The 55,773-nt window shown below is 60.0% G+C and carries 56 protein-coding genes, 1 tRNA gene and 1 pseudogene (1 of these 58 only partly in view); 41 read left to right on the top strand and 17 right to left on the bottom strand.

The window, feature by feature from the left end:
- Positions 1-138 precede the first annotated feature (138 nt).
- Together E8E91_RS07065 and E8E91_RS07070 are read right to left on the bottom strand one after the other, a co-directional pair.
- Positions 139-936, bottom strand: a complete 798-nt coding sequence (locus E8E91_RS07065; protein WP_280375163.1) for a cytochrome c — start codon at positions 934-936, stop codon at positions 139-141.
- 3 nt (positions 937-939) lie between these two features.
- Complete coding sequence (locus tag E8E91_RS07070; protein WP_280375164.1) at positions 940-1,296, bottom strand: rhodanese-like domain-containing protein; 357 nt, start codon at positions 1,294-1,296, stop codon at positions 940-942.
- 146 nt (positions 1,297-1,442) lie between these two features.
- Here E8E91_RS07070 and E8E91_RS07075 point away from each other — a divergent pair, with 146 nt between their 5' ends.
- The 3 genes from E8E91_RS07075 to E8E91_RS07085 all read left to right on the top strand — a co-directional run bounded on the left by E8E91_RS07075 (position 1,443) and on the right by E8E91_RS07085 (position 6,364).
- Complete coding sequence (locus E8E91_RS07075; RefSeq protein ID WP_280375165.1) at positions 1,443-2,330, top strand: AEC family transporter; 888 nt, start codon at positions 1,443-1,445, stop codon at positions 2,328-2,330.
- 592 nt (positions 2,331-2,922) lie between these two features.
- Positions 2,923-4,128 (top strand): acetyl-CoA C-acetyltransferase, encoded by a 1,206-nt coding sequence (locus E8E91_RS07080; RefSeq protein ID WP_280365959.1) that lies wholly within the window; start codon positions 2,923-2,925, stop codon positions 4,126-4,128.
- A 91-nt stretch (positions 4,129-4,219) separates the two neighbouring features.
- Positions 4,220-6,364, top strand: a complete 2,145-nt coding sequence (locus tag E8E91_RS07085) for a 3-hydroxyacyl-CoA dehydrogenase NAD-binding domain-containing protein (RefSeq protein WP_280375166.1) — start codon at positions 4,220-4,222, stop codon at positions 6,362-6,364.
- 65 nt (positions 6,365-6,429) lie between these two features.
- On the opposite strand, the gene E8E91_RS07090 is transcribed toward E8E91_RS07085, so the two are convergent.
- The 3 genes from E8E91_RS07090 to E8E91_RS07100 all read right to left on the bottom strand — a co-directional run bounded on the left by E8E91_RS07090 (position 6,430) and on the right by E8E91_RS07100 (position 7,446).
- Positions 6,430-6,801 (bottom strand): glutathione S-transferase N-terminal domain-containing protein, encoded by a 372-nt coding sequence (locus E8E91_RS07090; protein WP_280365955.1) that lies wholly within the window; start codon positions 6,799-6,801, stop codon positions 6,430-6,432.
- Positions 6,802-6,933: 132 nt separating this feature from the next.
- A complete protein-coding gene (locus tag E8E91_RS07095; protein WP_280365952.1) occupies positions 6,934-7,197 on the bottom strand; it encodes a hypothetical protein in 264 nt (87 codons plus the stop codon).
- A gap of 24 nt (positions 7,198-7,221) precedes the next feature.
- Positions 7,222-7,446, bottom strand: coding sequence for a hypothetical protein (locus E8E91_RS07100; RefSeq protein ID WP_280365949.1), 225 nt, complete (start codon positions 7,444-7,446; stop codon positions 7,222-7,224).
- Between the two features lie 340 nt (positions 7,447-7,786).
- Between E8E91_RS07100 and E8E91_RS07105 the strand changes: the two genes are divergently transcribed.
- On the top strand, positions 7,787-8,506 hold the full coding sequence (locus E8E91_RS07105; protein ID WP_280365947.1) for an amidotransferase: 720 nt from the start codon (positions 7,787-7,789) through the stop codon (positions 8,504-8,506).
- A gap of 79 nt (positions 8,507-8,585) precedes the next feature.
- Here the strand turns inward: E8E91_RS07105 and E8E91_RS07110 are convergent, their stop codons facing one another.
- Entirely contained in the window at positions 8,586-9,557 is a 972-nt protein-coding gene (locus tag E8E91_RS07110) for a magnesium and cobalt transport protein CorA (protein WP_280365945.1), read from the bottom strand.
- A 157-nt stretch (positions 9,558-9,714) separates the two neighbouring features.
- Here E8E91_RS07110 and E8E91_RS07115 point away from each other — a divergent pair, with 157 nt between their 5' ends.
- A complete protein-coding gene (locus tag E8E91_RS07115) occupies positions 9,715-10,572 on the top strand; it encodes an alpha/beta fold hydrolase (RefSeq protein ID WP_280375167.1) in 858 nt (285 codons plus the stop codon).
- Between the two features lie 67 nt (positions 10,573-10,639).
- Here E8E91_RS07115 and E8E91_RS29065 read toward each other — a convergent pair whose 3' ends face one another.
- Positions 10,640-11,113, bottom strand: coding sequence for a hypothetical protein (locus E8E91_RS29065; RefSeq protein WP_348532209.1), 474 nt, complete (start codon positions 11,111-11,113; stop codon positions 10,640-10,642).
- A 94-nt stretch (positions 11,114-11,207) separates the two neighbouring features.
- On the bottom strand, positions 11,208-11,897 hold the full coding sequence (locus tag E8E91_RS07125) for a crotonase/enoyl-CoA hydratase family protein (RefSeq protein WP_190828254.1): 690 nt from the start codon (positions 11,895-11,897) through the stop codon (positions 11,208-11,210).
- 281 nt (positions 11,898-12,178) lie between these two features.
- On the opposite strand from E8E91_RS07125, the gene E8E91_RS07130 reads away from it, so the two are divergent.
- Together E8E91_RS07130 and E8E91_RS07135 are read left to right on the top strand one after the other, a co-directional pair.
- Positions 12,179-12,268: transfer RNA gene (locus tag E8E91_RS07130), tRNA-Ser, on the top strand.
- Between the two features lie 304 nt (positions 12,269-12,572).
- Positions 12,573-13,685: an HNH endonuclease gene (locus tag E8E91_RS07135; protein WP_280375169.1), complete on the top strand. Its 1,113-nt coding sequence runs from the start codon at positions 12,573-12,575 to the stop codon at positions 13,683-13,685.
- 44 nt (positions 13,686-13,729) lie between these two features.
- On the opposite strand, the gene E8E91_RS07140 is transcribed toward E8E91_RS07135, so the two are convergent.
- Complete coding sequence (locus E8E91_RS07140) at positions 13,730-14,719, bottom strand: tyrosine-type recombinase/integrase (protein ID WP_280375170.1); 990 nt, start codon at positions 14,717-14,719, stop codon at positions 13,730-13,732.
- Positions 14,720-15,247: 528 nt separating this feature from the next.
- Between E8E91_RS07140 and E8E91_RS07145 the strand changes: the two genes are divergently transcribed.
- Both E8E91_RS07145 and E8E91_RS07150 read left to right on the top strand, forming a co-directional pair.
- Positions 15,248-18,223, top strand: coding sequence for an ATP-binding protein (locus E8E91_RS07145; RefSeq protein ID WP_280375171.1), 2,976 nt, complete (start codon positions 15,248-15,250; stop codon positions 18,221-18,223).
- Complete coding sequence (locus tag E8E91_RS07150) at positions 18,216-19,922, top strand: response regulator receiver domain (RefSeq protein WP_280375172.1); 1,707 nt, start codon at positions 18,216-18,218, stop codon at positions 19,920-19,922. Before E8E91_RS07145 ends, E8E91_RS07150 begins: the two co-directional genes overlap by 8 nt.
- Here E8E91_RS07150 and E8E91_RS07155 read toward each other — a convergent pair.
- From E8E91_RS07155 to E8E91_RS07165, 3 genes are all read right to left on the bottom strand, one after another.
- On the bottom strand, positions 19,885-20,373 hold the full coding sequence (locus tag E8E91_RS07155) for a very short patch repair endonuclease (protein WP_280375173.1): 489 nt from the start codon (positions 20,371-20,373) through the stop codon (positions 19,885-19,887). The genes E8E91_RS07150 and E8E91_RS07155 overlap by 38 nt on opposite strands.
- The gene (locus E8E91_RS07160; RefSeq protein ID WP_280375174.1) at positions 20,351-21,550 is read right to left on the bottom strand and encodes a DNA cytosine methyltransferase; all 1,200 of its coding nucleotides are present in this window, start codon (positions 21,548-21,550) and stop codon (positions 20,351-20,353) included. Before E8E91_RS07160 ends, E8E91_RS07155 begins: the two co-directional genes overlap by 23 nt.
- Before the next feature lie 87 nt (positions 21,551-21,637).
- Positions 21,638-21,895, bottom strand: a complete 258-nt coding sequence (locus tag E8E91_RS07165) for a DNA-binding protein (protein ID WP_280375175.1) — start codon at positions 21,893-21,895, stop codon at positions 21,638-21,640.
- A 115-nt stretch (positions 21,896-22,010) separates the two neighbouring features.
- Between E8E91_RS07165 and E8E91_RS07170 the strand changes: the two genes are divergently transcribed.
- The 17 genes from E8E91_RS07170 (at position 22,011) to E8E91_RS07255 (ending at position 33,385) form a co-directional block, all read left to right on the top strand.
- On the top strand, positions 22,011-22,232 hold the full coding sequence (locus E8E91_RS07170; protein WP_348532210.1) for a DNA-binding protein: 222 nt from the start codon (positions 22,011-22,013) through the stop codon (positions 22,230-22,232).
- Positions 22,232-22,438, top strand: a complete 207-nt coding sequence (locus tag E8E91_RS07175) for a hypothetical protein (RefSeq protein WP_280375176.1) — start codon at positions 22,232-22,234, stop codon at positions 22,436-22,438. Before E8E91_RS07170 ends, E8E91_RS07175 begins: the two co-directional genes overlap by 1 nt.
- Positions 22,439-22,440: 2 nt before the next feature.
- On the top strand, positions 22,441-22,668 hold the full coding sequence (locus E8E91_RS07180; protein WP_280375177.1) for a hypothetical protein: 228 nt from the start codon (positions 22,441-22,443) through the stop codon (positions 22,666-22,668).
- On the top strand, positions 22,665-22,973 hold the full coding sequence (locus E8E91_RS07185; protein ID WP_280375178.1) for a DUF5447 family protein: 309 nt from the start codon (positions 22,665-22,667) through the stop codon (positions 22,971-22,973). Before E8E91_RS07180 ends, E8E91_RS07185 begins: the two co-directional genes overlap by 4 nt.
- Positions 22,951-23,229 carry a hypothetical protein gene (locus tag E8E91_RS07190; protein ID WP_280375179.1) on the top strand — a complete coding sequence of 93 codons (279 nt, stop codon included), beginning with the start codon at positions 22,951-22,953 and terminating at the stop codon, positions 23,227-23,229. The genes E8E91_RS07185 and E8E91_RS07190 overlap by 23 nt, the downstream gene beginning before the upstream one ends.
- A 506-nt stretch (positions 23,230-23,735) precedes the next feature.
- A complete protein-coding gene (locus E8E91_RS07195; RefSeq protein WP_271471301.1) occupies positions 23,736-24,032 on the top strand; it encodes a hypothetical protein in 297 nt (98 codons plus the stop codon).
- 298 nt (positions 24,033-24,330) lie between these two features.
- The gene (locus E8E91_RS07200; RefSeq protein ID WP_280375180.1) at positions 24,331-24,627 is read left to right on the top strand and encodes a hypothetical protein; all 297 of its coding nucleotides are present in this window, start codon (positions 24,331-24,333) and stop codon (positions 24,625-24,627) included.
- Positions 24,628-24,810: 183 nt separating this feature from the next.
- Complete coding sequence (locus E8E91_RS07205) at positions 24,811-26,112, top strand: hypothetical protein (protein WP_280375181.1); 1,302 nt, start codon at positions 24,811-24,813, stop codon at positions 26,110-26,112.
- Positions 26,113-26,114: 2 nt separating this feature from the next.
- Positions 26,115-26,486: a hypothetical protein gene (locus E8E91_RS07210; RefSeq protein WP_280375182.1), complete on the top strand. Its 372-nt coding sequence runs from the start codon at positions 26,115-26,117 to the stop codon at positions 26,484-26,486.
- Positions 26,487-26,493: 7 nt separating this feature from the next.
- Positions 26,494-27,600 carry a zonular occludens toxin domain-containing protein gene (locus E8E91_RS07215; protein WP_280375183.1) on the top strand — a complete coding sequence of 369 codons (1,107 nt, stop codon included), beginning with the start codon at positions 26,494-26,496 and terminating at the stop codon, positions 27,598-27,600.
- Between the two features lie 11 nt (positions 27,601-27,611).
- Entirely contained in the window at positions 27,612-28,958 is a 1,347-nt protein-coding gene (locus E8E91_RS07220) for a secretin N-terminal domain-containing protein (protein ID WP_280375184.1), read from the top strand.
- Positions 28,959-29,011: 53 nt separating this feature from the next.
- Positions 29,012-30,286, top strand: coding sequence for a hypothetical protein (locus E8E91_RS07225; RefSeq protein ID WP_280375185.1), 1,275 nt, complete (start codon positions 29,012-29,014; stop codon positions 30,284-30,286).
- A 58-nt stretch (positions 30,287-30,344) separates the two neighbouring features.
- Positions 30,345-30,695 carry a type II toxin-antitoxin system RelE/ParE family toxin gene (locus tag E8E91_RS07230; RefSeq protein ID WP_280375186.1) on the top strand — a complete coding sequence of 117 codons (351 nt, stop codon included), beginning with the start codon at positions 30,345-30,347 and terminating at the stop codon, positions 30,693-30,695.
- Between the two features lie 6 nt (positions 30,696-30,701).
- Positions 30,702-31,025: a transcriptional regulator gene (locus E8E91_RS07235; RefSeq protein ID WP_280375187.1), complete on the top strand. Its 324-nt coding sequence runs from the start codon at positions 30,702-30,704 to the stop codon at positions 31,023-31,025.
- Positions 31,026-31,258: 233 nt separating this feature from the next.
- Entirely contained in the window at positions 31,259-31,558 is a 300-nt protein-coding gene (locus E8E91_RS07240) for a HigA family addiction module antitoxin (RefSeq protein WP_280375188.1), read from the top strand.
- 139 nt (positions 31,559-31,697) lie between these two features.
- Complete coding sequence (locus E8E91_RS07245; protein WP_280375189.1) at positions 31,698-32,306, top strand: hypothetical protein; 609 nt, start codon at positions 31,698-31,700, stop codon at positions 32,304-32,306.
- Between the two features lie 581 nt (positions 32,307-32,887).
- Positions 32,888-33,385 carry a ProQ/FinO family protein gene (locus E8E91_RS07255; RefSeq protein ID WP_280365937.1) on the top strand — a complete coding sequence of 166 codons (498 nt, stop codon included), beginning with the start codon at positions 32,888-32,890 and terminating at the stop codon, positions 33,383-33,385.
- A 146-nt stretch (positions 33,386-33,531) separates the two neighbouring features.
- On the opposite strand, the gene E8E91_RS07260 is transcribed toward E8E91_RS07255, so the two are convergent.
- Entirely contained in the window at positions 33,532-33,774 is a 243-nt protein-coding gene (locus E8E91_RS07260; RefSeq protein WP_280375221.1) for a 2-oxo acid dehydrogenase subunit E2, read from the bottom strand.
- A 6-nt stretch (positions 33,775-33,780) separates the two neighbouring features.
- On the opposite strand from E8E91_RS07260, the pseudogene E8E91_RS07265 reads away from it, so the two are divergent.
- The 5 genes and pseudogenes from E8E91_RS07265 to E8E91_RS07285 form a co-directional block, all read left to right on the top strand.
- Positions 33,781-33,915 (top strand): annotated as a pseudogene (locus E8E91_RS07265) (tautomerase family protein); the annotation flags it as partial.
- 80 nt (positions 33,916-33,995) lie between these two features.
- A complete protein-coding gene (locus tag E8E91_RS07270) occupies positions 33,996-34,133 on the top strand; it encodes a LysR family transcriptional regulator (RefSeq protein ID WP_280375190.1) in 138 nt (45 codons plus the stop codon).
- A 13-nt stretch (positions 34,134-34,146) separates the two neighbouring features.
- A complete protein-coding gene (locus E8E91_RS07275; RefSeq protein WP_348532212.1) occupies positions 34,147-34,488 on the top strand; it encodes a LysR substrate-binding domain-containing protein in 342 nt (113 codons plus the stop codon).
- Between the two features lie 435 nt (positions 34,489-34,923).
- The gene (locus E8E91_RS07280) at positions 34,924-36,879 is read left to right on the top strand and encodes a methyl-accepting chemotaxis protein (RefSeq protein ID WP_280375192.1); all 1,956 of its coding nucleotides are present in this window, start codon (positions 34,924-34,926) and stop codon (positions 36,877-36,879) included.
- A gap of 55 nt (positions 36,880-36,934) precedes the next feature.
- A complete protein-coding gene (locus E8E91_RS07285; protein ID WP_280375193.1) occupies positions 36,935-37,363 on the top strand; it encodes a hypothetical protein in 429 nt (142 codons plus the stop codon).
- Positions 37,364-37,501: 138 nt separating this feature from the next.
- On the opposite strand, the gene E8E91_RS07290 is transcribed toward E8E91_RS07285, so the two are convergent.
- From E8E91_RS07290 to E8E91_RS07300, 3 genes are all read right to left on the bottom strand, one after another.
- Entirely contained in the window at positions 37,502-37,924 is a 423-nt protein-coding gene (locus E8E91_RS07290) for a hypothetical protein (RefSeq protein WP_280375194.1), read from the bottom strand.
- A gap of 1,281 nt (positions 37,925-39,205) precedes the next feature.
- Positions 39,206-40,261 carry an AraC family transcriptional regulator gene (locus E8E91_RS07295; protein WP_280375195.1) on the bottom strand — a complete coding sequence of 352 codons (1,056 nt, stop codon included), beginning with the start codon at positions 40,259-40,261 and terminating at the stop codon, positions 39,206-39,208.
- 6 nt (positions 40,262-40,267) lie between these two features.
- Positions 40,268-41,326 (bottom strand): AraC family transcriptional regulator, encoded by a 1,059-nt coding sequence (locus E8E91_RS07300; RefSeq protein ID WP_280375196.1) that lies wholly within the window; start codon positions 41,324-41,326, stop codon positions 40,268-40,270.
- A 238-nt stretch (positions 41,327-41,564) separates the two neighbouring features.
- On the opposite strand from E8E91_RS07300, the gene E8E91_RS07305 reads away from it, so the two are divergent.
- The 3 genes from E8E91_RS07305 to E8E91_RS07315 all read left to right on the top strand — a co-directional run bounded on the left by E8E91_RS07305 (position 41,565) and on the right by E8E91_RS07315 (position 44,905).
- Entirely contained in the window at positions 41,565-41,711 is a 147-nt protein-coding gene (locus E8E91_RS07305; RefSeq protein WP_280366328.1) for a hypothetical protein, read from the top strand.
- Positions 41,712-41,773: 62 nt separating this feature from the next.
- Positions 41,774-43,885 carry a 3-hydroxyacyl-CoA dehydrogenase NAD-binding domain-containing protein gene (locus E8E91_RS07310; protein ID WP_280375197.1) on the top strand — a complete coding sequence of 704 codons (2,112 nt, stop codon included), beginning with the start codon at positions 41,774-41,776 and terminating at the stop codon, positions 43,883-43,885.
- Between the two features lie 237 nt (positions 43,886-44,122).
- On the top strand, positions 44,123-44,905 hold the full coding sequence (locus E8E91_RS07315; protein WP_280375198.1) for an SDR family oxidoreductase: 783 nt from the start codon (positions 44,123-44,125) through the stop codon (positions 44,903-44,905).
- Positions 44,906-44,950: 45 nt separating this feature from the next.
- Here the strand turns inward: E8E91_RS07315 and E8E91_RS07320 are convergent, their stop codons facing one another.
- A complete protein-coding gene (locus E8E91_RS07320; protein ID WP_280375199.1) occupies positions 44,951-45,532 on the bottom strand; it encodes a TetR/AcrR family transcriptional regulator in 582 nt (193 codons plus the stop codon).
- A gap of 462 nt (positions 45,533-45,994) precedes the next feature.
- Here E8E91_RS07320 and E8E91_RS07325 point away from each other — a divergent pair, with 462 nt between their 5' ends.
- The 7 genes from E8E91_RS07325 to E8E91_RS07355 form a co-directional block, all read left to right on the top strand.
- On the top strand, positions 45,995-47,419 hold the full coding sequence (locus tag E8E91_RS07325; protein WP_280375200.1) for a DUF1329 domain-containing protein: 1,425 nt from the start codon (positions 45,995-45,997) through the stop codon (positions 47,417-47,419).
- 23 nt (positions 47,420-47,442) lie between these two features.
- Positions 47,443-49,089 carry a DUF1302 domain-containing protein gene (locus E8E91_RS07330; RefSeq protein ID WP_348532213.1) on the top strand — a complete coding sequence of 549 codons (1,647 nt, stop codon included), beginning with the start codon at positions 47,443-47,445 and terminating at the stop codon, positions 49,087-49,089.
- 8 nt (positions 49,090-49,097) lie between these two features.
- Positions 49,098-51,512 carry an efflux RND transporter permease subunit gene (locus E8E91_RS07335; protein ID WP_280375202.1) on the top strand — a complete coding sequence of 805 codons (2,415 nt, stop codon included), beginning with the start codon at positions 49,098-49,100 and terminating at the stop codon, positions 51,510-51,512.
- A 10-nt stretch (positions 51,513-51,522) separates the two neighbouring features.
- Complete coding sequence (locus E8E91_RS07340; protein WP_280375203.1) at positions 51,523-52,488, top strand: YCF48-related protein; 966 nt, start codon at positions 51,523-51,525, stop codon at positions 52,486-52,488.
- A gap of 160 nt (positions 52,489-52,648) precedes the next feature.
- Complete coding sequence (locus tag E8E91_RS07345; protein ID WP_280375204.1) at positions 52,649-53,620, top strand: nitronate monooxygenase family protein; 972 nt, start codon at positions 52,649-52,651, stop codon at positions 53,618-53,620.
- Positions 53,621-53,917: 297 nt separating this feature from the next.
- The gene (locus E8E91_RS07350; RefSeq protein WP_280375205.1) at positions 53,918-55,285 is read left to right on the top strand and encodes an FAD-dependent oxidoreductase; all 1,368 of its coding nucleotides are present in this window, start codon (positions 53,918-53,920) and stop codon (positions 55,283-55,285) included.
- Positions 55,286-55,346: 61 nt separating this feature from the next.
- Positions 55,347-55,773, top strand: the 5' portion of a protein-coding gene (locus E8E91_RS07355; RefSeq protein WP_280375206.1) for a hypothetical protein. The gene runs 290 nt beyond the window's last position; 427 of the gene's 717 nt are visible here — the first part of the coding sequence; its start codon is at positions 55,347-55,349; its stop codon lies beyond the right edge, outside the window.

Below are 55,773 nucleotides of genomic sequence, written 5' to 3' on the forward strand. Positions count from 1 at the left end.
CGTGGCACGGCCAGCCCCCTCTCCCACTTGTGGGAGAGGGTTGGGGTGAGGGCAGGTGGGCAATGCAGGGAGTTTGAGGGGAGACCTTCGGCCTCCTTGGCGATTGAAATCGCCCCACAGGGCTGGGATTTCAGCTGGCTAGGGCGCCACCTTCCTCCCGGCCATGTGCTTCAGGTAACCAAGCAGCTGCCCAAGCTCTTCATCCGTAATGGCTTCCTTCGAGAACCCCGGCATCTTGCCCTCGGGCCAGCGGCGCAGGCTTTGCGGGTCGCGGATGTAGCGGGGGAGGAAGTCGCCGGCGAGGTATTCGGTGGGGTTGTGGGGGATGTTCAGGTCCGGCCCGAACTGGGCGTCGCCCGCGCCATTGAGTCGGTGACAAGCCAGGCAGTTCTTCTGGAACTGGGCGAAGCCGGCCTTGACCTCGGCATTGGCGTCGTTGGCCGGGAGCAGGGCCGGAAAGCGTTCAGTCACCGAGGGCAGGTAGCGGATGCGCGCCACCTGGTAGGGCCATTGTTCCGGGCCGATGCGGGCGGCCTTGGGGTCGGTCCAGACCAGGTAGAAGGGGCCCGCGCTCGGCTTCCCCGCAGCGAGCGGAGGCCAGGGGCTGGCCGGGTCTTCGATGGCCAGCCAGGCCTGTGAACCCTTCTTGGCCAGTAGCGGGGCGGCGGTGAGTTCGGCGGCAAAGCCGTCCAGGGCCACGGCCTGCAGGTGCTGCTCCGGCGTCACGCCTTCCAGCAGCACGGCGAGCGGAACGGCGCGATAGCGCATGGTCTTCTTGTAGGAGACGTCGTCCGGGATGGTCAGCTCTCGCGCCTGGGGATGGGTGAGCAGGGCGCCGGTTTCCCAGGTGCGGGAGCCGCCGGGCAGGTCCAGGGTCAGCTCGGCGGCGTGGAGTGGGGGAATGCAGAACAGCAGTGCGAGCAGCGCATTGCGCATCGATCAGTCCTTGTGAAGTGCGGTTTTCAGGTCCAGGTAGCCGCCGCCATTGATCACTCGACTGTAGCCCAGGCCCTGAAGGGTGTCCTGGGCGATGCTGGAGCGACGGCCGCTGCGGCAGTAGACGACTATAGGCGTGTTCTTGTCCGGGGCGATTTCGGCAATTCGCTGGCCGATCTCTTCAAAGCCGATACTGCGCGCGCCGGGGATTGCGCCCTGGGCAATTTCTTCCGGGGTACGTACATCGATGAGGACGGCATTGGGCTGTTGCATGGCTTGGACGGCGGCAGCCTGGTCGGTATCGCCGGCAGCGGCGGGCAGGCTCAGGGAGAGGGCAAGAACAGCGAGGAGGTTTCGCATTATGGCGGCTCCTTCTAAAGCGTGTCCGGGCAAGCTATCACAATTGCCCGAGGGGGGCGCAGGCCGTTAGGATCGCGGCTTTCCGTCATTGTCAGAGCTCTGTTTCGGCGCCCGTTCAGGGCACCTGCAGCTCTTAAGGAGTGGCCGTGCTGGCCGAGTTGTTCGCAGTCATGGCGCCGGTGCTCATCGCCGCCGGCCTAGGTTACGGTTGGGCCCGTTTGGGGCAGCCCTATCCCACGGAGTTCATCGCGCGCCTGGTGCTGAACATCGGCACGCCGAGCCTCGTGCTCTCCACCCTGAGCCGCACCGAGATCGACCGCCATGCCTTCGGCCAACTGGCCATCGCCTGCCTGCTGGTCATGCTGGCCATGGGGCTGATCGGCATCCTGTTCAGCCGGGTATTCCGCCAGGACTGGCGCATCCTGGTGCCGGCCTACCTGTTCCCCAACTCCGGCAACATGGGCCTGCCAATTGCCCTCTACGCGTTCGGTGAGAAAGGGCTGGCGCTGGCGGTGGCCTTCTTCCTGGTGTTGTCGGTCGGGCACTTCAGCCTGGGCCTGCTGCTTTCCGGCACCGAGCGTTCGCCGAAGAAGCTCCTGGCCAACCCCATCATCATCAGCCTGGCGCTGGCATTGCCGCTGGTGATCTGGGACCTCCACCTGCCGCTCTGGCTGGCCAACACCATCAGCCTGCTGGGCGGGATGACCATTCCGCTGATGCTGCTGACCCTTGGCGTGTCCCTGGCCAGCATCCGCGTGCACCACCTGGGCAACGGCATGCTCCTGGGGGCGCTGCGGATCCTCTGCGGTGCCGCCATCGGCTGGCTGGTGGGCTGGGCGCTCGGCCTGTCGCCGCTGGCCCAGGGCGTACTGGTGATGCAGTCGTCCATGCCGGTGGCGGTGTTCAACTACCTGTTCGCAGTGCGCGCGGGTCGTTCGCCGGAGGCGGTGGCGAGCCTGGTGATGTGCTCGACGCTGCTGTCCTTCGCGTTGATTCCGCTGCTGCTGGCATGGTGGCTACCCGCGCTGCGTTGACCGCAATGGCGGTACGCAGCACAGGACGACCAGTTGACGGGTGACGATCAGCTGACCAGTCGGGTCAGGTTGGGAAGGATGAGAATGACGGTGGTGGCAAAGACGATCAGGCTCGCTTGCCGCATTTTCGGCTGCTTGAACATGGCCAACTGCCTTTGTTGTTGTTGGAGGCGCGTCGGTCAGGGCTCCCTACGGCCGGCCCGGAACCTCACCTTCCCCCGTGGCTTTTGACGAAATGCCGCCCCGGCAAATCCCGGCGGTGGCTGCATACATTTCAAACTCTAGGGCCGGCATCACATTGCGCTTATATCGGTTGGTAACTAGCGCGAGGGTGTTAGTAATGCCCGGCTATTGAGTGTGTCTGATGGCCATTGCCCAGCCCCGAAGCCAGACACATCCCTTTCGCCTTGGCCAGCAACTGGCCATCAACTGACCGTTCGTCTGAGCGCAGCGGTCAATGGGGCTGAGCATTTCCGTCATTGAGCACTTGGCCTATAGCGATAAGGTAGCCACAGCCTGCCGGGACTCCGGCGGTCCACGTACAAGAACAACAGGCACCAGCGGTGCCGCCTAGCTGCCTCAAGAGGACGCCATGACCGAAGCATTCATTTTCGACGCGGTGCGCACGCCCCGCGGCAAGGGCAAGAAGGACGGCGCTCTGCACAGCGTCAAGCCGGTCAACCTGATCGCCGGGCTGCTGCGCGCTCTGGCCGAACGCAATGACCTGGACACCAGCCAGGTGGACGACATCGTCCTTGGCTGCGTGACCCCTGTGGGTGATCAGGGCGCCGATATTGCCAAGACCGCCGCGCTGGTGGCCGACTGGGACGAGACCGTTTCCGGCCAGCAGATCAACCGATTCTGTGCATCGGGCCTGGAAGCGGTGAACCTGGCGGCGATGAAGGTGCGCTCTGGTTTCGAGGACCTGGTGGTGGCCGGTGGCGTGGAGTCCATGTCCCGCGTGCCCATGGGCTCCGACGGTGGCGCCTGGGCCATGGACCCGGAAACCAACTTCCACACCAGTTTCGTGCCCCAGGGCATCGGTGCCGACCTGATTGCCACCCTGGAGGGCTTCAGCCGCGCGGATGTCGACGCCTTTGCCCTGCGCTCCCAGCAGAAGGCCGCCAGTGCCCGAGCCAATGGCGCCTTCAAGAAGTCCCTGGTGCCGGTCACCGATCAGAACGGCATCGTCCTGCTCGACCACGACGAGTTCATCCGCGCCGACTCCACCCTCGAAGGCCTGGGCGCGCTCAAGGCCAGCTTCGAGATGATGGGCCAGATGGGCTTCGACGCCACGGCCCTGCGCAAGTACAGCCAGGTCGAGCGCATCGAGCACGTGCACACGCCCGGCAACAGCTCCGGCATCGTCGACGGCGCGGCCGCCATGCTCATCGGCTCCGCCGCCAAGGGCAGGGAACTGGGCCTGAAGCCCCGCGCGCGCATCGTTGCCACGGCGGTGACCAGCACCGATCCGACCATCATGCTCACCGGGCCGGCGCCGGCCACCCGCAAGGCCCTGGCCAAGGCCGGCCTGAGCGTGGCGGACATCGACCTGTTCGAGGTCAACGAAGCCTTCGCCTCGGTGGTGATGAAGTTCATGAAGGACATGGGCGTGCCGGAAGAGAAGGTCAACGTGAACGGCGGCTCCATTGCCATGGGCCACCCGCTGGGCGCCACCGGCTGCGCCATCCTCGGCACCCTGCTGGATGAGCTGGAGGCGCGCAACCTGCGCTACGGCCTGGCGACGCTCTGTGTCGGCGGCGGCATGGGTATCGCCACCATCATCGAACGAATCTGATCTGTCTGTAGGAAGCACTGATCGCGAAAGGTGCCCGGTGAGGGTGTTCGCGAGCAAGCTCGCTCCTACGGCTGCGAATGGGACATAAGAAATGACTGACGCCATCCGTTACGAAAAAGGCCAGGACAATATCGTCGTCCTGACCATGGACATGCCCGGCCAGAGTGCCAACACCATGAATGCGGTGTACCGCGAGGCCATGGCCAAGACCGTCGGACGCCTTGAAGCCGAGAAGGACAGCATCGCCGGCGTGATCATCACCTCGGCCAAGAAGACCTTCTTTGCCGGCGGCGACCTCAATGAGCTGATCAGGGTCACCAAGGCCGAAGCCAACGCCTTCTACCAGATGGTGCTGGGCCTCAAGGGCCAGTTGCGCCGCCTGGAAACCCTCGGCAAACCGGTGGTGGCTGCGATCAATGGCGCCGCGCTGGGGGGCGGCTGGGAAATCTGCCTGGCCTGCCATCACCGCATCGCCCTGAATGACAGCAGCGTGCAGCTCGGCCTGCCGGAAGTGACCCTCGGCCTGCTGCCGGGCGGCGGTGGCGTGGTGCGCATGGTGCGCCTGCTGGGTATCGAGAAGGCGCTGCCGTACCTCGCCGAAGGTCGCAAGGTGCGCCCGGAGCAGGCCCTCAAGGCCGGACTGATCCACGACCTGGCGCAGTCGCCGGAGGACATGCTGGCCAAGGCCCGCGCCTGGATCGTCGCCAACCCCAAGGCAGCGCAACCCTGGGACACCCCCGGCTACAAGATTCCCGGCGGCACGCCGTCCAGCCCCGCCGTGGCCCAGATGCTGGCCATCGCGCCCTCCGTGTTGCGTGACAAGACCAAGGGCTGCTTCCCGGCGCCGGAGAAGATCATGTGCGCCGCCGTTGAAGGCGCCCAGGTGGACTTCGACACCGCCCAGCTGATCGAGGCGCGCTACTTCACCGAGCTGACCACCGGCCAGGTGGCGAAGAACATGATCGGCACGTTCTGGTTCCAGCTGAACGAGATCAATGCCGGTAGCTCCCGTCCCAAGGGCCCGGCGCCTTACGTGACGAAGAAAGTGGGCGTGCTCGGCGCCGGCATGATGGGCGCGGGCATTGCCTACGTTTCTGCTATTGCCGGTATCGAGGTGGTGCTGAAGGACGTATCGCTAGAGGCTGCGGAAAAGGGCAAGGCCTATACCCAGGGCCTGCTCGACCAGCTTGTCAGCCGTGGCCATATGGCCGCCGAGAAGCGTGATGCCATCCTCGCCCGCATCAAACCGACGGCCAGCGACACTGACTTCGACGGCTGCGATCTCATCATCGAAGCCGTGTTCGAGAACCGCGAGCTGAAGGCCAAGGTCAGCGCCGCCGCCGAGGCCAACGCGCTGCCGGATGCGGTGATCGCCTCCAACACCTCGACCCTGCCGATCACCGGTCTGGCCCAGGCGGTGAGCCGTCCGGAGAAGTTCATCGGCCTGCACTTCTTCAGTCCGGTGGACCGCATGCCGCTGGTGGAAATCATCCGTGGCGAGAAGACCTCGGACGAAACCCTGGCCCGTGGCTTCGACTACGTGCTGCAGATCAAGAAGACCCCGATCGTGGTCAACGACAGCCGTGGATTCTTCACCTCCCGCGTATTCGGCACCTTCACCAACGAAGGTATCGCCATGCTGGGTGAAGGCGTATCGGCGGCGATGATCGAGAACGAAACCCGCAAGGCCGGCATGCCGGTGGGGCCGCTGGCGATTTCCGATGAAGTCTCCATGGGCCTGATGACCCACATCCGCAACCAGACCGCCGAGGACCTCAAGGCCGAGGGCAAAGTGATGCCGCAGCATCCGGCCTTTGCCGTGATCGACCTGATGGTCAACGAGTACAAGCGGCTGGGCAAAGCGGCGGGCGGCGGCTTCTACGACTACCCGGCGGGCGGCAGGAAGCGACTCTGGCCGGAGCTGAAGGCGCGCTTCGAGAAGGCTGACCGGCAGATCCCGCAGGAAGACGTGCGCGACCGCATCCTCTTCATCCAGGCCATCGAAACCGTGCGCTGCGTGGAGGAGGGCGTGCTCCATTCCGTGGCCGACGCCAATATCGGCTCCATCTTCGGCATCGGCTTCTCCGCGTGGACCGGTGGCGTGCTGCAGTTCATCAACCAGTACGGCCTGCGCGACTTCGTGGCCCGCGCCCGCTACCTGGCCGAGCAGTATGGCGAGCGCTTCGAGCCGCCGGCGCTGCTGCTGGACAAGGCGGCCAGGGACGAACGCTTCTAGGTTCCTGCGGCGCATAAAAAAACCGGCTCACTGTGAGCCGGTTTTTTATTTGCGCGCGGCGTGAGTCACGCCTTGGCGAAGCGGCTTTCCAGGTAACGGATGATGTCGTTGGACTCGTACATCCAGCGGCTTTCACCGTTTTCCTCGATGCGCAGGCAGGGCACCTTGATCTTTCCACCACCGGCCAGCAGGGCGGCGCGATGACCTTCATCGTTCTTCGCGTCGCGCAGGGCGATTGGCAGGTTCAGCCGGTGCATGGCGCGGCGGGTCTTCACGCAGAAGGGGCAAGCGTTGAACTGGTAGAGCGCGAGGTTGGCGGTCTCTTCCGCCACCTGGGCTTGCGCCTCGGCGGGGCGACGCAGCTTGCGCGGACGGGTGATGAAGTCGAGGAAGATGATCAACTGGCCCAAGCCGACTCGTAATGCCTTGATGAACACTGCTGCGTTCCCTTGAGTGAAAAACGGGGCGGCAGTCTACCGGAAGTTGACGGGTACGACGGAATTTAACGCCAGATGGTTGTTCCCAAGGCGGCGTTGAGGGTCTCGCCATGACGATTCAGTGGTTGCATCTCAACCCATCCAGACGCAGGTGCCCTTGTCCAGGCACTCCAGCATGAAGGGCTTGGGTACTTGCGGCAGGTTGCGCTGCGGTGGGTTGCTGGAATGGCCGCGCAGGGACAGTTCAGTGGTGATGCCGCGGCTGATGTTGTGGTTGGCCTCGATGTTCTTGGCGACCGCACCCACCGAGCCATGGGCGCAGCCGATCAGCGAGAAGCCGTTGGTCATGACAGCCAGGGCGGTGAGGAAATAGAGCCGGTTCCGTTGCTGTTTCATCGTCGTGATCGCCTGTTCCTGTCATCAACCCTGGTGTCTGCCACTCGGCTTCCTCTGGCTTGCCAGCAGCACCGGAATGCTCTGGCTCAGCTGCTGGTAGAAGCTCACCGATGCGTCCGTGGGGCTGACGCCGATGCGACCGCGTTCGTAACCGAGGCTGACCGCGAGGACCACCATCACCACGACGAAATACAGGCCGAGGCTGGCGAGGGCACCGTTGCGTGCGTACTTGATAGTGGGGTTGCTCATGACTGGACTCCGCGACCGGGTGGACTTGGGATGGGCGTAGAGTCGCGAAAATCGTTTCGATGAAAAAGCGACCTTCAAGCATGGTAACTATCGATGGAACCAATAGTTCCCCGAGGCGCCGTCAATTTTACTTGACGTGCTCGGGAAGCCCCGCGCTAGAGCGGTGTGGCCTCGCGGGTTCCGAGGGGGAGCAAGGAGGGCTGGAGCAGTCTATCGGCCCGTTAGGCGCAGGCTATGGAGAGGTAGACCAGACGGTATTTCAATCACACCGTCACTATGTTAAATAAAACGCACATTTCCCCCACATAGAGCCTCTCTGCATTTCAGGAACCATGAGCTAATGCCACTTCGCATCTGCATTCTCGAAACTGACATTCTCCGCCCCGAACTGATCGACCAGTACAAGGGCTACGGCCTTATGTTCGAACAGCTGTTCGCCAAGCAACCGATTGCCGCGGAGTTCAGTGTCTACAACGTGGTGCAGGGGCATTACCCGCCTGAGGGCGAGAAGTTCGATGCGTACCTGGTAACCGGCAGCAAGGCCGACTCCTTCGGGACCGACCCCTGGATCCTGAAGCTCAAGGAGTTCCTGCTGGCGCGCTACGAGGCCGGTGACAAGCTGCTGGGCGTGTGCTTCGGCCATCAACTGCTGGCGCTCTTGCTGGGCGGGCGTACCGAGCGCGCGACCCAAGGCTGGGGCGTCGGTACTCACAGCTACCAGCTGAAACAGAAGCCGGAATGGATGACTCCTGCGCTGGACGACCTGACGCTACTGATCAGCCACCAGGACCAGGTCACCCAGTTGCCCGAGAACGCCACGCTGCTGGCGGCCAGTGATTTCTGCCCGAACGCGGCTTACGCCGTTGGCGATCAGGTGCTGTGCTTCCAGGGGCATCCGGAGTTCGTCGCTGACTACTCCCGCGCAATCCTGGACCTGCGCCACGACTTCCTGGGTGATGAAGTCTACAAGCAGGGCGTGAGCAGCCTGGACCGCGACCACCAAGGGGCCGCCGTTGCCGAGTGGATGATGCGTTTCATCGCCCGCGACCGCGCCGCCTGATCCTCGCTTCACCCATGAGAAAGCCCGCCATATGGCGGGCTTTTTCGTTGGGCCTGATCCGGCTTGGCAATGCGTCGCCTTACAGCCATCCGTAGTGTTTGAAACTTGCATAGAGCGCGGTGCAGCCCGTCGCTACCACCCCCAGCACCCCGTAGTAGCCGTAGTGCCAGGTCAGCTCCGGCATGTACTGGAAGTTCATCCCGTAGATGCCGGCAATGGCCGTGGGGAAGGCGAGGATGGCGGCCCAGGCAGCGAACTTGCGCTGTACCACGCTCTGGCGCGAAGACTCCAGCAGGAGGCCGATCTCGATGGCGTGGTCGGCCATTTCGCGCAGGCCGGTGAGGTCTTCCAGCAGGCGTTTGACGTGAATGGCGATGTCGCGGAAGTAAGGTCGCATGTGCTTGTCGATGAAGGGGAAGTCCAGGCGCTGCAGTTCCTCGCAGATTTCCCCCATGGGGCCGATGTAGCGGCGCAGGCGCAGCAGGTCGCGGCGCAGGCAATGGATGCGTTCGACGTCGGCCTTGCCCAGCGGACGTTCCAGTACGGCCTGCTCGATTTCCTCCAACTCCGAATGGAAGCTGTCCATCAGCGGCCGGTAGTTCTCCATCACGAAGCTGAGCAGCGCGTAGAGAACGAAATCCTCGCCATGTTCGAGCAGCAGCGGGCGGGCTTCGCAGCGTTGGCGAACACGGGAGTAGGGGGCGGATTCGCCATAGCGGGCACTGATGATGTAGCCCTTGCCGGCGAACAGCTGAGTCTCGATGAACTGCAGCTCACCGTTCACCTCGATTGGCGAGTAGACCACCAGGAACAGGGCATCGCCGAAGGTTTCCAGCTTGGGCCGGGTGTGGCGGGTGAGGGCGTCTTCCAGGGCCAGTTCGTGCAAGTCGAACTGCCGCTGCAGGTTGCTAAGCTCTTCTGCGCCGGGGTCATGCAGGCCGATCCAGACGAAGTGCCCCGGCTTGCTGGCCCATTGCAGGCCTTCATCGAGGGTTATGTCGGTGACTTTCCGGCCTTTGGCGTACACAGCGGCGGCAACGACTCGACCCATGGTTCAGCTGTTCCTTCATCCGTTGTTGGGAAACGTGACGCGGAGATTAACCCGCTTGATCCTCTGAGTCTTGCCGAAGCCCGAGGTTCTGCAATGGCACGACTAGAGCAATTGCTCTAGATTGTTCACGCCCCTCGATCGGAACAAGGAGAACAAGGTGACCGAGGCTTTCCGTTTTTCCGCAGGTCGGTTCCATTGCCCTTATCGCGTCTATCGCTCGGCCGTTTCCGGGCCGGTACTGATCCTGCTGCCGGCGCTCGGCGTGGCGGCACGCAAGTACGAGAACTTCGCCCTTGGTCTGGTGGCCGCCGGTAACCACGTGCTGGTGGCGGATTGGCCCGGCCAGGGGGAGAGCGGTCCGCAGCCGAGCCGGCGTCTGGATTACGGTTACCGTGATCTGGTGGATGAGTTCGTGCCGAGCCTGCTGGCGATTGCCCGCGAACACTTCCCACATGGCCGCCTGGTGCTGGTGGGGCACAGTCTTGGCGGGCACGTCGCGACCCTCTTCGCGGCCGCCAACCCGGATGCTGACGTCACGGTGGTGGGCATCGCCTGCGGCAACATCCATTACCGCAACTGGCAGGGCCGGCATCGGCTGCTGACGCCCAGCGTCTCGGTGATTTTCAATCTGCTGACAGCGGTGTTCGGCTACCTGCCGGGCAAGACCATTGGTTTCGGTGGCCATGAAGCGCGCAGCCTCATGCGGGAATGGGGACGGGTAGCCTGGAGCGGCAACTTCGATCACCTCGGGCTGGCGCTGCATCCCGCTCGCATCAACCCGACGCAGTCCCATTACATCGGCCTGATTGGCGACCCCTTCGCGCCGGAAGCCTCTACACGGGGGCTGGCGGCCCTGATCCAGGAGCGGCCTTCAGTGCACATGCTGCCGTCGCCAAGACCCGCGTCCGAGAACGCCCATAGCGCCTGGCTGCGCGCGCCGGCAACTGTCGTGGAGGCCGTTGTGAGCGGGTTGGCGCAGTTCTCCAGGCAGCCCGCCGCCGGTCAGTCGGCCTGAAATATCTTGTTACGGCCGCTAGTGTTCAGGTGGTAACCCATCACGTGAAACGGGGCCTGTCATGACGCTAAAGAAGTGCTTGTTGGCGGCGGCGATCTGCTCGGTTCTGAGCCTGTCGTTCACCGTCCTGCCGGGTGATCTCTCCAGCACCTCGAGCGCCTACGCCAAGGATGGGGGCGGTGGAGGTGGCGGTGGAGGAGGTGGCGGTAGCGGCGGGGGCGGTGGAGGCGGCAGCGGAGGTGGCGGCCACGGCGGAGGTGGTAGTGGTGGTGGCAGCGGCGGCGGCCACGGTGGCGACGGCGGTGGCCATGGCAGCGGTCATAGCGGAGATGGTGGTGGCCACTCCGGCAACAGCGGTCGCGGCAGCGACCATGGTGACGATGGAGCGGACGACGGCGCCGATCATGACGTGGGTGAAGCCCATGGCGTTGGTCATGGCGCGGATGACGGTGCCGACCATGACGTAGGTGAAGCCCATGGCGTCGGCCACGGTGCGGACGATGGCGCGGATCACGACGTCGGCGATGACAACGGCGAGCACGCCGGTGGCGAGCCGGGCGACGACAACGGCGGATCCATGTAACCCCGGCCCTATAAAAAAGCCCCGCAGTGCGGGGCTTTTGCGTGTCCTGGGGTCAGGCCAGGTGCTGCTTGTCCAGTTCGATGGCCGCGTCCAGGGTCTCCAGAAGCGCTTTGCGCACCTTGAGCTTGGTGTTGCGGTGCGCGGTCATGTTGATCTTCTTCAGTTGCAGCGCGGCGGCACGTGCAGCCTCCTGCAGATGCTCGATCGGTACCACCTTGTCGAGGAAACCGGCATCCAGCGCGCCCTGAGGGTCGAACATCTCACCGTTGATCACCGAGCGATGGAAAGCCGACTTGCGCAGGCGATCGCGCGCCAGCTCGATGCCGACGTGGTGCATGGTCATGCCGATCTGGACTTCGTTCAGGCCGATGTTGAACGGGCCGTCCACGCCGATGCGGTAGTCCGCGGACAGCAGGATGAAGGCGCCCTTGGCCACGGCATGGCCCGGGCAGGCGACGATGACGGGGTAGGGGTGCGCCAGCATGCGGCGCGCCAGGGTGGAACCGGCGGCGACCAGGGCGACGGCGTTCTGCGGACCGGATGTCATCACCTTCAGGTCATAGCCACCGGAAAGGATGCCCGGCTGGCCGGTGATGATCACGATGGCGCGATCCTGTTCGGCGCGATCCAGGGCAGCGTTGAAAGCAGCGATCACATCCGGGGAGATGGCATTCACCTTGCCATTGCTCAGGGTCAGGGTGGCGATGCCGTCTTCGAGTTGGTAGGAGATCAGCTCACTCATGGCAGGTTCCTTGTTAAGAAGTGGACCGACGTTACTCAGCGCTACCGTGGAGGTAAAGGACTGAGACTGACCGGTTAGTCAGCCCGTGCGCGGCACTCTGCGTATACCTTGCACCAAAGCGCCCAAAGCCCCCGGTTGGACCCTTGACAGCAAAGGGTGAAAAAGGCAGGCGAAAATAATTTTCATAAACGCATGAAATTTATGAAAAAAGTGTTTGCATTCCGAAAAGCACTCCACTAAATTAGCGCACCTCGACGGGGCCAACGCCTCGAAGAGATTCCGGTGAGGTGTCCGAGCGGTTGAAGGAGCACGCCTGGAAAGTGTGTATACGGGAAACCGTATCGAGGGTTCGAATCCCTCCCTCACCGCCACTTTCCGTATAGATAAGCCCCTGATTTCTAACGAGATCAGGGGCTTTTTCTTTGCCTGCGAAAAAGCGGGTGTCGAAAAAGTGTCGATGATGGAGTGGCCTTCCATAGACATGGGGCCGCTCTGCTCAATCGGCCTCATCCACAAGCCTACGTCTTCCTCGGCAGAGGGCCTCTCAGTTCCGGGCGCACTATCAAACCTGATTTCGACCCTCTTCCCTCTTCCCTCTGTCTTGCAAGAGAATGCAAAGAGGACAGTACATCGGTGTTGATAGGATTTTCGCCTAGTTGCGAGAGGAGGTAGGGATTGTTGTCCGAAGATAGAGATATCCATTGTTCCGTTTGTGGGAGGGAGATGCAGTGGGATTTTACGGAGATATCTCATTTTCGCCCAAAAGGAAAAAGGGTTGTCTTTGATTGGGATAATCTTGTTGCAGTTTGCGAGAAATGCAATGTACACGCTCGAGAATTTGAGTTTGCTAGTTTTCTCGCCGAGTTAATGGCGCGAAGCTCAAGCTTTAGGGGTGTAAAAAGAGAGGTCCTGCTGGGGAGTGAAGTTCGGTATCGAGCAGATATAGTTGCGGTTGAGGCTGGTGTTGGAAAGAATCTACTAATCGAGTGTAAAGGCGCTCCTCATTTCAGTGTTGGGTGGGTGCGCCAAATTATTAAGCAGCTTAGGCTATACCAAGATGCATTTGGTGAATGCCAAATGATATTGGCTACGCCGGCAACCTTGCTGGATGAACATCGCGCCATTCTTCAGGGTGAAGGTGTAGAGGTTTGGGATCTTGATTTTTTGGTTAAAAGGTTTCGTGATCAAATTCCAGAGGCTAACTCTAGCTACTATAAAGAGTTGTTTTCTTCTTATATTTCTAGGCGCAGGGAGGCTAGTCGGGAGTATCAGTTAATAAGGTCTCTTTCTGACTGCGCTTTTGGAAAGAAAGACTGCTATGTGTATCAAAGTCTAGTTGGCGATATTCTTGAGTATTTATTCTCTCCTCCTTTGGATAAGCCGATCGCTGAGTTATCAGATCAGTCCAAGGCAAATCGCCGAGATTTTATAATTCCGAATTATATGGATAGTGGGTTTTGGGCGTTTATGAGGGAGAAGTATAGCGCTGACTATATCGTGGTTGATGCGAAAAACTATACAAGGAAAGTGAAGAAGCAGGAAGTTCTCCAGATGGCGAACTATCTAAAAGGCCACGGCGCTGGTTTGTTCGGGATTATCGTGTCGAGACTCGGTGGCGATGCTGCGGGGTGTGAGCATACATTGAGGGAGCAATGGCTGATACACAAAAAACTTATTCTTGTGCTTGATGATGATGATGTTAAGTCTATGCTTATGGCGAAAGCTGATGGGAGACCTCCAGAGGAAGTTCTCGGCCAGAAGATTGAGAGGTTTAGATTGTCTATGTAATCGTATTAAGCCATCGCTTTCCGGGGTGGAATGGTCAGAAGATGCTATTTCAGTATTTGAAGTGGATTAAATTTCAGCGCATCTACCAAGTGGTCAGGTGACAGATGGGCATACCGCATCGTCATGGCCAGCGATGTATGCCCCAGGATCTTCTGCAGCGTCAGGATGTTCCCGCCGTTCATGATGAAATGAGAAGCGAACGTATGTCTCAGGATGTGGCTGGCCTGGCCCTGGGGCGCGTTGATGTTCGTTGCTCGCAATACCCGCCGGAAGGTCTCCATGCAATGCGTAAAGCACCCGTTGCGAGCCAGGTGGGCCTTCAGTTCTTTCTCTAGTTCGGCGCTGATGGGAATGGTGCGGGTGCGCTTTGATTTGGTGTTGGCAAAGGTGACGGTGCCATTGCGTACCAAGGCAGGATCAAGACCTTCCACTTCTCCCCAGCGTGCGCCAGTTGCCAGGCATACCCGGGCAATCATCGGCGGGTGAGGGGAGCTGTCGCGCGCGTCCAGGGCGTCTAGCAAGGTACTGATTTCGTCCAGGCTCAGGAATGACAGAGCGCGCTCCTGGAGCTTGATCGGTCGCACCCGTTCCAAGGGATTCCGGTATTCAATCTCACCCAGTTGGAACAGCTCGTTGAAGACAGCCTTTAAGTAGCCCAGGCGGTTGTTGAGCGTCTTCCCGGCTACACCTTTCTCCATCTGTTCTCGGCGAAGCTCGTTGACCTGGTTACCAGTAAGTTCCCGGCCGAGTGGATCTCGTAGCTCTTTAGCAAGGGCCAGTAGGATCTCCTTGCGACGTACTCCATCCGACAGCGTATGGCCGTGCAGGTCGAACCATTTATCAACCAACTCGGTGAGCCGGCGTTTGTCCTTTGGCTTGGGATTCCACTCGGCGTCCTGGACGAGTCGCTGGCGAACCAGGGATTCGAAGCGGACGGCTTCGGCTTTGGTCTTAAAGCGCTTGCGGAAACGCTTCCCTTTAACTGGTTCAACGTCGACGTACCAACGACCATCTACCAACTGATCAATGCTCATGCATGCCTCTGTGCTCTGCCAGAGGCTCATCTAACGTGTCACGCAAGGCAGGTAAAGTCGTGCCCCATAGACGGTGCACTAGTGTGCACATGCGGGGAATTCTTTACAAAAAAGCTGAGGCGACCTCCTATTTGGTCGGTGCTAACTTTGGGAGCAGTGCCGCGCGAGTGGTAACCGGCGATGGCATTTTGGCCTCGCGGTTGTTTACTTGGACGGATCCCACGGTTAGTGTTGCAATGTGCCGTGGTTCTAGCTCCAGGGATAGCGAAAATTGGGAATGAACAAAAAGTATGGCCACGGAGAAATATTTTGCGGACTCCGTGGAATGCATTAAGCAAGGGCAAATAATTATTATGTCACGCCAGCAGAATACGGTTCATATTCGGGATGGACTAATAGCATGGAGAGCCACATTTATGATTGAAAATTTAACTGTTAATTGATGTTGGTTGGCGTTGGTTGGCGTTGGTTGATGTTGGTTGATGTTCTCGCATCCAGCGTTAAGAGGATTATTTGAGCGGCTACATAATGACTGAATCCGTTTCATTTCAAACTAGGGCTCGCACGATCGACCATCTAGGTCGAGAGCAAATTGCTGATGTCCCGACGGCAGTAAGCGAGTTGTGGAAGAATGCTTATGACGCATACGCACGTGAAGTATCGCTTCATATTTATGGTGAGGGAAAGCCAGTGGCTGTCATCATGGACGACGGCCATGGGATGTCAAAAAAGCAGTTCATTGAAAAATGGCTAGTAGTAGGGACTGAATCAAAGGCTGGGAACGATGAGGTGCCTCTCGAGTTGAGGCAGGGGCTTTCTTTGAGGCCTAAACAAGGGCAAAAGGGAATTGGTCGACTTTCTGTCGCTGCTCTTGGATCTGTTGTGTTGGTTATTTCAAAACAGGTCGATGAAAATTTTGTAGGTTGCTTGATAGATTGGAGGATATTCGAAAATCCATATCTTCTTCTCCAGGACGTAAAGCTTCCAGTAGTTGAGTTCGAGAGCATCATAGAGCTTGAAAGACTGCTGCCTAATATGAAAGCCGAGTTGGTAGAGAATTTAGATGGTTCGGCTGGTCCAGTTGAGCGGACTTTACGGCTTCGTGCCGCCTGGAAAGAGTTCGACGATGTCCAATCTGCCAAAAGCCTTTTTCCTGACCTGATTTCCGAACAGATCCGCGCGATAGGCGAGTGGGATTTTTCTGCTTCTGACTACTTGGACGGCTGGAAGGCCAGTTTTACGGATAATCAATGCGGTACAGCATTGATTATGACCGAAATTAATCCGGCTTTATCTGCGTGGACTTTGGAGGGAGAATCAGCCTCGTCAGACGAAGTGCAATCAGTGAAGGCTTCGCTGATTAGAACTCTCTCTGGGTTCTCGGATCCCTACACTGAGAAGTCGAACGCCCCGGAGCTTTCAATAGAAGACGGTAAGAAGGATGCCGACGTTCTTGATTATAAAGTCGTTTTGCATTCTCGCGGTGATGAAAGGGTTGTGGTAGGTAGTGAAAGTGGCTATGGAATTGATTTTCTAAGAAGCTTGGATCATTGCATAGAAGGAAGCATAGACGAGTACGGTGTTTTTAGAGGTCGGGTTAGAGCTTTTGGCGAGGAGTTGGGGGATGTTGAGCTGATTCCTGCTCAAACTGTTCCGACCTCTGCGCGCGACAGAGTAGGACCATTTTCTATATGCATAGGTGCATTCGAAGTTGTGCCGAAAAACAGCACGCTTGATCCTGCTGTTCATTCAAAAGTAGAACTGCGCGCTGAAAGTCACTCAGGTCTAAATATTTATAGAGATGGGCTGCGGGTCATGCCATATGGCAGGCCAGAAAATGATTTCTTTAAGATAGAGGAAAGAAGGCAGTTTCATGCTGGTCGTGAATTCTGGGCTAGTAGGCGTATGTTTGGACGGATAGCAATCACCAGGGAGGATAATCCTAATCTTAGAGATAAAGCAGGTCGGGAAGGATTGATTGATAATACTGCATGCCGGGCAATGCAGATATTGATGATCGATCTTCTGAAAGCAACGGCAAGAAAATATTTCGGCACTGACTCGACAGTTAGACAGGAACTTCTTCCCGGCGTTGAAGCAGAAAACGCAGCCGCAGAGGCCAAGGCGAAGGCCTTAAGAAGTGGTCAACTCAGTGAGTTCAAAAGAGCTCTTAAGTCTCAGCTTTCTGATTTGGAAGCTGCATATACTGAGGCTGAAGAGCTATGGATTGATCTGCAGGGTATTGTTCGAGATGAGAATGTTGATGCATTGTGGTTGCTTTCTTCCCGGGTCGATGAAGCACAAAATAGAAAGTCATTGCTGCGATTACCACCTAAACCTAAAAGGTTAGGTAGATTTGAAGATAAGTACCGTGAGTATAGAGATCGGTTCGCTGCAATGGCTGCGCGTGTTGATGAGGTGAAAAGCCACTGGGCGATCGAGACTGAGCGGCTCAACGCGAAACCATCTATCGATGTAGCTCGCTCTAGGTTAGGTAGTAACCAAAAATTCATTAGTGATAGGCTCTCTCGTTGGCGGAGAGTTATTTTAGATATTCTTAAGCTTGAACAAGATAGAATAAATGAAAGAGTAGATGCTGATCATAAAGAGTTTTACAAGACTGCAGCTCCTTTGTTGTTGGACTTGGAGTTGGGCAGAACACCGCTGCGCACTGTACTGGATGAGATGGATAACATTCGAGATAGGTTCAATATTGAGTTTTCTGACGTATATGAACCATATTTTCGTAGCATAAAGTTGCTTTCTGAAGGGAAGGATCTTGACAGTGCTTTTGCTTATTCAGGGGCGCGGACGGAAACTCTAGAGACACGGCTTGAACAAATTCAAGGGTTAGCACAGATCGGTATAAGTGTAGAAATTCTTGGTCATGAACTTCACTCATTGGATCGTCGGCTAAGAAATAGTTTAAATTCTTTACCGGAATCGATTAAAGAGTCTAGTCAGTTTAAAGAGGCAGAGTGGGCTAGGGAAGAGCTTGTCGATCGCTTGCGATTCTTGTCGCAAATGCAGCTTTCCGGATCCGATATAAGGCAGAGAATAACTGGGGCTGATATCGAAGAGTATCTGCGAGGGTTCTTTAGAAGTCAGATCCAAGAAAGCGGTGTTGATTTTGTCGCATCCGAAGAATTTAAGCGGATTGCATTTAACGAGTTTCCCTCCAGAGTCTATCCTGTATTTATAAATCTCATTAATAACTCTCTATACTGGGTGGCTGATTCAGCGCAGAAGACTATCTGTCTGTCAGTTTCTTTCGGAAAGATTGTGCTTAGTGATTCTGGGCCTGGTATAGATTCAGATGATGTGAGTAGTTTGTTTGAGTTGTTCTTTAGTCGGCGTATTCGGGGTAGAGGCGTTGGTTTATATCTTTGCCGGCAAACTCTAGCGGCTGGCGGTCATACTATCGAATATGCTGTAGATGAGCGGTACCGGATTTTGCCCGGCGCGAACTTTGTGATTTCTTTGCGGAATGGATTCGATGCATAACGTCTCTCCAAAGTTGATTAAAGAAGCTTTCATTTCTCCAATTCGCTTTGCTCTGCTTCTAGATGATGAGTTTCCGACCTATCATCAGTTGGTTGAGGGTGGATCTCTCAGTGGGTTTGACCCTGGAAGAGCGGGAAGTCTACAGAACATTTGCCGAAATAACGGTTGGCTTTGTGATGTGGAGAACTCCGTTCGAGTTGCTGAAAAGTTTGAACGAGACAAACACCTAGGGCAATCTGATCTTTTGGTTCTTGATTTTCATTTGGATCCTAGTAAGCCAGATAACCCAGACAAAGCAATATCTATACTTCAGGAGTTATCGGCCTCTCTGCATTTTAACTTAGTCATAATTTATACCGGCGCAAATCCTGTCGAAGTGGTTGGGGATGTCGCATATAGCCTCGGAGGAGGATGGATAACTGAGGCGGAAAGAGAAGCTGCCAGTACTGCATTGGATGACTTAGATGAAGATGTTTATGAAAGTCTAAAGAGAGCGCTTTCAAGGGAGGTTGTTTTTAATTTTCTACAGGGGAAGCGGCCTAATGGTGAGGCGAATGAGCTGCGGTCCATATTGCGTGGGGCAGATATTTTAGATGGCGGATTGCAAAATGGAATTATTAATTTCATTTGTGATGAGAGTCTAGGTTCTAAGTTTTCTCCTAGTATTTTGAGTTCTCGTTCTTCATCTGGAAAAATAGAATCTAGTTTCGGCAAGGCGGATGGGCCTAAATGGTTGTCGAAAGGGAATTTATTTGCCGTTGTTGTAAATAAAGAAGAGCCGCCGGAAGTTTTGGTAGATAGGCTGGAGGAGGCTCTAATAGGCTGGAACCCTAGTCCCTTGCGTGTTTTGATGATTTATGCGCGAGCGGCTTTGGGGAGGTTCGGTACACTTGCAGACGAGAAGGTTTTAGATACCCCAAGGCGACAAGCGGGATGGCTCTTAAGAGTTTTGCTGGCAGATTCTGATTTAGAGCGAAGAAAATATATAAATGAGCTATACAGTAGGCTTTTTGAGCGTCTAATTCATAACGTTGATCAGAAAACTAGCGATTTTGGTCTGGAGTTATTCCACGGTACTGTAGGAACTCCAGTTGAGATCGCAAGATCTATGGCAATGGTACCGGCTCTGATTGGTAATGAATTTGCCTACCATGCCTTGAACGAGCATCTTTGCTCTGATTCTTTTGTTGATGGGCATATTACGACAGGTGTGATCTTTAGATCTTTTAGAGGCGCTCAACCATCATATTGGATCTGTGCTACTCCCGCATGTGATCTCGTGCCGGGTCAGAATTCAGGGGGGTGGGATGGTGATCTGCATCCCTATCGCCCAATTAACGCTGTCAGATTAAGTTTAATAAGAGATAGAACTGTAATCGGCGAGCGTTTGAAGACTGCAACACAGGGGCGCCATATTTTTATATGTGTGGATGATCAGCCAGTTGCGTTTGAAGTGACGGATGAAGTTTCTCGTCAGATGAAGATGGAAGTTCTCTTTGTAGCAAACCAGGGTGCGGTACAGGCAGCACGCTTTAGTGGATTCTCAGTAAGCAGTTCGGGTGATGCTGCTCCTGTTATGAATTCGTTGGATTTTGAGGCTTTGGCGATTTTAAGAACTGAGTATGCAAGTAAATTTCTGGCGGAGTCAGGATTTCAGAAATCTAGGATTGGTGTGGATTTTGTGAATCTGGAAGCGTGAGTGCTGGCTGGGTGGCTATCAATGTTATAATGCCGTCCAGCCAGTTTCTTTCCTTTAGTTGGCATTCCCACAGGACTAATACTTTCCAGCCAAGAGTTTCTAGTTTGCATTGGTTTTGTTTGTCTCTTGCTATGTTTTTATCCAGTTTGTCGTTCCAGAAATCAGTATTGGAAGCTGGGCGCTTTGATCGTTTACATCCCGGGTGCTGATGCCAGAAGCATCCATGGACAAAAATGATGCACTTCCATTTTTTTAGTACGATATCCGGAGTTCCTGGTAGCCTATTGTCGTGTATTCTGAAGCGAAATCCTGCACTGTACAGAGCTGATCGTACTTTTAATTCTGGTAGTGTGTTTTTGTCTCTTATGGCTGACATTATCTCGCTGCGAGTCTTCTTGCTCGCAGCGCGAGATAATTTTTGATGTTCCTTATCCTTTATGATTCTTTGCATTGGTTTCTGTTTTTATTGCAGAGACAATATGTTTTAGAATTGCTTCTGCTAAAGTAACCGGAACAGCATTCCCTATTTGCTCTCCAGCTGACATGAGTCCTCCATAGAATATGAAGTTGTCGGGGAATGTTTGAAGTCGCGCTGCTTGGCGAAGCGTGATTCCATGGTTTTCGGTTGGATGAACGAATCTTCCTTTGGAAGGGTTGATGCAGGCTGTCGTCATCGTCGGGGCAGGCTTTCTCGGGTCAATTCGCCCATATACGTCATAGTGACCGTCATGAGACTTATGGCACTCTAGCACTCTTCCCGCTTGTGCACGGCTACCCCCGTTAATCGGTGTTCGCTGGAACAGATCAACTAGTTCTGGGGAGTGATTCATATGTATATTATTTGGATCGAAGTTTTCTACGGGCAGAAATGCGCTTGCAGCTGTTAACCAGGTCGGTTTTTTCTTTACGTTTTTATTAGACGCAAAGGGGGAGGTGTGAGAGCTTTCAGGGGGCCAGCTAATTTCTATTGGCCTGTGCTTGTCAATTCCAAGAATGAAAACTCTTTTTCTGTTCTGGGGGACACCAAAGTCGCACGCATTTAACGTAATGGGTTGGTGGATATAATATCCCTCAGCTTCGCCCATCTCATAAAACTTCTTTAAGTAGTCAGCGTGACGGGGCCATAATAACCCTGGGACATTCTCAACCAAGAAAAATCTTGGCCTGATTTCTGCTACGTACTCAAAATATCTACCGAGTAAGCGGTTTCTTGGGTCGTCGACGCCGCTGTCATTTATTCTGTGTGTTGAGAACCCTTGGCATGGCGGGCCTCCGATTATAATGTCGCACTGGCTAGGCTTGATTTTCCAGGCCTTCAATGCCTCCGCTGGCTTCAATGGAAGGATATCTCCATTGATCAAGGGGACAGGTTTTCCATTTCTATTTCTTATGTTTTCTGCGTATGTTTTGGCCGCATTAGCATTTATTTCTAGTGCTCCCGCTATCTTGACTCCTGCTTTAATTGCGCCAAGTGAAAAGCCCCCAGCCCCAGCAAATAGGTCAATTGCTTTAATAATCTTTGTTCTTGGTTTTCTTAAGGGGGCTATATCTTTAGTGCCAATCTCGACAGCTTCGAGTTTGGTGGTGCTCAGGTTTTTCTCAAGACTAGTGTCGATCAGTTCGGTCATGAGTCTTTAATCAAAGGCTGTAATAGAGTGGGTTATTAGTTATGTTGGAAATGCTGTTCCCTAGCAGATTAGTTAGTGATTTCTATCTCATGCTTTGACCACTTGAGTTTGGCTCGCTTCATAGTCCGGGCTGACCTGGCCTATTTCGGGAGCAACATTTCCAGTCACGAGCCAGTAGGCGTACTGAGGGAAGAGCAACACGATTGCCTCGATCTCGGCGTCTGATAGGCGCGCCTTTCCATTCCGCACGTTTTGCCAGCGGTAGCGATCAATTCCCGTCTGTTTCTCGAACCAAGTCGTGGTTCGTTGCCTATTGAAAAGACTAATCAATCTGTCTTTTATCATTAAAAAATATCTACTCAGTAGGATTTACAAGGCTGTTCATCCGGGGTAGTTTGCTTGGTAGATATTACTCACTACTAAGTGATTTCTACCAAGCAAATATAGTGCAGGAATGTGCATGGACATGGAAGTAGACGACCTCAAAGCTGGCCAATTCATTAACTGCCCACCCCTCATGCCCTGGCGCCAGTTCGCCGTGTGGATCGGCATGGAAGACAAGCAGCAACACGTGCGGGGATGGTGCGACAAGGGCTACCTGCCCACCGTGCGCATGGGCCGCCACCGCATGGTCAACGTCGCCCTGGTGGTGAAGCAGCTCCTGGAGCAGGAGGACTTCTGATGTCCGCCCACGTCCTGCTCCCGGCCTGCCTGTTCGGCGCGATGGGTGCCATCGCCTTCGTCCTCTATGAGCACGAAGCCCACGCCGGAAAGCCCCGCTGGTACCGCACCGCAACCATGTTCTTCGCCGCCGTGGCGGCCTTCGCTCTGTTGGCCCCGCTTGGCGCCATCTACGGCCACCTCATGGTGTGGCTGCTGGAGGCATGACCATGTTCATCTTCGACTTCCGCACCCAATTCATCCTGCTCCTGGCTGTGGGCGCGATCCTGCTGATCCTCACCGTTCTCAAGCCCCGCGCCCTGGAAACCGACTGCCCCAAGGTCCCGCCCACCACTGGCTCCTGGATCGACGAACAAATGCGCGGCCAGTGCGAGGCCAACGGCTACGGCCACCTCATCGGCACTGCCGCCCGATACACAGGGGAGGGCGCCCAATGACCCTCGCCCAATACCGCCTCACCCCCGAACACATCAAACCGGGCTGCTCGCTCCTGGAGCGCTTCCCAGAACTCGCCGGCCCCGAAGCGCCCCACAGCGGCAAAGGCCACGGCCCGCACTGCACGCCGCACCGCGTGTACCAGCTGGACGGCCGCTGGATCGTCCAGCCCGCCACCTGCCGCTGCGACTTCAGCCGCAAGAAGCCGCCGCAGTACTGGTACGTCATCGAAGAGCGCGGCACGCCCACGCCCTACGTCCCCATGGCCCGTCCAGGAGCAATCCATGAACAGCCCGACCTCTTCTGAGCGCAAGGCCCTGGTCGCTCACCTCCAGGCCCGCCGCGACGTGTTTCCGGCAGGCGAAGTGGGCGCTCAGTACCCCTGCATCTTCACCGTCCAGGAACTGGACCAGATCCTCGCCGCGCTGCAGCACAGCCCCGCGAGTCAACCGGACCTTTTCGCGCTGCAGATCCCCGCCGACCTCCTGGCCGACCTGCGCACCCAGCCCGAGCGCATCCGCCCGGCGCCCCTGCGCGAACTGATCCTGCCAACAACCGAATAACACGAGGGAACCCCGATGGCCCCCATGAGCACCATCCCACCACGCCAGAACGAGATCGAGGACAAGGAGCGACGCTTCTACGTCAGCGCCCCCGGCTCGGTACACCTGGCCCTCCAAACCGAAGCACACCAACGCGGCACCGACCTTTGGACCCTGGCGGGTGCCGTGCTCACGCAATGGGTCCGGATGGGCTGTCCTGACGAGCTGTCAAGCAGCACCGATCCCTTTACCCCCACCCCGTCGCCGTCACCTTCGGTCGCGGACCAAAAGGAGCCAGCAGACACAGGGGGGCAAGGCTGAAAAGCGCCGAAGGCGCGTGCCTTGCGGCCCTGGGGCTGATGGCTACGGTCCGCAGCAAGACCGAAGGGGATGCGCGGGGTGAGGGGTAAAGACCCCCCACCTCAGAGCCTGATCCCAAGGGAGCGAAACCTCCCACCACACGGAAGAAACCGGCCCGGCACTAACCCGCCGGCCACAACGGCTAAACGCCATGAAGGAGAACCACCATGCAATTCGAACTCACCGCCCTGTGCCTCAACGTCAAAAAAGTCACCGTTGAAGGGCGCACCTACTGCTCCGCCATCATCGCCCGCGAACCTATCAGCGCGGCCGAACGCGAACAGAACCGTGGCTACCTGGTGCAGAAGGTCACCGCCGACGTCGGCGTCTTCGACCAGACCTCCAGCCTCGAAAAACCGACCCCCATCAAATTCCTCTGCACCCTCGTCAGCGCTGCTGGTGGCAAGAGCCAGCCGCACCTGCTGGGCGTGGTGCCCGGTCAAACCGGCAAGGCTGCGGCCTGACCCGGCCCCACAGATCACCAGGGAGGGCATAACCCATGGCAACCATCGACACCATGCTCGCCCAGATCACCCTAGGTGACCTGTGGGCCCTGCAATTCATAACCGGGGTGCTGCAACTGATGGCCCTCGGACTCATCCACGGACACCAGAGGTAACCGGTATGGCACTCACATGGGCGCAGTACCTGGTTCTCGCTGGGTTCATGGTCGGGGCCCTCGGGGTCGGCGTCGCCTGGGGCCAGTTCCGGCTCGGCTGGAAAGAAATCATCGACGCCTCAACTGCATAAGGAAAACATCCCATGCAAAAGCAACTCACCGTGCGCTCCGGCGCCATCGCCCACCAGAACGGCACCAGTGTCGGTAAAGCACTGGGCATCAAGCATGCCGTTCTCTACACCGTCATCGCCGCCGCCATGACCGCAGGCATGGCCAACGCCGCCATCGAAGTTCCGCCGGATCTGATCCAGGTCTTCGCCGACCTGGCCAAGGCCTTCGGCGTGCTGATGGCCGCCGGCGCCGTGCTGTTCGGCGTCATCCGTGGCGGCGTGGCCCTGTTCAAGCTGGCCGGCCGCATCTTCTCCGCCGCTGGCGCCTAAGCAGGACGCGGATAGATGCGTACGGCTATCCGCATTCTGGTTGCCCTCACACTGATGGTGTGGGGGCAATTGGCTTATTCGGCGGTGGTTTGGCAGGTCTGGGCAAATGGCTATACGGATGCCGCGACACCCGAGGGTTCCTGCCAGAGGTGGGCTGCCAACAACCGTCGACCTAACTGGAGTGTGAGCGGAGCTGCCCCAGCTTTCTGGTGCACCATCTGGTTTGACGGTCAGGAAGGCAGCACGCTACCGATGAACTACAAGGGCAGCTGTAATGCCGGTGAGACGTTAGACCCGACGTCTGGCATCTGTGAGGCGCCCAGGGACTGCACCACCACTGCCGGCCAGGAAATCCTCAACACCCAGACCTGCCAGTACAACACTACCCTCAAGCTCGCCGTCTGCGATGACCAGGTCGTCTTCGAAGGCTGCAAGTACACCGCAGGCGGCAAGAAGTCCTGCGTCTCCATCCTGGAAGACCAGACTTACCAGTGCACCGGCAGCTTCTACGGCTCTGGCGAATCCAACGGCACCGCTCCCGATACCTGCAGCGGTGACGACTGCTCCCAGCCCAAGCCCGACGACCCCGGCTCCAACTGCGTGTCCGCCAATGGCGTCGAAACCTGCTTCGACCCCAAGAAGCCCGGCTGCGGCACGGTCAACGGCGTTGAAGGCTGCTTCCAGGAAGAGCCCGGTTGCGGCTACTTCAACGGCACTTACCGCTGCATGGAAGCCGAGAAGCCGAACCGCAACTGCGGTTACTTCAACGGCAAACAGGTCTGCTACGACCCGAATGACCCCACCAAGCAGATCCCTGAATCCTCCTCCGACCATCCCAAGAATGGCGGCAATGCCGACGGCGACGACAGCAACGACCCCCGCCCCGCAACCGGCACGGGTGGCAACTCCCAGGGCTCCGATGAGGGCGCCACCAATCAGGCCATCGAAGAACTGGGTGAAAAGCTCGGCCCGAAGATCGACCAGACCAACTCCCTGCTCGATGGCATCCAGGGCCAGCTAGGCGAACTGCTCGACGGCCTGTTCGGTGACGAATACGACGGCTCTGGCACCGGCTCGGATGGCGACGCCGAAGGGGCAGGGCAGGGCGCGGGTGACGCACTGGCCGAGCAGATCGGCAAGCAGACCGACCAGCTCCTGGGCGAACGCGAAGCCGAAGTGGATGCCGCCCTCAAGGCCCTCCCGAAGACCGTGACCGATGAGTGGTTCGGTGCCGACGGCTACAAGGTCGGCCTCAACAACGTCCTGGACCGTGTCCTGCCCTCGGCCATGGGCTGTGCCAACTACACCATCAACTTCGCCCTGGGCGACTACCGCACCTCGCTCGTGCTGCCGGTGTGCGAGCTCACCCGCCTCAAGCCGCTGCTTGAGTACGTCATCTGGATCATCACCGTCATCGGCCTCTGGAAGATCCTCTACGCCGCGCTGCGCCAGGAAGACGCCAAGGCCGCCAAGGGAGGCTTCTGACCATGGGCTGGATCATCGGCTTTCTGCGCACCCTGTTTCCGCGCCTGTTCAGCGGCTTGGGTCGCTTCCTGGTGGGCTTCTTCGGCCCCCTCATCGCGCCCGTCATGGGCTTCATCGCCAAGTTCTTCAAGAAGGTCGGCATCCTCCTGCTGGTCATCGTCGCCATTGGTACGGCCATCGAAGCCCTGGCCTTCGCGGTGAGCCTGCTGTTTGACCAGATCGCCAACCTCGGCCCGCCCTGGATGCTCGAAATCGGCCGCATGTTCGTGCCGAGCAACCTGTCCTTCTGCGTCACCCTCCTGGTCGTGGCCAAGATCAAATCGCTGATCTTCCTCTGGGTGACGCGTCTCTCCGAAAAGTTCATCCACACCTGAGGCGCCCATGGCCGTTTACATCGTCACCGGCAAGCTGGGCGCGGGCAAAACCCTGCTGCTGGTCATGCAGATCCTCAAGTACCTGAAAGCCCGCCGCCGCGTCGCCATCAATGTCGACGTCTTCATGAACAAGCTGTGCAAGCCCGACAACACCTACTCGCGGCTGGTGCGCCTACCCGACCTGCCGTCCGCCTCTGATCTGCGCGGCCTCGGTGTCGGCCACGAAACCTACGACGAAGAAATGTTCGGCGGGATCTTCCTGGACGAGGCCGGCGTCTGGCTCAACTCCCGCGACTGGAACCAGGGCGGCCGCTCCGACCTGCTCAAGTTCTTCCTGTACCTGCGCAAGCGCCGCTGGGACCTCTGGCTCTGCGTGCAGAACGTCAACGTCATCGACAAGCAGGTGCGCGAATCCATCGCCGAGCACGTCGTCTACATCAACCGCTGGGACCGCCTGAAGGTCCCCTTCATGTTTCGCTGGCCGTTGCAGCTACTCACCCTCGGTCGCTGGAAGGGCAGGCTGCCGAAACTGCACCAGGCCATCGTCAAGTACGGCGCCAAGTTCAACTCGCCCAAGGTGGATGACTGGTACTACCGCGGCGAAGAGTTCTACGACTACTACGACACCACCCAGGAGTACGACGAGGGCTACGACAAAGGCTCCTACTCCATGCTGCCGCCCGGCTACTGGCGCCGCCGCCTTCCACGAGCCCTGCGCAACTGGAGGTTCTTCATGCGCACCACCCGTATCTTCTTCCGCCGTACCCGCGTGCTGAATGCCTTCTTGCTCGGCAGCGTCTGCGCGCTCCTGCTGGCCGTGCCGATCTTCGGTGCCATCGCCTTCACCACCCAGCCGGCCACCGTCGTCCAGGAACAAACCGCCGCCCCGGCGCCGGTCCCCGAAGCCACCCAACCGTTGGCCGATGAATACGGCGAACTGCGCATCGCCACCTACGGTCGGCTGGCCGGCAGCACCCTCTACGTCTTCCGCGACAGCCAGGGCCAACGCATCGCCCAGGACGACCTCATCGCCAAAGGCATCACCGTCAAGGACCGGGGCCCCCGCGAAGCCCTCCTGGTCCGTGAGGCCGACTACCACTCCGTCTTCCGCTAGAGGATCCCGCCATGGACTGGATACCCACCCGATCGCTCGCCCTCATTGCCGCCCTGCAGGTGCCCCTGAGCAGTGCCGCCGAGCGCGTCGAACTCTACGACGCCACCCTGCAGGACTTCGTCGAATGGTCCGCCCAGCAACTCAAGAAGTCCGTGGTGGTCGGCTCCGACATCCGCACGGCGCCGGTGTCCATCTTCGCCACCTACAGCGGCCCGAAGGAGCTGGAGCAACTGCTGGAGAACGCTGTGATCGCCTCCGGCTTCCACTTCTCCAGCACGCCCTCCACCTTGCGCATCAGCGCCCAAGCGGTCGAGGAATCCCCGGACCTGGTCACCGATGTGGTGCAGCTGCAGCACCTGCAGTCCGACTTCGCCCACCAGGCGGTCAAGGATGTCCTCAGCTCCCGGAGCGACAACCAGGACAGCAACCGCGACCAGAGCATGGTCAGCCCGTCGCCCACCTCCAACGCACTGATTGTCACCGCTACCCGGGGCCAGCTCGACGTCATCCGCGAAGTGGTCAAGGAAATCGACCGACCTCGGCGCCAAGTCATCATCACTGCCGTCGTGGCCGAGCTGGCCGACAACGACTTCGAAGCCCTGGGCCTCAACGTCGGCCTCGACTCCAGGCGCGTGGATGCCAGCGGGATCAGCCTGCGCGGCTCCGACAAAACCGACCTCGGCTTCAGCCTGACCTTCTCCGGTCCGACGCTCTCGGCCTTCCTGCAGGCGGTCAAAGCCACCGGCAACAACCGCATCCTCTCCACGCCGCAGCTGCTCACCTTGAACCGCGAGCCGGCTTCCATCGTCGTCGGCCAGAACGTCCCCTTCATCACCGGGCAGACCACCAGCGGCTCGACCCCGGCTTCGGATCCGTTCCAAACCATCGTCCGCCAGGATGTGGGCGTCACCCTCGAGGTCACCCCCTTCATCACCCCGGCCAACGCCATCGAACTGGAGGTCAACCAGTCCGCCTCCACCGTGGCCGACGACAAGACCGCCGCCGACATCATCACCAACACCCGGCGCATCAGTACCCGAGTGCAGCTTCAGGACGGGGAGGGCGTGCTGCTCGGCGGCCTCCGTTCGGAACAAACCGACAGATCCGTCACGGCAGTTCCGATCCTCTCCGAGGTGCCGCTTCTGGGAGGCTTGTTCCGCTCCACCAGCAGCCGCACGCGGACCACCAACCTGGTCGTCCTGCTCACCGCACGCATCCATGGCGCCGCCGACAGCGTGAAGGTGAGTGATCCAGTACGTCCCCTTGCTTTACCCGTCCTGAGCGCGGCCGAGCCGGGAGTCGGCGCAGCCGGCGATGGGCTCGGCCGCGCCAGGGCGGGCCGGGAGACGTCCCTGTAGCACGTCTTTAAACATCTTCTGCATCACACAGAACACCACAGAGGGACACTGAAATGAGACCTGCAAAGGACCTGATCCGGATCCACTTCGACGAGAGTGGCGTCTTTGAAGAGACGCCTACCGGTCGTTACTTCCTGAACCCTGAATCAGGGGCATTCATCGACATGCGCAAGCTCAGCATCCTGGGTTGCCACGTCGATACGGTTCGCCAGCTCTACCGTGGCGTGATCCGTCCGGAGATCTTCGCCTTGTTCGAAGGGACTGACCTGGTCACCTTCGCGGGTCACCAGTGGCATCCAGGACGGGTAGGGCGGGACTCCGGTTACCAGTACAAGCTGCAGAACGCAGACCTTGGCCTGGTCCTGCTGATCAAGAACTTCAACGTCAAGGCAGACTCCCCGGGGCCACACCTCAAGATCGAAGCCAGTCCACACCTGATCGAACAGCACTCGGCGAAGGTCCTGCAGCAGCTACTTGATGAACTCGCCCGACAGATCCTCACTCTGTGCGAAGCCAGTCAATGCGCCGTGCACCTGGCTGTCGACTTCCAGGGCTGGAAGCCATCTACCGACCTCGTGTCCAGGATGCGCTGCAAGTCCCGCAACGTTCGCCAGTTCGATGGCATCGGCTCCATCGAATTCGACGAAATGGCTGCCACCTACAGCCGTGGCCAATCCTTCCTGTTCGGCTCTGCAGGCGCCCTGCAATGCGCCCTCTACAACAAGACGACCCAAGCCCGGGCCATCGACAAGCTCGACTACTGGGAAAACCGCTGGCGCGATTCCGATAACCCCTTCGAGGCCGATCCGACCAACTACGACCCGGACCAGGATGTCTATCGCATCGAGTTCCGCTTCCATCACTCCGTGGTCGAACAGTTCGCCCAGGGCTCACACGACGCCCGGGGCAACATCCTGGACTCGTCCACCTTCGCCGAACTCGCTAACCACCTCCAGGGCCTGTTCGAGTACGGCCTGGGTAACTTCAAGCTCATGCACAACAAGCGCTACAGCGACCCGCTCTGGACCATCCTGCAGACCGAATCCCGCTTTGAAACGCCCCTGGAGCGCTTCGTCTACCGCCGTTACTACAAGACCGCCCGGGGTTTCTCGGGAAAGAACATAGAGCTGATGCTGGGCAACGCCATCACGCTCTTCGCCCGTAACCGCATGGACTTCCCGTCCTGCTGGGCAGCCCTCAAGACGTTGCCGATCTTCCACCTGGTGGAGGAGTACTACCGCGAGAAGGGCAGGTCCAGGACCTGGCTCAAGAAGCACCTCGCCAAGAAGCTAGAGGAGCGATACGTGAGGTATGGGATGGCGGCCTGATCCTAAGCGCACATCACACACCTCTTTCAATTGGTAACGTATAGGTTACTATTTACCTATGTTCAGCGTCGTTGAATACATCCGGGAGGACGAGTCCTCCCCGTACAAGGAGTGGTTCGATAGCCTGCATGCCCAGGCTGCAGCCAAGGTGGCCACAGCCAAAATCCGAATGGAATTGGGCAATACCTCGAACATCAAGTGGTTCGATGGGATAGGCGAATACCGCATCGACTGGGGACCTGGTTACCGGATCTACCTGGCCCAGGACGGCGACAAACTCATTGTCCTGTATGGCGGCGGGACCAAGGCCACCCAGCCCACGGACATCCGAAAAGCGAAGGATCTGCATGCCGAGTACAAGGCACGTAAAGCGGACCTGGTCAAAGCCAGGCCAGGAAAGAAGAGGTGAATCGAAATGGTCCTGACACGAGACTTCAAACAGACCGTTGTTGAGCGCGTACAGCGTGATCCCGAGTTCGCCAAGGCACTGCTCGACGAAGCTGCGTCGCTATTCCTCAACGGTGAACCAGGAGCAGCGCGTCTGATCCTGCGTGACCTGGTCAACGCAACAGTCGGCTTCGAAGGCCTTGCTGCAGAGACGGCCAAACCAAGCAAGAGCCTCCATCGGATGTTGTCCCCTAGTGGCAACCCCAGCATGGACAACCTTGCGGCCATCTTCGATGCGATCCGACGCAACCTGGGTGTGGCCATCGAGGTACAGGCTGTTGCTGCAGCCTGAGAGCCTTATCCCTCATGAAGTGGTTAGTCGCTTGGTCAATGGCGCAACCGCCATTCGTGCTTGGCGTGAACACTTGGGCATGACTCAGGAGGACGTGGCCGAACGCCTTGGCATTTGCTTGTCCGCCTATTCCCAGTGGGAGGCTGCAGCATCTCTTCCTGCGGACGCGCTGGAGCGCATTGCGTCGGCTCTGTGCATCTCACTGGATCAACTATCCGTTTGAAGGCTGACAAATGAGAAGTGAGCGTAAGCCCGTCAGCGTTGGTGAGATCCTCGTGGAAGAGTTCCTCAAGCCGATGGCCCTCACTCAAACGTGCCTGGCTCAAGCGATGGGAGTACCGCGCAAGCTCGTTAACGAGCTGTGCAACAATCGCCGCCGAATTACCGTGGATATTGCACTCATGCTTTCCCGGGTCTTCGAGAACTCCGCTGAGTTCTGGCTAAACCTGCAGCGTCACAATGATCTTTGGGATGCGCTCAACTCGCCCGAGCGCAGGGCCAGGATCGAGCGGGCCAAGGCACTCCGCCTTTGAGATTTGGCTTGATCGACCGCTGAGCTGACCGCAGGTATTTCTGCGTTTTTTTGATGATTGCCCCCTCAAGCCGGCTTTTCGAGCTCTCTAGGTTGTCGCGCCATTCGCGATGCACCAATGAACCCAACGGAGAAAGATTGTGATCGAACGGATTTTGAAGAAATTTGAAGAGATTCAGCGTCAATACGCCAGGGATTACTGCGATTTTGAGAGGGGTGAGTTCGACCTGGGCTACTTCTACAACGAGCGGACCAACGTTTCGTTACTAGCAGGAGCGGTGTGGCGAGAAAATCCAACCGATAACCTGGTCCTGGAAGAGTATTCGTCAGACAAGGAAGGGGAGGATGCCTCCGACTACAAGGGGCGTCGGGATCTCTGGTTCAGGGCTGGCGGCACTCAGTACCGTTGTGAGGCCAAGCAGAAATGGGTGGATCTGGAGACAGTTACGAAAGCCGACATCGACGCGATCATCGACTTGGCCAAATCGGAGGCTGAGACGATCGAGGAGCGGTATCTGCGGCCTCGTAACGAAGCCTTGGGCATCGTATTCGCCACGCTCCGCTTAAAGCGAAAGAACCAGCAAAAGGCCAATGAGTGGCTCGAAAACTTCAACCGGCTGATCGATGATTCATGCTGCGAAGGACTCATCATCCATTCTGTCATCATCGATGAAGTGCTCACGGCTGGCGGTGATTCCAACCTCCACCCAGGCGTAGTTGTCTTCATCTGGAGCCGAAGCGCCCGCTAATTTCATAGGGGCGCCTGCACTCGAAATCCGTGTCGAAAAAGTGTCGAAAACGAAGTGCGACAAAGGGCAGTAGAGTGCAGTCGACTAGATTAAACTCCTTAAATATCAATGTGTTGTGCGATAATGGGCCTTGCTGTGCTGGCACTGGGAGGATTCGAATCCCTCCCTCACCGCCACTTTCCGATTCAAGCAAACCCCTGATATTCCTAGTGAAGTCAGGGGTTTTTGCTTTCTGGGATTCCGGTTTAGGACCAAATTAGGACCAAATCGACCCCTTCTAGTCCGCCAGGGGACGCCCTAGGCCGAATCAGGCCTGAACCCCATCATCTGTGACACCATGCCGGCCATGCTCCGGGTATCCGAAGGGATTAAGCGTCCGAAGTGTTTCTTCACCGTGGTCGCTTCCGTATGCCCCGGCCGGCGCGCCACCCACTCCACGGGCACATAACTGGGGCCGGTTCAGTGCTTCAGCGAAGCTGATGATTGAGGAACCGCTGAGTCTGAGACTGATATGTGTGCTCATAAAGGCTGCATGGGATAACCTTGCGCCTCGAATCAACCATGAAGCTGTGAATTGAACGATGGGTTTTGAACAACTAGCCGAGCTACGTGACCGTCTGCGCGCTGAAGCCAAGCAGGTAAAGACTGCCAGCCCGAAGCCCGCCACGCGAAAGTCCACCCCGCAAGCAAAGTCTCGCGACCAGGACCCAGCGCTGGAAGCGATCTGGCGTTTGCAGAAGCATTTCCCCTTGGCCTTTCCTGTCAATCCGGCACCCAAGGTTCCGCTCAAGGAAGGTATTTTCAAGGATGCTGAGCAGCATTTGGAGCTGCTGGGCTTAACAAGCGAACAGCTCAAACTGGGGATCTCTGCCTGGTGCCGCGGAACTCGATACTGGGCAAGCATGGTCGAGAATGCGGCGCGCCTGGACCTGAACGGTCAAGCAGCTGGCACAGTGACGGCCAGTCAAGCACTGCATGCGAAACGGCAAGCTTCGCGGCAGCGCGGGCAAGAACGACGTAATCGTTCGAAACCAAAAGCACTCGTCCAAGACGCTGCCGCCGATACTGCGGCGGAATAGGCGATTGATTGGAAGCACCTGCTTTGCCTGCGCCACCAGCATGTGAGCACAGGCTTGGAAACGTATCAGAAGCAGGGGCACTGTTCTGATCGAGGCATTCAAATAGGGGGAATCCTTGCGATTCCCCCTAAGCCACGCGGTGCTGATCAGGCGTCTTGGGGCCAGTTCTGAATCACCTCAACGAACCGGCTGAGCCACGCATTGGTCTGGCTGCCGTCCAATACCCTGTGGTCGATGGTCAGCGATACGTAGGCCATCGGTCGTGCCTGAATGCTTTCCACCCCGTCGATTTCACGTACCACCACACGCTTTTCCAGAGCCCCGATGCCGAGGATGGCCGATTGGGGTTGGTTGATGATGATCGGTGAGGCAAATAGCGACCCGGACATGGCTTCACGGCCACACTGGAACGGGTCCTGGGCAAGAACCCGGAGTGGACCCACATCGTGATCGAGGAGGTCGATCCGGAAAACTGGGGCCATGCCGGCCTTTCCGTCAAACAACACCTGCTGGCGGATGGCGGCGATTGAGTGAATGGAAAACCGGCCCTGCACAGGGGCCGGCTTCCTGGCCTTTTCCACTTTCGCAAGACGCACGAGGGTGCACCGTCATGGCATTGCCTTCGCTCAACAGCCTCAGGGTTTTCGAGTCCGTCGCACGACTCGGCAGTGTCACTGCCGCCGCTGGCGAATTGAACGTGACCGCCGGAGCCGCCAGTCTGCAACCCGCGATTGTCAAAAGGCTCTGACGCAATCCGCAGCGTGGTCGATCTGCGCAAGCACAGGTTGTTGCACGAGGACGACGGACACCAGTGGCAGCAATGGCTTGCAGCGGTCGGCGGCACAAACCCAGGTGGAGCCGATATCCATTTCGAGGATATCGAGATGGCTCTGCAAGCGGCTCGCGATGGCCTTGGCGTGGCTCTGGCTGACGAAAGTACCTCCCGCCAGGACTTGGAGGAGGGCCGTCTAATCCAGCCCCTGAAGCTCGCGGTTCCGGCGGCGAAAAGCTACTACGGCCTTTGCTCTGCTGCTAAACGCGGGCAGCCGGGTGTCGACTACTTGCTCGATTGGCTCGAATTCATTGCGAACGAGCGATTCTGATTGAAGCCGTTCACGACGGGCCGTTTTCGACCAGAAGCCGTCAATACACCGAGCTGCCGGTGCTCCAGTAATCGAGCCGTATTGTCACGATTTCGAAGACGGCCTCCGCCATTTTTCAAAACCATCCAGCGGGATGGTCATGCCTGCATCGAATGTCGCAGGACTGTCGATCGTGGAGAACGGTACAGCCAGGCCGTAATCAATCTCGCCTGGCTGCACCCGCTGGATGTTCTCGGTGAGGCTGTAGGTGGCCAGTCCCGGCCTGCGCGCCAGGCGCCATGAGTGTCACTGAAAATCAAATTCTTGGCGCGAAAAGCCAAGCTATTTCGGTCCGTTTGATCCTAGCATCCGGGCGGCGGCAGCCCGGTCGATCAGCTGCCACCCGCCCGCCGGCAGGGGCCGGAGTATCCCAATAACAAGAATGGAGTTGCCCGCATGTCACAGGCCGCCACCCGCCTGTTCGTAGACCTTGCCGTGGGCAAGAAGCTGTTGTGTGGTTTCGGCCTGGTGTTGTTGCTCACCGTTGCGGTCACGGTCAGCGGCTTCCTGGCGGTCCAGGCGGTGCTGCAAGGGCATCGCCAGGTCGATCAGTTGGCGGCGGTGAATGTGGAGATCCTGCAGGCGCGGCGGCTGGAGCGCAGTTTCGCCGTCGAGCAGAACGCCGAGAGCGCCAGGCAGGTGCGCGAGAGTTTGCTCCGGGTGCAGGAGCTACTGGCCGGTCTGGCGCAGGACGCTGCGCCCTCCGGGCAGCCGCGTGTGCAGGAGATGCAGGAGGCGGTGACCGGGTACCTGAATCAATTCGGCAGCTATGTCGAGTTGCAGGGCAAGGCGCGTGCCGCGCGGCAGGACATGGGTAAAGCCGCCGCCGAGGCCCGCGATCAGTTCGAGGCGGTCGAGCTGGAAATGTACGACGGCGTGCGCCAGCAGCTCCAGCAGAGCGACCGTGTTTCCGGTAACGACCCCCTTGGTCTGGCGGAGACCGCCTCGAGCCTGAGCAAGTCCATGTTCGACCTGCGCACTCAGGAGACCCTGTTCATCATCGACGGCTCGGCCGAGGCTCTGAAGCAGTGGGCCTTGGTCTGCGAAGACCTGCGCGGCGTCGCCGACAGCATGGTGACCGGATTGACCGATGAGCAGAAGGCCGTGATCGACACGGCATTGCAAGCCTTGGCCCGATACCAGCAATCCTTCGGCCTTTACCAGCAGATCCGCGAGCAGAGCCGTGGCAGCGAGAAGGCGATGATCGAGCAGGCGCGCTCGGTGCTGGACCTTGCCGAGGCGGCGCAACGTCGGGAGCGGCAGCACATGACGGATGCCAGCGACTGGGCACTGATACAGCTCGGTGGCATGGGCGTCGCCGCCGTTGTGCTCGGCCTGCTCGCCACTTTGCTGATCTCCCGCTCGATCGTCGGGCCCTTGCGTCAGAGCGTGGTTGTTGCCCAGCGAATCGCCGGGGGAGACCTGAGCCAGGATATTCCGCTGCAGCGGCGTGACGAACTGGGCCAGCTGATGGCGTCGATGCAGGACATGACCGGCAACCTGCGAACCCTGGTGGGCCGTATCGGCGGCGGGGTAGGGCAGATTGCCGCGGCGGCCGAGCAGCTATCGGCGGTCACTGCGCAGACCAGCGCCGGGGTACAGAGCCAGAAGCTGGAAACCGACCAGGCCGCCGCCGCCATGCACCAGATGGCCGCCACGGTGCAGGAGGTGGCGCAGAACGCCGAGGAGGCCTCGCTGGCGGCGCGCGAGGCCGATCATGAAGCGCAGCAGGGCAACCAGGTGGTGCAGCAGGCAGTGAGCCAGATCGGCGAGCTGGCGGCTGAAGTCGAACGTTCGGCCGAGGCGATCGCCGCGCTGAACCATGAGAGCGACCGCATCACCAGCGTGCTGGAGGTGATCCGCAGCGTTGCCGAACAGACCAACCTGCTGGCACTCAATGCCGCCATCGAGGCCGCCCGGGCCGGTGACCAGGGGCGCGGTTTCGCCGTGGTGGCTGACGAGGTGCGGGCGCTGGCGCGGCGTACCCACGACTCGACCGAGGAAATCGAGGGCCTGATTGCCAGCTTGCAACGCATGGCCAGGGGCGCGGTGGAGCAAATGGACAGCAGTCGCAGCCTGACCCAGCGCACGGTCGGTCTGGCCGCACAGGCAGGTAATGCCCTGGCCCGCATCACCCAGGCGGTGAGCACCATCGAGCAGATGAACCAGCAGATCGCCGCCGCTGCCGAGGAACAGAGTTCGGTGGCGGAAAACATCAGTGAAAGCGTGACCCGGGTACGTGACATCGGCGAACAGAGCACCAGCGCCAGCCAGCAGACCGCCGCCTCCAGCGCCGAACTGGCGCGTCTGGGCGGCGAGTTGCAGAACCTGGTCGCACAGTTCCGTACCTAGACAATCCACGCCCTAACCAGCGCAGGGCTTACTTCTACACGGGGGACGCTGAGTGATGAGAGCTTTACATCTGGTGTTTACATTGGCCTGGCCGGTGCTTGCGTGGGCGCAGGTTGAAGACGTCTCCACCGACGCAGAGGCGGCGAGTAAGGCCCGATTGTTTATCAAGGAAGCGAATGCCTTGCATGCCAAGGTCACTGAAATCTGTACAGACCCGAGCGCCACGGGGCTGCTCTATGAAGCAGCTGAAGATGCAGTGAAGCAGTTGGATGAATGGCCAGATCATCAGAACAGCCAGGCGCTGGCTTCATATCATGCCTGCCGCCAGTCCATGGTGGACGTCCAGAGCTATGCGTACACCTGCGCCCAGGGTGTGTACAAGGGCAAGACGGAGAGCTACCTGCAGCGCCGGTGGACAGAGGACACTGTCCATTGTGACGAAGCCATTCGTGCATCAGGTCTCGCGCTGAAAGACAGCAACTGAACTCAAGGCCATCGACATACGTCCAGATCGGTCAAGCGAGCAAAGCGGCTTGGCCTGTGGCGGCTTGGGCGAGCTTGTCGCCTTTTCTCTGAACCTGTGCAGCCGCGAAACCGTGCTCGCCAAGTGGCCGGGCAGGGCTCAGGAGTTGCGACGCACAGGCCTGCCGTTAATGCCTGACTTGGGTATTTCGGGCGGGTCCGCATCGGCAGCTCGCGCTTGGTCGATGGCCGCGCGTAAATCCTCGTGAGAGCTCACGCCGATCACACGTTCCACAGGCTGGGTCATGTAGTGGCCGACGACCTTGACGCCAATGGCCGCCTCCTCAATGTCGGGAAGTTTCGTGAAGCGCACGTCCCAGCCGTTCACCTGAATGGCATCCAGTCGAACGCCGTCTCTTAGTAGCGTCTCGACCTTTTCAAGCAGAAGATCCCTTTGCCGCACCAAGGCTCGGTAATCCTCTTCCAGGACAACCCATCGCCGACCGTGGACGTTCGGGTAGTTCATCATCACGTGGTAGCGCGGCAGCTGTCTTGGGTAAACGGTTCTTATAGCTTTGCCCATGGCCAGATTCCTCATTCCCTTTCGGGGCAAAACCACAACGCTTCACAGCATGCTGTGAAGGCCCTGGCGGCCATGGCTTTTCGGAACTGTTCGACAGGTTCCTGGCGAACTGCATCCTCGCTTATCAAGCAGTCTTTCTGTCTTCGCCGTCGCGATGTAAGGATAGTTCCAGCTATGTGTTCGGTTCAGTTGGCAGACAGATGGCACTTTGCCGCTAAATGGTGCGGCTATGCCCCTACAGCGCGCCGCGGACGTGCCATTCCCGGTATGGGAATGTTGGGTTTCCGCAAGTGGGTAACCCGTCTTCGGGCAAGGGGCGACAGGTTTTTTCTCCATTGGCGGTAATTAATCGGTGGTGCTAGGCATTCTTAACCAGGCTTATAGATGGAGGTCCCTCCATACGGGTGATAGCACCGCCCTAGACGACAGCTACTGTGGCTGCAATGGGCGCCCAGAGTGGCGAGCTTTCTCTCGTCGTTAGAGGCGGGGCCTTTAATGGCTAGGTATTGCCATGTGCTCCGCTATCGGTGGGGTGCAAAAAATGGCTATGAATCGAGCTAGTCAGCAGTTGCGTCGTGAGTTGCTGGACATGGAAAAGCGTTGCGATGACGCAACCGTGGTCATTTGGAACGAATCCAAATTCTTGCCAGGGACCTCATCAATCACATTGATGAAGGCGATAGCGCTGTTACACCAGAACATGGATCACCTGCAGTCGATGGCTGACCACGTCCAATCTGGTGTTGTCGTCGCAGCGAAGTCCCTGAAAACCAAGTAACCAATAGCTGGAGCAAAACGGCGGATCTGAACCGTCCGCCGTGCACCCCCTAGAGCCATAACCGCCCGTGGGGTGGTCGGTATGCCCGGAGATGCCTTGCCGGAGTAGAGCCGAACCATGCCAAGGCGGGGGAGGTACGACCTCACGGTGCATCATCCGTGACGGGAGGTGGCAAATGCTCCAACTCCAGAAATTCAAATGCCAGGCGAGGGACTGCGGAGAGTGGTCGGATGTCCATCTGCATTACGACCCAGACTACGACGCACAAACGGTGATCTGTGCGAAGTGCGGTGCCAGACACCTTGCCTTCCAATTGCCTGCCGCAGACGGCCATCCAGTGCAGTTCAAAATCATGTTGCCCTGCGCAGAGTAGGAACGTTGTCTGCGAAGACTGGGCGCGGTCATCACTGATCAACTACCCCAGCCGTACGTGCAGGGCCGTCGTAGGGTAGATGTCGCCTTTCACATCCACCTTCCACTGTCCCAGTTGCTGCAAGGCTCGCTTAGCTCTGGAGGTTCGATTGGCGGTTGCGCAGCAGGCGTGGCTGCCGGTTTGTGGCGTGCTGCTTTTGCCACTTCAAGGGGCTGTCGTTGAACCAGCGGTTGAAGGCCCGGCTGAATCCGCTGGCGTCGGAGTAGCCGAGCAGCCCGGCCATCTGCGCCATGCTGATGGACGGGTCATCGAGGTAGTGACGCGCCATTTCCTGGCGGGTTTCATCCAGCAATTGCTGAAAGGATGTGCCTTCCTGTTCGAGCCGGCGTTGCAGCGTGCGCGGGTTGACGGCTATGCAGTCGGCGACCTTCTCCAGGGTGGCGCGGCCACTGGGCAACAGGCTGCGTAGCAGCTGCCGGACATAACTGGGCATCTCGTCGGCTGGCAGCCGTTCCATCCTCGCGATGTGTCCGGCGAGCAGTTGGTGCAGCCTTGCGTCGGTCGCGGCCAGCGGCAGGGAAAGCACCGAGGCGTCGAATTCCAGTTCGGTGCAGCGGGCGGCAAAGACCGGTCGAACACCGAATGCCCGGCAATAGGTCGCCTCATCGCCCAGTGGCTGGTGTCGGAGCCGGACCGCTGCCGGTCGCCATCCAGCACCGACCAGGGCACGCAGCAACTGCACGCCGACGCCACAGGCCAGCTCTTCTGCCTGGGGCAGTCCGGGAACATCGCGCTGGTTGGCGAGATAGCCGAGGCGGGCGATGCCTCCATCAAGGTCGAAGCCGATTTCGGCGGCGCCGTTGTACAGGAAGTAGTTGGCGCGCAACTCGGCAAGCGCGTCACCGACGGTGCCGGCATTGCGAATCAGATAGAACAGCTCGCCAAAGACATCGATGCCCTGGAACAGCCCGTACTGCAGGCCAAACGAGGCATTGCCCGATTGCGCCGCGCAGCGTTCCAGCAGCTCGCAGTAGCGGCGATGGGAGAGGATGCCGTCCTGCCGGCGCAGGCTGTCTTGGGGCAGCGACACCTGACGAAGCATCTCCGCCGGATTGAGGCCCTGGCCGCTGGCGAATGCATCGAAGCCAACAAGGCTGAGGGCGCGAACGAACGGATTGAGGGCCATGTTCCGCTACTGCCCGGTCGCGCGTGGCGGGCGAAAGGATGCCGGCGCGGCGCCGGACTCGGCCAGCAGTTGAGCCTGACGAAAGCGCTGTTTCCATTTCTGCGGACTGACGCCGTTCCAGCGTGTGAAGGCCCGGGAGAACACGCTGAGATCGGCATAGCCCAGCAGCGCGGCGAGTTGCGTCAGTTTGATGGACGAGTCGCAGATGTAGCGTGTGGCCATTGCCTGGCGTGTCTGGTCCAGCAGCTCCTGAAAGCTGGTGCCCTCGGCCTGGAGATAGCGCTGCAGGGTGCGCGGACTGAGCTGCATGTGCCCGGCGATCTGCTCGATGCTGATGTGACCTGTAGGCAGCCGCTGGCGCAGCAGCTTCTGCACGTAGGCCGGAAGTTCCTGAACGGTCATCCGGGCCAGTTCGTTCAGCTGGCGCCGAGCCAATTGCTGGAACCTTTCATCGGTAGCGCTGAGGGGTGTTTCCAGCAAGGCTGCATCGAAGACCCAGGCATTGACCGGGCCGCCGAAACGCGGCGTGATGCCCAGCAGGCGCCGGTAGGCGCCGGGCTCGCTGGCCGCCGGGTGTCGCAGCCACAACGCGTTCGGCTTCCAGGGCGGGCCCAGCAGGCTTTGCATGAGCTGGGTGCCGATGCCCATGGCCAGTTCCACGGTCTGCCGCACCGAGGCAGCCTCACCGTCGACGACCTCGTAGAGGAACCGTGCCTGGCCACCCTGTCGTTCGAGATGGAGTTCAGCGCCGCTGCTGTGGACATGGAAGTACTGCGCCAGCGCCTTCAACGCGTCGCCCACCGTGCGGGCACTCTGGATCAGGTAGAGCAGCCCGCCCAGTGCCTGGGAGCCCTGGTGCAGGCCGAACTGCAGCCCGAACAGTGGATTCCCCGAACGCCTCGCACAGAGCTCAAGAAGGGCGTTGAACTTCACACCGGAGATCAGTCCGTCCAGGGCATCGGTAGGGAGTCCGGCTTCCGCCAGGACGGCATGCGCATCGAGGCCCTGGCTGATGGCGAACTCGTCGAATCCCAATAGGGCGATGCCGCGGACAAAAGACGTCATTGCGAGTGCCTGATTGATTCCTGGCGAAGGTTGGGACCAGCGGAAAGCCGATGACTGCCGTATTCGTTGCGATCCTACATCACGACGCCGAGCCCGCAGCGCCACGCATCCGGTGTGTCATGAATTACCGATTTTATGGCGCGAACTGCAAAGCTTTCATACCAGTCAGCGCCCAGACTCAAGCGACCTAAAACAACAAGGCACTGCATTCGGCTCCAGCCGGATGACGGAGGTTTCCATGCGCCGATTCCTGCTCTCTTGCCTGCTCGTGCTCCTGGCCGCCGCTGCCATTCATTCGATCAAAGCCCCGATCCTGGTCACCCTCGCAGGCCCTCCCACGGCATTGCCGATCGCCAGCATCGGCGATGTGTTCAGGCATTTCTGAGCCTCCAGGGGTGATGCGTCCTCCCGGCGCGCGCTGACTGCCTGGCAACCCGAGGATTTCCATTGAGCGACCTGATCCACTACCGCCTCGAACAAGGTCTGGCCCTGATCGGCCTGGACCGTGCGCCGGTCAACGCGCTTGACCAGACCCTCCGCGCGGCGCTGTCCGACGCCTGTGAGCGTGCCGCAGCGGACCCGAGGGTGAAGGCCATCATTCTCCATGGCGAACGCGGGCTGTTCAGCGCTGGTTCTGAAATTAAAGAGTTCGGCACCGACGCGTCATTTGCCGAGCCGGACTTGCCCAGCACGCTGACGCGCCTGGCCGCCATTCACAAACCGATGATCGCTGCCCTGGGTAAGGTCGCGCTGGGCGGTGGACTGGAACTGGCCCTGGCCTGCGGCTATCGCATTGGCGAACCGAATCTGCGTGTCGGCCTGTCGGAGATCAACCTGGGCCTGCTACCCGGGGCCGGCGGTACCCAGCGTCTGCCGCGACTGATTGGCGTCGAGTCCGCCCTGAACCTGATTCTCTCGGGCAAACTCATCGGGGCCGAGAACGCGCGTCTGCTGGGCTTGCTTGACCGCATCGCCCCCAGTGCGGAGCGGTTGCTGGAGGAAGCCCGTGAGTACGCGTATGAGCTGATCGCCTGTCGTGCGCCGGCGCGGCCAGTGGAAGCCTGGCCGGAGCCCGGGGAGGGCCTGCCGGATGACTTCCTCGCCCGCTATCGCGCTGAGCATGAGCCGACCTGGAAAAGCCGCCTTGCGCCGCGGCTGGTGCTGTTGGCCATGGAGGCGGCCTGCCTGCTGCCGCTCGATGAGGGGCTCCTGAGGGAGTTGGCACTGTTCAGGCAGGCAGAGTCTTCTCGTCAGTCGAAGGCGCTTCGCCATGTGTTTTTTGCCGAGCGCGAGGCGGCCCGGATTCCAGGCGTATGTGCCGATCTGCCGCTGCGAAAGATCACGCGAATTGCGGTGGTAGGTGCCGGCACCATGGGCGGCGAGATTGCCATGAGCTTCGCTAATGCCGGTATACCGGTCGCCCTGCTGGATAACGATGGAAAGGCCCTGGACCGGGGCCTGACACAGATTCGCGGCAACTACGAGACCAGCGTCCGACGTGGCAGGCTCCGCCCCGAGGAAGTGGAGTCACGCATGGACCTGATCTTCGGCACCCTTGACTACGCGGACCTGTCCGAGGCCGACCTGGTGATCGAGGCGGTCTTCGACAAGCCGGAGGTCAAGCAGCAGGTGTTTCGCACCCTGGAAGCGGTGTGCAAGCCGGGCGCGATTCTGGCGACCAACACTTCGTCCCTGGATGTGGACGCCATCGCGGCGACCACGACGCGCTCGCATGATGTCGTGGGCGTGCACTTCTTCAGCCCCGCCAGTGCCATGCGCCTGGTCGAGGTCATGCGGGGAGAGGTCACCGCGCCCGACGTGTTGGCCACCGTCCTGGACGTCGCCAGGCGCATTGGCAAATTGCCGGTGATTTCTGGCGTCGGTTTCGGCTTCATCGGTAACCGCATGTTCGAGCCGTACGCTCGCGAGGCCAATCGACTGGTATTGGAAGGCGCGACACCCGCTCAGGTGGATCGTGTGCTCACCGAGCTGGGCCTGAACATGGGTGTGTTCAGCACGCTCGACCTGGCCGGTATCGATATGGGTTTCCTGATGCGCGATTCCCACCTGGCCTCTGTCTCCCACGACGCGAGCTACTGCCGCTTGGGCGAAGAGCTGCATGCCATGGGGCGATACGGCCAGAAGAGCGGGCGAGGCTTCTATCTCTATGAAGGTCGGAACCGCAAGGACGACGCGGAGGTGATCGCGCTGGCCGAGCGTCTTGCGGACGAGTTGGAGATTCCCCGATGCCCGATTGGCGACCAGGAAATCCTGGAGCGCTGCCTGTTCACGCTGATCAACGAAGGTATCCAACTGATGGATGAGGGCATTGCCCTGCGCGCGGGTGATATCGACCTCGTGTGGATCAACGGCTACGGCTTCCCCGCCCACCTGGGCGGCCCAATGCACTACGCCGAGCAACTGGGCCTCGGCAATGTACTGGTCGGCCTCCAGCGCTACCGCCAGACCTTGGGCGAATACGGTGAGATGTGGTTCAAACCGGCACCACTGCTGGAGCGCCTGGTGGCTGCCGGCAGGAAGCGCATAGAGCGCTTCTGAGGGTTCCCCTGCTCCGGAAATGGGTTCGTCCGAGGGTGACCACGCCAGCCCTTGCACGACACCGTTTCCGGGGGAGGCGGGGAGCCTGGTGTAGCGATCGTTGATCGATGCTGCCCGGTTACCCACCGTCTGTACGCCGGGATTGGTCCCGTAATCGCTTCATCCTCTCCGCGGTATCCCGCCTGGCTCCCTTGCTGGCCAGGGAGCTTGCCAGTTCCATCTGTCCGAGGTTCTCCCATGACTCACCCCTACATCCGTAACTTTTCCCTCGCCGATCGCGTGGTGCTGATTACCGGCGCCTCCAGCGGCATCGGCGCGCATCTGGCGCGGCTGGCCTCTCGTGCCGGTGCCCGTGTGGTGCTGGCGGCACGCCGTCTTGAGCGGCTGCAGCAGGTGGCAGCGGACATCGAGTGGGAGCACGGCCAAGTGCTGCCGGTCAGCCTGGATGTCACCAATCGGGCCAGCGTCGAGGCGGCCTTCGATGCGGCCGAAGCACACTTCGGAGTGGTCGATGTGGTGCTCAACAACGCGGGTATCGGAAACGGTCAGCGGCCGCTGGAAATCAGCGAGGAAGATTGGCGTGCCATGCTCGCGACCAACCTCGACGGCGTCTGGCGAGTGGCCCAGGTGGCCGCGCAACGCATGGCCCGCAGCGGGCGCGGTGGCAGCATCGTCAATGTCGCGTCCATCCTCGGGCTGCGTGTCGCAACGGGGTATAGCCATTACTGCGCTGCAAAGGCGGGTGTGGTGCAACTGACCAAGTCGCTGGCGCTGGAGTTCGCGCGCTATGGAATCCGGGTCAATGCCATCGCCCCGGGCTACTTCAAGACCGAAATGAACGAGGCTTTCTTCGAGGGCGACAAGGGCGGCGATTACATCCGCAACATCGTGCCCATGCGTCGCCTGGGAGAGCTACAGGAGTTGGAAGGGCCATTCCTGCTGCTGGCCAGTGAGGCTGGATCTTTCATGACTGGCAGCGTGCTGGCGGTTGATGGAGGGCACCTGGTCAGCAGCATGTGAGGCAAAGGGCGATGCGCCCAGTGGTGGAGCAGAGCATCCGGCGGCTCAGTGCTGCTCCACCAGCAAGGCCAGCGCCCGGCAGGCGGTTTCCGTTTCCGCTCGCAGGCGCTCGAGGTCGCCATGGGCGGACCAAGCGACGAGCAGGCCATCGAACAGCTGGATGAGCAGACGGCTGATGGCTTTCAAGGCAGTCGCGTCGAGCTGCTCACCAACGGCACGTTCGAGGGCATGCTCCGTCGCCTCGGTGCTCACCGAATAGATCTTGCTCGCCATCTCGGGTCTGTTGCGCATGGCCCAGATGAAGAGCTCGGACTGCGCCCGGGCCAGGTCCGGATTGGTCGAGAACCAGTTGACCACCTGACGCAACATTCCGGCCGCCGTCTCTGACGCAGTGGTGCCAGCGGGTACCTGGTCGAGGGACTGCTGCGGCAGGCTGAAGAGCGATTCGTAGACTGCGTACAGGAGCTCGTCCTTGGTGCGGAATACGTAGTGAAGCGAGGCGAGGGGACAGCCTGCGGCGGCAGCGATGCGCCGCGTCGTGGCGTTGGCCACGCCATGCTCGGCAATCACCTTGACTGTCGCCTTCACGAAGTCCTGTCTGCGCAGTTCAGCGCCCACTCTGGCCATGAAAAATTCTCCGTTCCTGTCGCTATGCCGCTAATGCCCAGGCTGGGGCAGCGCCGGCGGATGCTACCCCATGCCCGTTCGCGGCGTCATGGAGCGATATGTATCCATCCATGGCGCCTTTCCGGTGGCCGGCTAACCGGTGTGGACCCCTCCCCGGTGATTCTTTTCTCAGTCTTGGAGAATTAAGGTAACAATTGTTCCGTAAATACCCATGTTGGTGCATGCGACTGAAGCAAGTTGGTGCAATCTTGGGGTTTCAGGTATCACATGACAATTGTTATAAAAAATATAACTACATGAATATAAAGGGAAAAATTACTTTTCTCATGGTTGGCATAGGGCTTGCTCTTGATCATGCGACTTGGTCAATTGATCAAGTCAGATGATCAGCAGTCTGGCACAGCCCGTTTCGTCCTTCCAGGAAGCTCGGGTGGCCGGTCAAAGCCCCATGAGGACCTTCCAATGAAAGACGTGATTCAGCGCCCCGATGTCGGCAATTTCACCCCGGTTGGGGTCAGGCAACTGCTGGTAGCGCTGGCGGCATCGGCCGCCTTCTGTTCGGCTCAGGCGGCCGATAGCGATGCTTCCCGGCTGGGTACCACGCTGACGCCGTTGGGGGGAGAGGTTGCAGCGAGCGCCGATGGGGCGATCCCGGCCTGGACGCCGCCCGGTCAGCAGGATGAGGGCTGGAGCTACGGCCAGGTGCGCGGCCAGCACTGGAAGTTCAAGGGCGACAAGCCGCTGTACAGCATCGACGCGAACAACGTCGCGCAGTATGCGAGCAAGCTGTCCCCCGGCCAGTTGGAGCTGTTCAAGAAAGTCCCGGGCTATCGCATGGATGTCTATCCGACCCGCCGTAGCTGTGGCGTGCCGGATTTCGTGGCCGAGAACACGAAGAAGAACGTCGGCTTCGCCAGCCTGGATTCAGACGGTGTGGCCCTGCAGGACGCCCACGTCCCCGGCGTTCCGTTCCCGATGCCGACTACCGGCGCAGAAGTGATGTGGAACATGAAGATGCGCTACCGCGGCGTAGGCTTCGACATGTCCAAGACCGTATCCGGGCTGTCCCCGCGCAAGGGCGGCGGCGACTGGCTGCGGACCTCCACCGACTGGTTCATCTTCACGCCCTGGGGTGAGAAGGGTAGCCAGCTGTTCTCCTCCTTCGATCGTCTGGAGAGCTCCACCTACTTCTCCTACATGGAGCCTGCCGCCCTGGCCGGCCAGTCCGGTGTCATCACCACCAAGGCCGGCGAACAGGCAACCACCTTCTATTACTTCCCCGGCCAGCGTCGTGTGCGCCGGATGCCGTCGTACTCCTACGATGCCCCGCAGATCGGGCTCGACAACCAGTACACCATCGACGAATCGAACGTGTTCTTCGGCCCCATGGACCGCTTCGACTGGAAGCTGGTGGGCAAGCAGGAGCTGCTGGTCCCCTATAACGCTTTCGGCGCCTATGACGCCTCCGCGAAGATCGAGGACGTGGCCAAGCCAGACTCCATCGCCCCTGAATTTCGCCGCTATGAGCTGCACCGCGTGTGGGTGGTCGAGGCCAATGTGCGCCAGGGCATGCGCCACCAGGCACCGAAGCGCCTGTTCTATGTCGATGAAGACAGCTGGAACGGCCTGATGGCGGTGGACTACGACAAGCAGGGGCAGATCTGGAAGGTCCGCGAGGGCTACACCATCCCCGTGTATGAGACCGGCACCTGCGATATGGAGGCCCAGGCCCAGTACAACCTGGTGGACGGCCGCTACCTCTACGACATGACCTCCATCGGCGTGGGCAAGAAAGATCACCGCTGGATCACCGAAAACGCCGGCAATCCCCGCCTGAAGCGTGACTTCTACACCTCCGACAACCTGCGTGCCATCAGCGAACGCTGAACCTCCGCCATTCGAGAGCCAACATGAAAAGAACAATCACAAAAGCTTCAGGCCTTGCTATTGCGTGCGTGACTCCCTTGGCGATGGGATTCACCTTTGAAACCGAAAACATCCGGGGTTCGTTCGATTCCACCATTTCCTACGGCATGGGGCTGCGCACTCAGTCGCAGAGCTGTGACCTGATCAACGTCGGCGCCACCGGGCACCATCCGCCCGCCGGTTGCCTGGCGCAAACCTCCAGCATCGGTGACCAGGGCAACCTGAACTATGACAAGGGCGACCTGTTCACCAATTACCTGAAGGGCACCCACGAGCTGCTGCTGAAGCTGCCGGAGGACTTCACCTTCATGGCCCGTGGCAGCTGGATTCGCGACTTCGCCGCCAGCGATACCACTGGCGCGCTGTCGTTCAACACGCCGCCGGGCGTCGGCAGCGACGGGCTGACCGACGCCGCTCGCGACGACCTGGAGTTCAAGGCGCGCCTGCTCGACCTGTGGGTGAGCAAGAGCTTCGATGTGGGCGACCAGCGCGTCCGCGCGCGCCTTGGCAACCAGGTGATCAACTGGGGCGAGAGCCTGTTCGTGGTGGGCGGCATCAACGCCACCAACGCCTACGACTACCAGGCGCTCGCGCGCCCTGGCGTCCAGCTCAAGGAGGCCGTGCTGCCGGCGCCGATGCTCAGCGTTGCCTCGGGGCTGGGCTCCGGCCTGAACGTCGAGGCGTATTACCAGTTCGGCTGGAACAAGAGTGAAGTGCCGCCGGTTGGCAGCTACTGGTCTACGACCCAGGCCCTGGGCAAGGGCATGGAGACCTACGGTTTCGTCGACAAGGACGCGCGCGACAGTGGGCAGTGGGGCGTCTCGCTGCGCTGGCAGCCGGAGGACAGCGACGTCAACTACGGCCTCTACGTGATGCGCTACCACGACAAGCTGCCGTCGCTGACGATGCAACTGCTCGACCCGAACACTTTCGCGCTGTCGCAGGAGTGGGTCTATCCGGAAGACCGCATGCTCTATGGCGTCAGCGCCAACATGCCGATCGGCGACTGGGCCGTCGGCACGGAACTCTCCTACCGACCCAAGGACGCGGTGCCGCTCAACGCCGCCATCGACCTTTGCGCGAACAACGGCGGCAAGTGCTGGAAAGACGAGAAGAAGTTCCAGTGGCACCTGACCGGCCTGTACAGCATGACGCCGTCCAACTCGCCCGCACTGCTGGATTTTACCGGTGCCAGCACCGGCACCCTGCTGACCGAACTGGTGGTGATCCATTACCCGGGCCTGCATGACGAGTTTGACGGTGAACCCGTTGCGCCGGGTGCCTACACCTGGCAGCTGGACCCGGCCACTGCGCCCACGGGGAAGGGTGACAAGACGTCCAAGGGCATCAACCTCGATCTGAGCCTCACCTACGACGGCACCCTGATTCCGGGCTGGCAGGTCACGCCGGGGATCTTCTATTCGCGGTCCCTGGGCGGGCGTACGCCGAACCTGGCGATGACCTTCACCGAAGACTCCAGCAGCATGAACCTGTACCTGAACCTGGTGCGTAACCCCGCCAGTTGGCAGGTCTCCTTCAACTACGCAAAGTTCATGGGCGGCGACACGCCCTACGACCAACTGCTGCGTGACCGTGACTACGTTGGCGTCGTGATTTCGCGTTCTCTGTGAGGCCTGTCGTGAACAGTTCTGTAAAGCTGTCGGAAACCCCGGTGCGTGGCGTCCTGCCACGCATCGAGGACCTGTTGTTCGGGCATCGCCGGCTGGTGCTGGCGATCCTGGTCCTCTTCACCCTGGGCATGGCCTGGTTCGCCGTGCAGCTGCGCATGGATGCCGGCTTCGAGAAGCAGTTGCCCATCGGCCACGAGTACGTGGACACCTTCGAGCAGTACCGCGAAGACCTGCTGGGGGCGAACCGCCTGACCATCGTGGTCAAGGCTCGCCAGGGCAATATCTGGACCGAGGCGGCGCTTAAGCGCCTGTATGACGTCACCCAGGCGGTGATCTTCCTGCCCAGTGTTTCGCGCAGCAGCGTGCGGTCCCTGTGGACGCCCAATGCCTTCGTCAACGAGATCACCGAGGAAGGCTTCCGCGCCGATCCGCTGGTGCCGGGAACGGTGACGCCGGATCGGCTGGACACCGAGATCATCGGCAGGATTGCCAACTCCACCGCCCAGGGCGGTTTTATCGGCACCCTGGTGTCCCGCGACCAGACCAGCGCGATGATCACCGCCGAGCTCAACGAGTACGACGCCAAGGGCGAACGCCTGGACTACGTGGCGTACAACAGCGTGCTGGAAAAGCAGATTCGCCAGCAGTTCGAGGACGCCGGCTTCGAAATCCAGATCATCGGCTTCGCCAAGCAGATCGGCGATATCGCCGACGGCGCCTCGGCGGTGCTGGAGTTCTGCCTGCTGGCGCTGCTGCTGACGGCGGCAGCGGTCTACTGGTACTGCCACTCGCTGCGCTTCACCCTGCTGGCCCTGGGCTGCTCAATGGCTTCGCTGGTCTGGCAGTTCGGCAGCCTGCGCCTGCTCGGGTACGGTCTCGACCCGCTGGCGGTGCTGGTGCCGTTCCTGGTGTTCGCCATTGGCGTGTCCCATGGCGTGCAGCAGATCAACTTCATCGTCCGCGAGATCGCCGTCGGCAAGAGCGTCGAAGCGGCGGCCCGCTCCAGCTTCATCGGCCTGCTGATTCCCGGCACCCTGGCGCTGGTGACGGCTTTCGTCTCCTTCGTGACCCTGGTGCTGATCCCCATTCCGATGGTGCGTGAGCTGGCCATCACCGCGTCTCTGGGCGTGGCCTTCAAGATCATCACCAACCTGGTGATGCTGCCGTTGGTGGCCTCGATGCTGAAGGTGGACGGCAACTACGCCGCCACCGAGGAGCGGTCCCGCGAACGGCGAACCCGCTGGCTGCACGGCCTGGCGAAGCTGGCGGAATGGCGCAACGCGCGTCTGGTGCTCGTTGTTGCGCTACTGGTGTTCGCCACGGCGGTCTGGCAAAGCCACGACCGTGTCGTCGGCTCCCTCCAGGCGGGTGCGCCGGAGCTGCGCGAGGACTCACGCTTCAACCGTGATGCGGTGGCCATCGCCAGCAACTACGACATCGGTCTCGACTGGCTGAGCGTGGTCTTCGAGGCTCGGCCGGAAGAGGGGAGTGAGGGGGCTGCGGCCGCCTGCGAGGACGTCGCCCTGGGGCAGTACCAGGACCGCTTCGTCTGGGCGATGGAGGGTGTGCCCGGCGTGCTCTCGGTGGCTTCTTTCTCCACCGCGATGCGCCAGTTCAACGAGGGCTACAACGAAGGCAACCCGAAGATGAGCGCGGTGCCTATCGATCCGATGAACTATTCGTCCCTGGCGGCCGAAGTGGCGCGCATTCCCGGGCTGATGCGCGGCGATTGCAGCATGACCGCCGTGCACCTGTACCTGGCGGACCACAAGGCCACCACCATCCACCGGGTGATCGAAGCCGCCAAAGCTTTCCGCAACGAATACCCCATGCCGGGCATTGCCGTGCGACTGGCCTCGGGCAACGCCGGGGTGATCGCGGCCATCAACGAGGAGGTGGAGAAGAGCGAGACACCGATGCTGCTCTACGTCTACGCGGCCATTGCACTGCTGGTGCTGGTCGTCTATCGCGACCTGCGTGCGGTGCTGGTCTGCTGCCTGCCGCTGACCATCGGCACCTTCATCGGCTACTGGTTCATGAAGGAGCTGCAGATCGGCCTGACCATCGCCACCTTGCCGGTGATGGTGTTGGCAGTAGGCATAGGCGTCGATTACGCCTTTTACATCTACAACCGCATCCAGCTGCACCAGGCCCACGGCCAGCCCATCGTCAAGGCGGTGGAGCATTCGCTGCTGGAAGTGGGCGTGGCGACCATCTTCACCGCCATCACCCTGGCGGTCGGCGTGGCCACCTGGGCCTTCTCCGACCTCAAGTTCCAGGCCGACATGGGCAAGCTGCTGGCCTTCATGTTCATGGTCAACATGGTCATGGCCATGACCGTGCTGCCGGCCTTCGCCGTGTGGCTGGAGCGGGCGTTCCCGCGCAAGCGCCCGGTGCGCATGATCGGCGCGCTGGCGCATTGAGGAGAAAAGCATGGGATACCTGAACACACTCCTGGCCGCTGCGCTGGTCGGTCTGTTACCCCTGGCCTCCGGACAGGGCGCTGTGCTGCCGCCGGTGGCGGCGGTTCCCTCGGCGAATGCCGCCCAGGCCATGCTGCTGGGCGCCTCACACGCCACGGACCGCCTGGTGGCGGTGGGTGACCACGGCATGGTGCTGATCTCCGACGATCAGGGGCGGAGCTTCCGCCAGGCACGGTCCGTACCGGTGTCGACGTTGCTCACCGGGGTCAGCTTCGCCGACGCCAGCCACGGCTGGGCGGTGGGCCAGTGGGGGACGATCCTGGCCAGCGCCGACGGCGGCGAGACCTGGGATATCCAGCGCCTGTCCAGCGAAGAGGACCGGCCGCTGTTCGCCGTGCATTTCTTCGATGCGCGGCAGGGTGTCGCCGTGGGGCTCTGGTCCCTGGTGCTGACCACCGAGGATGGCGGCAAAACCTGGAACGAGCAGACCCTGCAGGCACCGCCAGGCTATAGCCGCGCGGACCTCAACCTGATGGGCCTGTTCGCGGATGGCCGCGGCAGCCTCTACGCCACCGCCGAGCGGGGCCAATTGCTGCGCTCTGATGATCGCGGCAAGACCTGGCGCTACCTGGACACCGGCTACGAGGGCACCTTGTGGAGCGGGGCGGTATTGGCCGACGGCAGTCTGCTGGTCGGCGGTCAGCGCGGCACCCTGCTGCACGGTTCGGCGGACGGTGAGTCCTGGCAGCGCGTCACCCTGGAGGGCAAGAGCTCGATCACGTCGATCGCGGTGTCCGGTCCGCACGTGGTTGCGGTCGGACTCGATGGACTGATGGTGAGCAGCCGCGATGGCGGCCACACCTTCGAGGAGCAGCGGACCGCCGATGGCGTTTCGCTGACGGCGGCGCTCTTCACCGGGCGGGACGCTCCGCTGCTGTTCTCCCGACGCGGCGTTATCCCTGCGGGGGCGCCGTGATGCCAGGAACGATCAAGGCCGAACGGTCCTTGTCAGCGGCGGTTCACGAAAAATAAAATAACTATCGTTATCCAAATATAGAGACCTGTATCCGGGCCGTTTCGGCGCGGACGGATACGCGCGACTCGAACAACTTACATGACAGCCTGGTGGGGTCTTTATGCATACGAGAGTTACGGCACTGACGGGAACGCGCTTTCCGATCATTCAAGGTGGCATGCAATGGGTGGGTCGTGCCGAGCTGGCAAGCGCGGTTTCCAACGCCGGTGCGCTGGGAGTGCTGACCGCACTGACTCAGCCGACGCCCGACGCCCTGGCGGCGGAGATCGCGCGCTGCCGTTCCCTGACGGACCAGCCGTTCGGCGTGAACCTCACCATCCTGCCGACTACCACACCGCCTCCTTACGCGGATTACGTGACGGCGATCATCGAGAGTGGCGTGAAAGTGGTGGAAACCGCTGGGCGCAGTCCTGCCGATTTCATCGAGCGATTCAAGTCGGCCGGGGTGAAGATCATCCACAAGTGCACCTCGGTTCGCCATGCGCTGTCGGCCGAGCGCGCCGGCGTCGATGCGATCAGCATCGATGGATTCGAGGCGGCAGGGCATCCCGGCGAGGATGACGTGCCGGGGCTCGTGCTCATACGCGCCGCCAGTGCCGCCCTGCGCATTCCCGTCATCGCCTCGGGAGGTATCGCCGATGGCCGTGGGATGGCCGCAGCGCTGATGCTGGGCGCAGAGGGGATCAACATGGGCACACGCTTCATGCTGACCAAGGAAGCGCCCATCCACGAGGACATCAAGGCCGCGCTGGCGGCGGGTAATGAGCGGGACACAAAGCTCATTTTCCGGCCCTTCAACAATACCGGTCGCGTGTTCCGCAACGCTGTGTCGGAGGAAGTAGTCGAGATCGAGCGTCAGGCGGGCTCCACCTTCGAGGACATCAGGCCTCTGGTGGCCGGCGCGCGTGGGCGTGCCGCGCTGGAAAGCGGGGATGTGAACGGTGGGTTGCTCTGGGCGGGGCAAACCATCGGCCTGATCGATGATGTGCCGACTTGCGCCGAGCTGGTTAAACGCATCGTGACGGACTGCCGCCTGGCCATCGCTCGTGGCGCGAAGCTGATGGAGTTCTGACCCACGGCGCCGTCCATCCGCGGGACTGATCCGGCCTGGTTTTTCGCGTTCAGTCCCCAGGAGATTTTCCGCTCCGATGATCGGGGCCTCGCGTTACTGCGACGCCCTCTCCGCAGAGGGCTCAGGCCTTCTTTTTCTGACGTATTCCGTCCTGGAACTGCTTTGAAATGGGCATCTCAGTGATGTGCCTGTGGGTGGTTTCGTGCTGTGATTTTATTTGCATAACATGTGTTGCGTAAAATATTTGCCAGCGTTAGAGTTCGACAAAACAACAAAAGCTTCCCAGGAGACACCTCCATGTTCGCGACTCGTCTTGCAGAAGAATCAAAGGGAAGTCCCTTGGCCGAGAGATTTCGTCTCATTGGCGGATGGGTGGAAAAGCCTGACGATCTGCAGCCGGAACTGGTGGGTGATGTCAGCGCCGACGTGATCGTGGTCGGTGCCGGCTTCGCTGGCCTGTCCACTGCACTGGAACTCACGGCCCTGGGGGCGAAGGTCATCGTCCTTGAACAGGAGTTCGCCGGCTTCGGTGCGAGCGGGCGAAATGCGGGCTACCTCGCCGGCAGCATGGGCATCGAGTTCGAGCTCTTCCTCAAGCGCGTGGGCCACGAGCAGGCCAAGGGGATCGTCAAGTTCTACGACGAGGGCGTGACCTATGTGGAAAGACGGCTGCGCGAACTCGCCATCGACTGCGACTACAACCCGAGTGGGATCATCCGCGCGGTAGTGCATCCGTCCCAGGAAAAGAGGCTGCGGCACAGCATGGCCCAAGGTGCGGAGCTGGGCTCCGTCACCCGCTTCGTGGATTCCGCTGAGATGCGTGCACGGGGTATTCCGCCGGCCTTCCTGTTCGGCTGCGTGCAGCATGGCGGCACGCTGGACCCCGGCAAGTACGTGATGGGGTTGCGGCGCGCGGCGCTGAAGGCCGGCGTGAAGCTGTACGAGCAGACCCCTCTGCTGTCCTACAGCGAAGGCCCGACCATCACCTGCAAGACCGCGCGGGGCACCGCCAGCGCGCCATTCATGGTGCTCGCCACCAATGCCTATACGCCGCAGCTCGGCCTCTTGCGCGACAAGGTGGCGCCGTTGCGGGTCTCTGCGATCGAAACCGAGCCGCTGTCCAAGGCGCAACTGGCATCCCTTGGCTGGGCGGGACGAGAGGGTGTGGTGACACCGCACTGGACCATGGAAAGCCACCGCCTGACGGCGCGCGACACGCTTCTGGTTACGACCAAGCAGCTTGGCTATGCCTATGGCTCGCAAACGCCAAACCAGCCGGACACGGCGGCCTATGGCGCATTGGTACAGGCCCTGGATGAGCGTTTCCCGACCTTGCGGGGCATTGCCATCCGCGCGTGCTGGAGCGGCTACATCAGCCTGGCGTACGACGCCCTGCCAGTGGTGGGGGCAACCGGGCCGCAGCAGAACATCCTCTACACCGCCGGTTGCTCGGGGCACGGCGTCGGTACCCAGTCCCTGGTCGGCTATCTGCTGGCCGAGCGGATCGGCGGCATCGAACACCCGCTGCTCGCGGCGTTGCGCCACAAGACGCCTTCCACGCTTCCCGAACCGCTGCAGTGGTGCGCCATCAAGGCTGCGCTGATGGGTACGAACGCAATGGACCGCTTTGTGAATCGCCGGGTGCGTGGCGCCGCCAGCGGCTGACCGCCAACGCCGGCGGTCGATGGCCCCGGCTTCGCCATCTCTTTCAACTCATGGAGTACTTATGAATACCTGCTCGAACGGGGCCGTACGCGTGACGGCCTGGGCCGCGATCCTGGGCGGCATCTTTGCCTACCTGAACGTGATCTTCATGGTCATGGTGACGCACGGCGACATGGCGGTGACGCTGCAAGGCGTGACGATGCTGACCTTGCCCGGTGAGGCGAGGCAGTACTTCCGGCTGTCGATGTTCGCCGACGTCCTGGGCTTCTACCTGCCGTTGCTGGCGATCGGCGGCTACCTCTGGAACCGCTTTCGCAGCGAGGCGGGCGCCCTGGGTGACATGGCCGTTCTGGCGATCACCACTTATGTCGTGTTGGGTGTGGTCGGTGCGGGGCTGCAATTGGCGGTGCTGAATCCGCTTGCCGAGCTCCATGCCGCAGGCGGGGAGGCCGCGAAGGCTGCCGCCGAAACTGCCTGGACGACCATCG

Origin of the sequence: Pseudomonas sp. BN515 (assembly GCF_029873155.1) — a bacterium.
Lineage (GTDB): Bacteria > Pseudomonadota > Gammaproteobacteria > Pseudomonadales > Pseudomonadaceae > Metapseudomonas.

What these genes read in the sequence shown, in the direction of transcription:
- E8E91_RS07125 (WP_190828254.1), bottom strand. Translation starts at nt 11,897, where the DNA reads ATGAGTGAGCTGATCTCCTACCAACTCGAAGACGGCATCGCCACCCTG.
- E8E91_RS07315 (WP_280375198.1), top strand. Translation starts at nt 44,123, where the DNA reads ATGACTCACCCCTACATCCGTAACTTTTCCCTCGCCGATCGCGTGGTG.
- E8E91_RS07070 (WP_280375164.1), bottom strand. Translation starts at nt 1,296, where the DNA reads ATGCGAAACCTCCTCGCTGTTCTTGCCCTCTCCCTGAGCCTGCCCGCC.
- E8E91_RS07180 (WP_280375177.1), top strand. Translation starts at nt 22,441, where the DNA reads ATGTTCATCTTCGACTTCCGCACCCAATTCATCCTGCTCCTGGCTGTG.
- E8E91_RS07155 (WP_280375173.1), bottom strand. Translation starts at nt 20,373, where the DNA reads ATGCAAAGAATCATAAAGGATAAGGAACATCAAAAATTATCTCGCGCT.
- E8E91_RS07225 (WP_280375185.1), top strand. Translation starts at nt 29,012, where the DNA reads ATGAGACCTGCAAAGGACCTGATCCGGATCCACTTCGACGAGAGTGGC.
- E8E91_RS07175 (WP_280375176.1), top strand. Translation starts at nt 22,232, where the DNA reads ATGTCCGCCCACGTCCTGCTCCCGGCCTGCCTGTTCGGCGCGATGGGT.
- E8E91_RS07195 (WP_271471301.1), top strand. Translation starts at nt 23,736, where the DNA reads ATGCAATTCGAACTCACCGCCCTGTGCCTCAACGTCAAAAAAGTCACC.
- E8E91_RS07285 (WP_280375193.1), top strand. Translation starts at nt 36,935, where the DNA reads ATGAGAGCTTTACATCTGGTGTTTACATTGGCCTGGCCGGTGCTTGCG.
- E8E91_RS07260 (WP_280375221.1), bottom strand. Translation starts at nt 33,774, where the DNA reads ATGTCCGGGTCGCTATTTGCCTCACCGATCATCATCAACCAACCCCAA.
- E8E91_RS07080 (WP_280365959.1), top strand. Translation starts at nt 2,923, where the DNA reads ATGACCGAAGCATTCATTTTCGACGCGGTGCGCACGCCCCGCGGCAAG.
- E8E91_RS07145 (WP_280375171.1), top strand. Translation starts at nt 15,248, where the DNA reads ATGACTGAATCCGTTTCATTTCAAACTAGGGCTCGCACGATCGACCAT.
- E8E91_RS07150 (WP_280375172.1), top strand. Translation starts at nt 18,216, where the DNA reads ATGCATAACGTCTCTCCAAAGTTGATTAAAGAAGCTTTCATTTCTCCA.
- E8E91_RS07305 (WP_280366328.1), top strand. Translation starts at nt 41,565, where the DNA reads ATGCGCCGATTCCTGCTCTCTTGCCTGCTCGTGCTCCTGGCCGCCGCT.
- E8E91_RS07185 (WP_280375178.1), top strand. Translation starts at nt 22,665, where the DNA reads ATGACCCTCGCCCAATACCGCCTCACCCCCGAACACATCAAACCGGGC.
- E8E91_RS07140 (WP_280375170.1), bottom strand. Translation starts at nt 14,719, where the DNA reads ATGAGCATTGATCAGTTGGTAGATGGTCGTTGGTACGTCGACGTTGAA.
- E8E91_RS07325 (WP_280375200.1), top strand. Translation starts at nt 45,995, where the DNA reads ATGAAAGACGTGATTCAGCGCCCCGATGTCGGCAATTTCACCCCGGTT.
- E8E91_RS07255 (WP_280365937.1), top strand. Translation starts at nt 32,888, where the DNA reads ATGGGTTTTGAACAACTAGCCGAGCTACGTGACCGTCTGCGCGCTGAA.
- E8E91_RS07320 (WP_280375199.1), bottom strand. Translation starts at nt 45,532, where the DNA reads ATGGCCAGAGTGGGCGCTGAACTGCGCAGACAGGACTTCGTGAAGGCG.
- E8E91_RS07210 (WP_280375182.1), top strand. Translation starts at nt 26,115, where the DNA reads ATGGGCTGGATCATCGGCTTTCTGCGCACCCTGTTTCCGCGCCTGTTC.
- E8E91_RS07105 (WP_280365947.1), top strand. Translation starts at nt 7,787, where the DNA reads ATGCCACTTCGCATCTGCATTCTCGAAACTGACATTCTCCGCCCCGAA.
- E8E91_RS07215 (WP_280375183.1), top strand. Translation starts at nt 26,494, where the DNA reads ATGGCCGTTTACATCGTCACCGGCAAGCTGGGCGCGGGCAAAACCCTG.
- E8E91_RS07345 (WP_280375204.1), top strand. Translation starts at nt 52,649, where the DNA reads ATGCATACGAGAGTTACGGCACTGACGGGAACGCGCTTTCCGATCATT.
- E8E91_RS07110 (WP_280365945.1), bottom strand. Translation starts at nt 9,557, where the DNA reads ATGGGTCGAGTCGTTGCCGCCGCTGTGTACGCCAAAGGCCGGAAAGTC.
- E8E91_RS07330 (WP_348532213.1), top strand. Translation starts at nt 47,443, where the DNA reads ATGAAAAGAACAATCACAAAAGCTTCAGGCCTTGCTATTGCGTGCGTG.
- E8E91_RS07270 (WP_280375190.1), top strand. Translation starts at nt 33,996, where the DNA reads ATGGCATTGCCTTCGCTCAACAGCCTCAGGGTTTTCGAGTCCGTCGCA.
- E8E91_RS07280 (WP_280375192.1), top strand. Translation starts at nt 34,924, where the DNA reads ATGTCACAGGCCGCCACCCGCCTGTTCGTAGACCTTGCCGTGGGCAAG.
- E8E91_RS07220 (WP_280375184.1), top strand. Translation starts at nt 27,612, where the DNA reads ATGGACTGGATACCCACCCGATCGCTCGCCCTCATTGCCGCCCTGCAG.
- E8E91_RS07240 (WP_280375188.1), top strand. Translation starts at nt 31,259, where the DNA reads ATGAGAAGTGAGCGTAAGCCCGTCAGCGTTGGTGAGATCCTCGTGGAA.
- E8E91_RS07085 (WP_280375166.1), top strand. Translation starts at nt 4,220, where the DNA reads ATGACTGACGCCATCCGTTACGAAAAAGGCCAGGACAATATCGTCGTC.
- E8E91_RS07190 (WP_280375179.1), top strand. Translation starts at nt 22,951, where the DNA reads ATGAACAGCCCGACCTCTTCTGAGCGCAAGGCCCTGGTCGCTCACCTC.
- E8E91_RS07160 (WP_280375174.1), bottom strand. Translation starts at nt 21,550, where the DNA reads ATGACCGAACTGATCGACACTAGTCTTGAGAAAAACCTGAGCACCACC.
- E8E91_RS07100 (WP_280365949.1), bottom strand. Translation starts at nt 7,446, where the DNA reads ATGAGCAACCCCACTATCAAGTACGCACGCAACGGTGCCCTCGCCAGC.
- E8E91_RS07170 (WP_348532210.1), top strand. Translation starts at nt 22,011, where the DNA reads ATGGACATGGAAGTAGACGACCTCAAAGCTGGCCAATTCATTAACTGC.
- E8E91_RS07065 (WP_280375163.1), bottom strand. Translation starts at nt 936, where the DNA reads ATGCGCAATGCGCTGCTCGCACTGCTGTTCTGCATTCCCCCACTCCAC.
- E8E91_RS07235 (WP_280375187.1), top strand. Translation starts at nt 30,702, where the DNA reads ATGGTCCTGACACGAGACTTCAAACAGACCGTTGTTGAGCGCGTACAG.
- E8E91_RS07165 (WP_280375175.1), bottom strand. Translation starts at nt 21,895, where the DNA reads ATGATAAAAGACAGATTGATTAGTCTTTTCAATAGGCAACGAACCACG.
- E8E91_RS07095 (WP_280365952.1), bottom strand. Translation starts at nt 7,197, where the DNA reads ATGAAACAGCAACGGAACCGGCTCTATTTCCTCACCGCCCTGGCTGTC.
- E8E91_RS07295 (WP_280375195.1), bottom strand. Translation starts at nt 40,261, where the DNA reads ATGGCCCTCAATCCGTTCGTTCGCGCCCTCAGCCTTGTTGGCTTCGAT.
- E8E91_RS07340 (WP_280375203.1), top strand. Translation starts at nt 51,523, where the DNA reads ATGGGATACCTGAACACACTCCTGGCCGCTGCGCTGGTCGGTCTGTTA.
- E8E91_RS07290 (WP_280375194.1), bottom strand. Translation starts at nt 37,924, where the DNA reads ATGGGCAAAGCTATAAGAACCGTTTACCCAAGACAGCTGCCGCGCTAC.
- E8E91_RS07200 (WP_280375180.1), top strand. Translation starts at nt 24,331, where the DNA reads ATGCAAAAGCAACTCACCGTGCGCTCCGGCGCCATCGCCCACCAGAAC.
- E8E91_RS07230 (WP_280375186.1), top strand. Translation starts at nt 30,345, where the DNA reads ATGTTCAGCGTCGTTGAATACATCCGGGAGGACGAGTCCTCCCCGTAC.
- E8E91_RS07300 (WP_280375196.1), bottom strand. Translation starts at nt 41,326, where the DNA reads ATGACGTCTTTTGTCCGCGGCATCGCCCTATTGGGATTCGACGAGTTC.
- E8E91_RS07350 (WP_280375205.1), top strand. Translation starts at nt 53,918, where the DNA reads ATGTTCGCGACTCGTCTTGCAGAAGAATCAAAGGGAAGTCCCTTGGCC.